We start from the raw sequence: 56045 nt of genomic DNA, 5'->3' as shown, positions 1-56045 counted from the left end.
CCACGAATTCAGCGGCGGCATGCGACAGCGCCTGGCCATCGCCCTTGCCCTTGCCCTGGCGCCGAAACTGGTGGTGGCTGATGAACCCACCACCAGCCTGGATGTGGCGGTGGCGTCCCAGGTGATGGCCGAACTCACCAGCCTCTGCCAGGAGGCCGGCAGCGCCCTGCTGCTGATCAGCCACGACCTGGCGATGGCGGGCCGCTGGTGTGATCGCATCGCGGTGCTCGATCAGGGGCGGCTGGTGGAGGAGGCCCCCTCCCATCAGCTGCTCACGGCACCGGCCTCTCCCCTGACCCGCCGCCTGGTGAGCAAGGCCCGCGCCCGCGAAGGTCTGCGGAGCAGCGCCCCCGTAGACGCCCCGCTGCTGCTGGAGCTGGAGGAACTGCGCAGCTGGCATCCCCTGCCGTCACTGCCCTGGCAGCAGCGCTGGCTCAAGGCGGTGGACGGGGTGAGTCTGCGCCTGCTGGAGGGCGAAACCATCGGCGTGGTGGGGGCCTCGGGCTGCGGCAAGAGCAGCCTCTGCCGGGCATTGATGGGGCTGGCCCCGGTGCGGGGTGGCGCCGTGCGCCTGCAGGGGCGGGATCTGCGCCAGCTGGGCGGCAGGGAGCTACGGCGGGCCCGCCGGCGCATCCAGATGGTGTTCCAGGATCCGCTGGCCTGCCTTAACCCCCAGATGCCGGTTGGGGAGGCGATTGCGGATCCCCTGCTGATCCACCGCCTGGCCAGCCGCAGTGCAGCCCGCCAGCGGGCCCGGGAGTTGATGGAGGCCGTGGGGCTGACGCCCGCCGAAGACTTCGAGCATCGACGCCCCCGCCAGCTCTCGGGCGGTCAGCAGCAGCGGGTGGCGATCGCTCGCGCCCTCATCCTGGAGCCGAAGGTGTTGCTCTGCGATGAGAGCGTCAGCATGCTCGATGCCGAGGTGCAGGCCGACGTGCTGGCCCTGCTGCGCCGCCTGCAGGCGGAGCTGGGCCTGGGCCTGCTGTTCGTGACCCACGATCTCAGCGTGGCCAGCGGCTTCTGCCACCGGGTGATCGTGTTGGACGGAGGACGGATCGTGGAGGAGGGGCCGGGAGCCCAGCTGCTGCGGCATCCCCAGGCGGCGATCACCCGCATCCTGGTGGACGCCTGCCCCCGGTTGCCTGCCCTGGCGGCGTGATGGGCACTCCGGAACACGAAGGGGGCGATCGATCCCTGGCGCTGCTTCAGGCCCGCGGAGATCTGTTGCGGGTGCTGCTGCGCCCCCATCCCGTGTTGGTGTGCATGTACCCGCGGCTGCTGATGCTCTCCATCCAAAGTGGGTTGCGCGCCCAGACCGCCGCCCCGGGGCTGCGCATCACCGCCTCCCTGTCAGAAGCCGACGCCTTGGTGCGAGAGGCCGATCGGCCCCAGCTGATCCTGGTCACGGAGCTGCTGGCCGATGGCCCTGGGCTGGATCTGATCCGGCTGGCAAAGGCCCAGACCCTGGCGCACCGCTGTCTGCTGGTCCTGACCCACAACCGCAGGGCGCTGGTCGAGGCCGCCATCGAGGCCGGCACGGATGTGATCGTGCTGGAAGGCAGCATCGGGCAGGGGGGCGCATTCGTCTACGGCGTCGAGCGCCTCTGCCGTGGCGAAATCTTCGTGGACCCGGCGATCCGCGCCAGTCTTGAGACAGGCGAGGAGTCCCCTGAAGCGCCCGCTCCCGATGCGGGAAGCGGGCGCTGCACCCTGTCACCCCGCGAACTCTCGATCCTGGCGCTGGTGGCGCAAGGCCTGAGCAACAAGGAAATCGGCGCCCGTCTGCATATCGCCCCCAGCACGGCCCGCGATCACGTGCGCAACATCCTGCGGCGCCTGAGCGTCACCAACCGGGCTGCCGCGGCTGTGGAGGCCTTCCGGCTTGGCTATCTGCGGTGATGCCCGGCGGTCTCCTTGCCGGGCCACGTCCTCAGATTTCCGTCATTTGAAGGATTGAGGAGTTGCCAGCGCCAGACCTACATCGGAGCCATCTCCCGTGTCTCCCATGGCCCAGCCTGACACTCCTTTCCTCAGCAGTACGCCCGGTGTGAGCGTCGCCATCTCCGGCGACGTGTGGTGGAACGGTCTCACCGCTCAGCTGACCCTGACCAACACCTCCGCGGTGGCGCTGGAGGCGTGGAGCGTGGTGTTCGACAGCCCCCACCAACTGAGCGGCACGCCCTGGGGAGCCACGGCGGAACGGATCGACCTGGGCAACGGGCTCTGGCGCTACACCCTCACCGGCGCCGGCTGGGCCACCCGCCTGCCGGCAGGAGGAAGCGTCAGCGTGGGATTCAACGCCACCCAGGGACAGCCGATCGGCAACAGCGGCGCCCTCAACAGCTCCCTGCTGCTGGCGGCAGGCAGCGCCAGCCCGCCCGATCCCACGCCCACCCCAGACCCCATACCCTCACCCACGCAACCGGACCCGGCCCCGCGGGATGGACGGGTGTTCCAGGCCGATCCGGCCGGGGCGGATATCGAAGGCTTTGATCCCTCCCGGGACCGGCTCGACTTCGGTGACGTGTCGGTGCACAACCTGATCGTGGGCAAGACCGCCGCTGGAGACGCGACGATCATCAATCCCTGGGCCTGGACACCCGAGGACCAGGTGATCCGGGGCGTGGGCCTCGCCGACCTGAGCCCCGCCAATCTCGGCATCGTCGCCAACGAGCACCTGCGCCAGGACATCGGCGGAGCCCTCTCCTGGGAGAAGGGTGTGGGCGAGCGGGACGCGGACACCGTTTACGTGCGCTCCCATGAAACCGGCGTGCAGGAACGGGTCGAAGGCTTCGACCCCGCCACCATGAAGCTCAGCTTCCTTTATTTCGGCACCCGGGAACGGCTCACGGTGTCCGACACAGCGGAGGGTCTGCTGATCGCGGTGGAACCCACCGGCCAGAGCCTCCTGCTGGTCGGCATCCGCCGCGCCCAGCTGATCCCGGCCAACCTCGAGTTCCATAACGACCAGGTGGTGGAAGACCGGCTGGAGGATGCCTTCGGGGTGAGCGTGGATCAGGTGAGCCTGGTGAGCCGCGCCGGGCTGCTGACCCCGGAGGGGCCGGCCGGCCAGGTCACCGACGGACTGCAGAGCCGCAGGGGCACAGGCCTGACCCCGATCGGCGGTGATGCCTTCAACGGCAGCGCGGGTGGGCACGGTCAGGCGCACGACCACGACAGCCACGATCCCGCCGATCCCATGGACCCGATGGATCCCATGGATCCCAGCCCCCCGCAGACAGGAGGGAGCGGGACAACCACCCAACCATTCACGGTCAGCGTCGGCGGCAGCCGCTGGTGGAATGGCTTCACGGCCGAGCTGACCGTGGCCAACACCTCCGGCCAGGCCCTGCCGAGCTGGAGCTTCAGCTTCGAGACGGTGCATCGGATCTCCGGCGATCCCTGGGGAGCTGAGATTGAAGCCACTGATCTGGGTGGCGGCCTGACCCGTTACACCGTCAGCGGCCGCGACTGGGCCGCGGCGATCCCTGCCGGTGGATCCGTGACGGTGGGATTCAACGGCACCCAGGGCACACCCATTGGCAACTCCGGAACGCTGGATGCCTCGCTCCTGTTCAGCGAGGGCAGCATCCTGCCTGGCACGACGACGGGATCCGGCGAAACCCCCAATCCCACACCAGGGGGTGACGGGACTCCAGGCAGTCCTGCGGAGGACGGCTCAACCAGTGGGGTGGATGGCGGAACGACGGGCGGCGCCGATGCGGCGCAGGACTACGGCACGGCCCTTGGGCTCTCGTTTCTTTTCTATGAAGCCAACCGCTCCGGTGACCTCGATGAGGCCAGCAACCGGGTGCCCTGGCGCGGTGATTCCGGTCTGCGCGATGGTCGCGACGGCGTCTGGTTCGGTGATCGGCGTCCCGAGAACTTCCAGGCGGGTCTCAGCCTCGACCTGAGCGGTGGCTACCACGATGCCGGAGATCACGGCAAATTCGGCCTGCCACTGGACTCCAGTCTCTCCACTCTGGCCTGGAGCGGCATTCAGTTCAAGGAGGGCTACGCCGCTGCCGGCCAGCTTGACGAGCTCATGGATGCGGTGCGCTGGGGTACCGACTATCTGCTCAAGGCCCATGGCCGTGATGCCTCCGGTCAGACCACCTACCTGGTGGTCCAGGTGGGCGATGTAGAGGCGGACCACGCGCTCTGGAGCGCACCGGAACGCCAGACCATTGCCCGGCCAGCCATGGCGATCACCCCCGACAAGCCGGGATCCGATGTGGCCGGGGCTACGGCTGCGGCATTGGCTTCGGCCTCGGTGTTATTTCGTGAGAACGGCGAAACGGCCTATGCCGATGAACTGCAACTGCTCGACCATGCGATGGCGCTTCATGCGTTCGCGAATCGCTTCCAGGGCAAGTATTCCGACTCCATCACGGAGGTGCGCAGCTATTACAATTCCTGGAGCGGATACCACGATGAACTCGCCTACAGTGCCGCCTGGCTGGCCCGGGCTGTGGAAGCGGCCGGCGGAGATGGCAGCGACTATCGCAATCAGGCATTGGCCATTTATAGCTCCTCCATCGGTGGCCTCTCCAATGGATGGACGCACAGTTGGGACGATGCTTCCTATGCCACTGCCGTGATGATGGCGGGTGATACCGGCAATGCCGAGGTACGCCGCGATGTGGAGGACTGGCTGGACAGCTGGGTGGATGGTCGCAACGGCGTGACGATCACCGATGGCGGACTGCGCTTCATCAGCCCTTGGGGTTCCCTGCGCTATGCCGCCAACACTGCTCTGATGGCGGGATTTTACGCCGATGCGGTGATCGATCCGGAGGGGCGCTATGGACAGCTGGCGACGGACACGGTTGATTATATTCTTGGCGATAATCCCCGCCAGTTCAGCTACATGGTGGGCTACGGCGACGCCTATGCACAGCAGCCACACCACCGTGCCGCATCCGGGGTGAGTTGGGATGATTTTCGTAATGACCAGCCCAATGCCCATACTCTGGTCGGGGCTCTCGTGGGCGGGCCCAGCCAGGCGAGTGATTTCGCCTATGCCGACCGCCGTGATGACTACATCAGCAACGAAGTGGCCCTTGATTACAATGCCGGTCTTACCGGTGCCTTGGCCTTTGCCATCGGCCAGAACGTCAGCCTTGAGCTGGCCTGAGCCGTCTCAGCGTCGCCGCCGCAGCACCGCCAGCAGCTTGTCGAACACCTGCGGCAGCGGCGCCTCAAACACCATCCGCTCACGGCTGATCGGGTGATCGAGCCCCAGTTGCACCGCATGCAGGGCCTGCCCGGGCAGGTCCAGCGGCAGCTTGCGGCAACGGGAATAGACCGGGTCGCCAACGATCGGATGACCGATGTGGGCGCAATGCACCCGGATCTGGTGGGTGCGGCCGGTATCAAGCTTGAAGCGCAGCAGGGCGTAATCGCCCAGCCGTTCCACCAGGCTCCAGTGGGTGCAGGCATGGCGGCCGCTGCCGTCGTGCACCACCGCGTACTTCTTGCGGTCAGCCGGGTGGCGACCAATGGCGCCGATCACGGTGCCGTGATCGGCCGGGGGCACACCATGCACAACCGCCACATACTCCCGCGAGGCGATGCGCTGCTGGATCTGCACCTGCAGCTTCACCAATGCCTCCTGACTCTTGGCCACCACGATGCAGCCGGTGGTGTCCTTGTCGAGCCGATGGACGATGCCGGGGCGCATCTCACCGCCGATGCCGGGCAGATCGGGGCAGTGATGGAGCAGGCCATTCACCAGGGTGCCGTCCCGGTTGCCGGGGGCCGGATGGACGGTGAGGCCGGCCGGCTTGTTGAGCACGATCAGGTGGGCATCCTCGAAAAGCACATCCAGCGGGATGTCCTGAGCCACCAGGTAGGGCAGCAGTTCGGGCGGTGGCATCCACAGCTGCACCGTGTCGTTGGGCCGCAGGGGGGTCTTGGCGCGACCGGTGACCCCATTGACCCGTACGTAGCCGGCGTCGATGAACTTCTGAATCCGGGCACGGCTCTGCTCCGGCCGCTGAGCCACCAGCCAGCGATCCAGCCGCATCGGCAGGGGCTTCGGGTAGGTGAGCGTGAGCAACTCCCCCTCGCCTTCACCAAACGCGCTCATGGATGGGGCAAGGGCGGAGACGACGGCGGAACGGCAGGCCGGGCGTTGGTGGCACCGGTGCCGGCCACCGGCAGTTCCAGGGCGATGGCCCCCAGCACACCCTTGCGGAACTCATCCAGGAGGCGCTGGGCCATGCGGGCTGTATCACCGCTGGTGTGACGGGCGGCGGCGGCGGCCAGCCAGGCGGCGGCATCGGGTGCCGTGCCTGGCCCCGCGGTCGCGGTTGGCAGAGCCGGCACGGGCACGCCATAACGTTTCTCCAGCAGACCCACCGGCACGCCTGCCGCCGCCTGGGGCTCCAGGCCAGCCAGCAGGGTCACGAAGGCCAGGGCCACCGCTTCGCCGTCGTAGGCGGCCTGGCCGATGTCGTCACAGAGGGCCAGCCGCAGGGCCGCCAGCTGGTCATCGAGGCGGGGCGGCAGCACCCCCGGCGCATCGAGCAGGTCGAGATCCTGGCCGAGGCGCACCCAGCGCAGGCTGCGGGTGACGCCGGCACGGCGGGCGCTCTGCACCACCTTCTGACGCACCAGCCGGTTGATCAGGGCCGACTTGCCCACATTGGGGAAGCCCAGCATCAGGGCCCGCACGGGCCGGGGCTTCATGCCGCGACCGGCACGGCGGGCATTGAGGGCGTCGCCGGCCCGGATCGCCGCCTGTTGCAATTGCTTCACACCGGTGCCGGCCTTGGCGTCGCACCACCAGACCACAAGGTCGTGGGCGCGGAACCAGGCGGTCCAGGCCTGGCGCGCCTCGGGCGAGATCATGTCCACCCGGTTGAGCACGAGCAGGTGCTGCTTACCCCGGATCCAGCGCTGCAGGCGGGGATGACCCGTGGCCAGGGGGATGCGGGCATCCCGCACCTCGATCACCAGATCCACCTTCTCGAGGCTGGCGGCCAGAGATTTTTCGGCCTTGGCGATATGGCCGGGGTACCACTGAATCGCCGGGGCGGCAGCACTGAGCAGGTCGGTCGCCTGCATCAGGGCACCACCAGCACCGGACAGGGCGCCAGCTGGATCACCCGGGCGGCCGTGCTGGTGTGGTCGGTGTCAAGCGAGATGCCACGGGTGCCCATCACGATCAGATCGGCATTGATTTCATCGGCCACATCGCCGATCACGAAGGCGGGCTTGCCTTCACGCTCGATCACTTCGCAGGCCACGCCGGCCTGCTCAAAGCTGCTGCGCGCCTGGGCCAGCAGGTCATGCACCGCCTCCGAATCGTGCATCACACCCTCCTCGGATTCAACCACCGAGAGCACCACCAGGCGGCTGCCATGGCGCTGGGCCAGCTGCAGGGCCACGGTGGCCGTTTCCATGGTCTGGCGGCTCTGATCGATCGGAAACAGAACGGTGTCGAACATGGCAGTGGGCGCAGGGCTGAACGAACGGGAGGGAGAGAAAGAACAGGCGTCGGACGAGGCCGAAACCTGTCCTAGCCCCAGCCGGGTCGGTCAATCGACCGGAGCACTGGTGAGATCGCCGAACGGCGGCCCGCTAAGGTGCCGCCGCCGAAACCGAAGCGAATCTCGATGACGAAGCGATCCCTCACCAGCCTCAGCGCCGACGAACTCCGCGGTAAGCGTGTCCTGGTGCGGGTCGACTTCAACGTACCGCTTGATGACGCCGGTGCCATCACTGACGACACCCGCATCCGCGCCGCCCTGCCCACGATCAACGACCTGACCGGCAAAGGCGCCCGGGTGATCCTGGCGGCCCACTTCGGCCGTCCCAAGGGCCAGGTGAATGAAGCCATGCGACTCACCCCGGTGGTGGCCCGCCTCAGCGAGCTGCTCGGCAAGCCGGTGGTGAAGACCGACAGCTGCATCGGCCCCGACGCCGAGGCCAAGGTGGCCGCCATGGTCGATGGCGATGTGGTGCTGCTCGAGAACGTGCGCTTCTTCGCCGAGGAGGAGAAGAACGATCCCGAGTTCGCCGCCAAGCTGGCCGCCCTGGCCGAGGTCTACGTGAACGACGCCTTCGGCGCCGCCCACCGCGCCCACGCCTCCACCGAAGGCGTGGCCAAGATCCTCAGCCCCAGCGTGGCTGGCCACCTGATGGAGAAGGAACTGCAGTATCTGCAGGGCGCGATCGACGAGCCGAAGCGGCCGCTGGCCGCGATCGTGGGCGGCTCCAAGGTGAGTTCCAAGATCGGCGTGCTCGAGGCCCTGATCGACAAGTGCGACAAGGTGCTGATCGGCGGCGGCATGATCTTCACCTTCTACAAGGCCCGTGGCCTGGCGGTGGGCAAGAGCCTGGTCGAGGAAGACAAGCTGGGCCTGGCCAAGGAGCTGGAGGCCAAGGCGAAGGCCAAGGGCGTGCAGCTGCTGCTCCCCACCGATGTGGTGCTGGCCGACAACTTCTCCCCTGACGCCAAGACCCTGACCACGTCGGTGAATGTGATTCCCGACGGCTGGATGGGCCTCGACATCGGCCCCGATTCGATCCAGGCCTTCCAGGCCGCCCTGGCGGACTGCAAGACCGTGATCTGGAACGGCCCGATGGGCGTGTTCGAGTTCGACAAGTTCGCCGCCGGCACCAACGGCATCGCCCACACCCTCGCCGACCTCAGCGCCAAGGGCTGCTGCACGATCATCGGCGGCGGTGATTCCGTGGCCGCCGTGGAGAAGGTGGGCGTGGCCGACCAGATGAGCCACATCTCCACCGGCGGTGGTGCCAGCCTGGAGCTGCTGGAAGGCAAGGTGCTGCCCGGTGTGGCTGCCCTCGACGACGCCTGAGCAGCGGTCAGCCTGCGGGCATCAGGACGCTGGCTTGCCCTGATGCCGGCGTGCCGGGCCTGCGGGTCGTTCCGGCACGCTGATCCCCATCTTCTGCAACAGGTCGCGCATCTCCTGGCGCTCCTTCTCCATCAAGCTGGCATAAGCCTGCCGCTGGGATCGTTTACAGGCTCCCAGAGCCTGCAGATTCTGCGCCTGATCAATGCAGGGCCGGGTCTTCTGCAGGATCTCCTGACGGACCTGGATGCCACGGCGCTCCATGGCCTGCCGGGCCGTGAACAGTTCCTTGGCCTGGGCTGGGGAGAGCTTGAGTCGTTCCTCAGGATTTCCCCTCTGGGGGGCTCCCTGCCGTGTCTCGGCCGCCACGAGGGTCTGGGACAGGACCACGGGCGGCGCCAGCAGCGACAGGGCGGCGATCACGGGCAGGGCGCGGCCGAACAGCACCAGCCGGGAGCGTTGGGTCGAGACCGGGTTCAACGGGAGGGTTCGGTCGGTGTTGCAGGTCTCAGGACTTCTGCTGGTCATGAAAAGGTCCGGGGAAGGGGTAGGAAGACAGAGGAAACGACCAGGAGCCGCGGCACTGCCGCCATCCTGACGGCACCCCGGCCAACTGGTCTGATGCCAGGCGCTCAGAGGCCGAACAGCAGTTCCAGCCAGGAGTCGGCACGGGAGGGAGCGGCGCCATAGGCCTGGGAGCCGTAGTCAGGCAGGGCGGCGCCATAGGGATAGCTCCTGCCGGAAGACTGGGGCGAGCCGGGATAGCGCGAGCCTGGCGACCAGCGCCCCCGGCCGCCTTGATCGGGCACCGGCAGGCCATAGCGCTGGCGGAGTTGTGCCAGCTCACTCATCTGCTGGCGGCGCTGATCCATGCGGGCCTGCTGCTCCCGCTGCTGACAGGCCTCAATCGCCTGAAGGCCACGAGCCTGCAGGAAGCAGCGCTCGGTCTGGCTGAGCTGGCTGAGGCGCCGCCCCGACTGACGACGTTCCTGGGCAAGGCGCTCCTGGAAGTAGTTCCGCCGTTGCCCCGTGCTGAGGCGATCGAAGGCCTGGGCCTGCGCCCGCTGCCAGGCCTGCCACTCGCCTTCAGCGGCCTGGGGTCTCTGGGGTTTCTGCGGCCGGAACTGCTGTGACGGCTGGACCTGCTGCGAGCCACTCGAGGGACGCCAGGACTGGGCCTGGGCGGCACCACCGGCGAGCAGCAGGGCTCCGAGCAACAGGGTGGCGCTCCGGCCAGGGTGCGAAGGGTGCGGGAACGGCCGGGGCGAGACGGTTGACGGGTTGGTCATGGGGTTCCGTGCAGTCAGGCCCCATGGTCGGCAGAGGGTCTGACGGAACTGTGTCCGGTCAGGGGGCCAGGTGTGACCGGATCGGAATGGATCGAGCGGCCCCGCAGACCCACGGCAAAACCACCCGCCTGCGGTCCATCGCCGCGGCGGCAATAGAGCACTCCGCCATGCATCGACGCCACCCGGGCCGCGATCGCCAGGCCGAGCCCACAGTGGCCCTGGCCGCCGCGGGCCTCATCCAGCCGCTGGAACGGCATCAACGCCTGCTCCCAGCGTTCCGGTGAGATGCCGGCGCCCCGATCCCAGAGCTCGATGCGGAACTCCTCTGGATCGTTGGCTGCTGTGTCAGGGTCTGTGGCGCGCAGCACAAGCCGCAGCGGTGGTTCACCGTGGCTGAGGGCGTTGTCGATCAGGTTGCCCACGGCACGGGACAGGGCGGTGGGCTGCACCACCCGTTCCATCGGTTCGAGGTCCAGCTCCAGTACAGCCGGATCGAAGGCGGCGGAAAGCTCGGCCAGCAATTGATCGAGCGGCAGACGCACCGGGATTTCGGCATCGGCGCCACCGGCAAAGAGCAGAAACTGGCTGGTGATGCGCTCGAGTGCGTCCAGATCGGCCTCGGAGCGGTCCCGTTCCGGCCCGGAGAGGGGTGCGAAGCTGAGCCGCAGGCGCAGGCGCGTGATCGGACTCTTGAGGTCGTGGGCGATGCCGGCCAGCATGGTGGCCCGCTCCCGCTCGCTGAGCTCCAGCCGCTGCACCATGGCGTTGAAGCGCAGGGTCAGCCGCCGCACGGCACCGGTGCCGTGCGGCGCCAGGGGCGGCAGCTGGGCCTCGCGGCCCACCCGGCCGAGCGCCTGCTCCAGCTGGGCCAGGGGGCGTTGCACCTCCAGCCAGAGAAAGGCCAGACCCGCCAGTCCTCCTCCCGACACCAGGGCGAGGCTGAGCACGAGCGGGTCGGGGGGCCAGCGCGAGGCCGGCGGCAGGGCCGTGAACAGCCACACCGGCTCCAGGGGAGACAGGAGCTCCACCCAGACCCCCCGGGCCTCAAGCCCTGCCGGCACCACGGTGGGGCAGCTGTTGAGGCGTTCGCACAGCTCGAGCCGCAGGCGACCGGCCTGTCGATAGAGGCGCCGATCGCCCGTGGGCAGGGGCTGTGGACCCACCCGCAGGGGCAAGCCGGTGAGCTGGGCCACGGCCGATGGGGGCAGGCGCTCCAGGGCCAGTTCCCCAAGACGCAGATTGAAGGCCACCTCCTGGCCGAGCTGGGCGATCTGGGCCCGCTCCAGACGCCGTGCCAGCAGCAGTTGCAGCAGGACAACGCTGAGTCCGAAGCCGGCGGCTGCCACCAGCAGAAAGCGCAGCAGGATCAGCAGGCTGTGGCGCCGAAATCCCCCGGGTGACTCAGCGACTGCGCGGTTGTCCATCCGGTACGAAGACGTAGCCGTAGCCCCAGACCGTCTGGATGTAGCGAGGCCGGGAGGGGTCCGGTTCCACCAGGCGGCGCACCCGTGAGACCTGCACATCCATGCTGCGGCTGTCGGTCTCGGAATCGGGTCCGCGGGCCAGCTCGATCAGGCGTTCGCGCGACAGAGGCCGGTGGGGATGCTGCACGAAGGCGCTGAGCAGGCTGAACTCCCCGCTGGTGATCACGATCGTCTCCTGTCCCCGCCGCAGGGTGCGGGCGGCCAGATCGAGCTGGTTGTCACCGAAACACACCTCCTGCCCTTCCGCCATCGGCGTGCCGGCCGGCAGAACCACCCGTCGCCGCAGCACGGCCTCGATGCGGGCGCTCAGCTCCCGCGGCAGGAAGGGTTTGGCGAGGTAATCGTCGGCCCCCTGCTCCAGTCCGATGATCCGGTCCACCGCATCACCGCGGGCGGTGAGCATCACCACCGGCAGATCGTCGCCACGGTCGCGCAGCCGCCGCAGCAGGGTGAGGCCATCGTCACCGGGCATCATCACGTCCAGCACCACCAGATCGGGGCGCTGGTTCTCGAGCCGGGCCATCAGCTGGGCGCCACCGGCCAGGCAGCGCACGTCATAGCCCTGATCGGTGAGGTAAGTGCCGAGCAACTGGCGCAGCTCGGGATCGTCATCCACCACCCAGATCCGTTGCGTCTTGCCCATGGCGCCAGGGGGGGAGGAGGGGAACCGGCCGGCACGGCCTGGGCCGACTGTATGGAGCGAAGCGGCCCGCCACCGCTGCGGAAGGATCTGGTCACACCTGGGACTGAGGTTGGTCACAGCCAGGGGCAGCGCACTTCATAACCTTGGCCCATGGGGACTTCCGGCCCGCCGCAACTGTTGCCTCCCGCCCTCCGGCTCCGGCCGGGGCGCCGGCAGCGGCGGCTGGCTGCCCTGATGGTCGGCACGGCCGTGGCTCTGGCCGCGGCCGTTGCTCCATCCCCGCTTCTTCTCCCCGGTCCGGCGCAGGCCAGGGAAGTAGCGCAGCAGCAGCGGGATCTCGAGACCTACCGCCAGCGGCTGCAGGAGCTGTTCCGGCGGCTGGACCGCAACGGCGACCAACGCCTCGAGCGGAGCGAAGTGCGGGGACATGCCTACATCGAAAAGCACTTCGAACGGTTGGATCGCAGTGGCCGAGGCCATCTCACCCCCGCCGACTTCGTGCCCCACCGCGCTGCATGGCAGGGCGAACGGTTGCGGGCGATGTTCCTGCGGGCCGATCACAACCGCAATGGCCGGATCGAGCGCGGCGAAGCCAAGGACCTGCGATGGCTGCAGGAGAACTTCAGCCAGGCCGACCGCAACGGGGATGGCGGCGTCAGCCTGCAGGAACTGGGTGAGCTGCGGCGGCATCGGGCGGGATCCGCGTCCTGGTGATTCAGGTCCGCCTACAGCCCGTAACCTTCAGAGCTGGGTCAAGGTCGGGGCTTCGGGCTTGTTGGTCGGCGAGGAACACCGTCTCGAGCTTTTCCCCCACGCCGACAGCCCAGGCCTCCGCGTGCTCTGTTGATGCTTTTCCAGCCACTGGCCCAGCGGCACCGGCAACCCGAGTGGATGGACCAGCCTGGCCTCGATCCCGCCGCCCACACCCAGGCCCTGGAGGGTCTGCGCAGGATCAACGCCCTCAGTGGTGCCGTGGGTTCCCTGCTTGCTCCGATCCGTTTCCTGGCCCGGGAGCACAACGGACAGGCCCTGCGGGTTCTCGATCTGGCCTGCGGCGGCGGGGACAACACCAGTGCCCTGGCGGAACGGGCCCGTCGCGAAGGGCTCGCCGTGCGTGTCGACGGCTGCGACCTCAGCCCCCAGGCGGTGGCCATGGCCTCACGCAGCTCCAGGGAGCGGGATCTAGACGGAGTCTTCTTCCAGGCCGACGTCCTGAAGGATCCCCTGCCTGACGACTACGACGTCATCCTCTGCACCCTCTTCCTGCACCATCTGGACGAGGAGGCGGCGGTGGGTCTGCTCAGCCGCATGGGTCGCGCCAGCCGCCAGCTGGTGTTGGTCAATGACCTGATCCGCAGTCCCCTGGGCTACGGGCTGGCCTGGGCGGGCTGCCGCCTGCTGAGTCGCTCCCCGATCGTTCATTTCGATGGCCCCGTCTCGGTGCAGGGCGCCTTCCAGTTGGAGGAAGTGCGCTCCCTGGCGGTCCGGGCGGGTCTCGATGGCGCCAAGATCCGGCGCAGCTGGCCCGAGCGCTATCTGCTGTGCTGGCGCCGGCCAGGCGGCCCGCCCCAGCCTTGATGAACGCTCCGGACTGGGATGTGATCGTGGTCGGGGCCGGGCCCGCCGGCGCCCTCGCCGCCCACCAACTGGCCCGTCGCCGGTTGCGGGTGCTGCTGGTGGAGAAGCGGGCCTTTCCCCGCTGGAAGGTCTGCGGCAGCTGCCTGAACGGCGTCGCCCTCAGGGCCCTGGAGGATGCGGGCCTGGGCCACCTGGTTGACGACCAGGGCGCTGTTCCCCTCGCCCGGCTCCGCCTCGGCCTGCAAGGCCATCAGGTGGACCTCGCCCTGCCCGTGGGCCGATCCCTCTCCAGGAGCCGCTTCGACCTGGCCCTGAGTGAGGCCGCCGTGGCTGCCGGAGCCGTGTTGCGCCTGCAGACCGAGGCCAGCGTGGGCGGTGCCTGTCCGGGGGGCAGGCAGGTGCTGCTGCGCTCCGGCGACGAGCATCAGAGCACCAGCGCCCGGGTCGTGCTGCTGGCCACGGGGCTGGGCAGTTCCGGGCTGGATCCGGACATCCCGATCCAGACGCGGATCAACCCCCACGCCAGGGTCGGCGCCGGCTGCCGGCTGGACGCCGAGGTGAGCGGCTATGGCAAGGGCACGATCCACATGGCCATCGGCCAGCACGGCTACGTGGGGCTGGTGCGCAACGAAGACGGAGGCCTCAACCTGGCCGCGGCCTTCGACCGCACCCACCTGATCGCTGCCGGAGGTCCGGCCGCCTGCGCTGCCACGGTGCTGGCCGAGGCCGGCTTCGATCCCGTGCCCCAGGGCAGCGAGACCTCCTGGCGGGCCACCCCGGCCCTCACCCGCCAGAGCACACCCCCGGCGGCCGAGCGGCTGCTGCTGCTGGGGGATGCCGCTGGCTACGTGGAACCCTTCACGGGCGAGGGCATGGGCTGGGCTCTGGTCGGGGCTCTGGCGGCGGTGCCCCTGGTGCTGCAGGGGCAGGAGGGCTGGAGCCGGGGCCTCGAGAGGGAGTGGTCCCGCCGCCATGCCCGTCTGATCGGATCGAGGCAGCGCTTCTGCCATGCCCTGGCCTTCGCCCTGCGGCGCCCCGGCCTGAGCCGCAACCTGCTGGCGGCGGCCGAGCGCTGGCCGGCACTGACCGCCCCACTCCTCCAGCAGCTGGGTGGTGCAACCCTGGAACGTCTGACCCCAGAGCCATGTCCCTGACAATCCACGGCCTGGGGACGGCCCTGCCCCCCCATCGCATCGCCCAGGGCGACGCTGCCGCCATCGCCGCCGAGGTGGCCCTGCCCAACCAGGTTCCCTCTGCGTCCCAACGCCGGCTCCTCGCTACCCTTCATCGCCGCTCAGGGGTGGCCACACGCCACAGCGTTCTGCTGGAGCCCACGGGCACGGAGTCGTGCCATCAGCAGTCCTTCTTCGGAGCCACCAGCCCTGGCACCGCGGAACGGATGCGTCGCTACGCCCAGGAAGCGCCAACGTTGGCTCTGCGGGCCGTTCTCGCTGCCCTGGACCAGGCGCAGTTGCCCCCAGAACGGATCACCCACCTGATCACGGTCTCCTGCACCGGCTTCCAGGCGCCCGGCGTCGATCTCTCCCTGATGACCGCCCTGAAGCTGCCCGCCGATGTCGCCCGCACCCACGTGGGGTTCATGGGGTGCCATGGAGCCCTGAACGGTCTGCGGGTGGCTGCCGGATTCACCGGGGCTGATCCTGAAGCCTGTGTCCTGCTCTGCGCGGTTGAGCTCTGCAGCCTCCACCTGCAGTACGGCTGGGAGGCCGAGCGGATCGTGGCCAATTCCCTGTTCGCCGACGGCGCCGCCGCCCTCGTGGCCTGCGGAAAGGAGCCTGAGGCTGAGTCGCCTTCAGCCCCTCGGCTGCGGCGCTTGATCGCCAGCGGCTCCCTGCTGGTGCCCGACAGCACCGAGGCGATGTCGTGGGCGATTGAGGATCACGGCTTCGCCATGGGCCTGTCCCCACGGGTCCCAGACCTGATCGCGGAGCATCTGCGGCCCTGGCTGACCGGCTGGCTGGCTGTCCATCAGCTGACGCTCGCTGCCATCGGCTCGTGGGCCGTGCATCCCGGCGGCCCCCGCATCCTCTCAGCGGTGACCGAGGCCCTGGGGCTTGATCCCCTCCTGATCGAGCCCTCCCGATCGGTGCTCAGGGACTGCGGCAATATGTCGTCGCCGACCCTGCTGTTCATCCTCGAGCGTCTGCGGCGCAGCGGCGCTCGCGGCCCCTGCCTGGCCATGGCCTTTGGCCCGGGCCTGTGTGTCGAGGTGGCCCTGCTGGCCTGAGGCGCTGCAGGGGAAGGCTGCCCGGGCCGTTATGACAGCCTTCTGGCGATCCGCATCGAGCCGGTCGTGCAGAGCTCTGACTCACCGCTCCCATCGGTGGCCTTCCTTGGGCTGGGTCAGCTCGGAACGCCGATGGCGACAAATCTCCTGGCCGCCGGCTTCCCCCTGACAGTTCACAACCGCACCCGCAAGGCGGAGGAGCCCCTGGCTGCGGCCGGCGCTGCGCGGGCATGCTCACCAGCGGATGCGGCAGCCACAGCAGAGATTCTCTGCCTCTGTCTCACCGATGGTGCTGCGGTGGAAGACGTGCTGTTCGGCCCCCAGGGTGCCGCCGCTGCTCTTCCTGCGGGCGGATTGGTGATCGACTTCTCCACGATCGATCCCTCGCAGGCGCAGGCATGCCATGACCGCCTCAGGCCCCTTGGCCTCGATCTCGTCGATGCCCCAGTCACGGGGGGGACCGAGGGTGCCAAGGCTGGAACGCTCTCGGTGCTGGTCGGAGGCGCAGAGGCTTCGGTCCATCGGGCCATGCCGCTGTTGCAGACCGTCGGGAAGACCGTGACGCACTTCGGGCCGATCGGCGCAGGCCAGCAGGTCAAGGCGGTGAATCAGGTGCTGGTGGCCGGCAGTTATGCGGCGGTGGCGGAAGCCATGGCCCTGGGCCAGCGGCTGGGGTTGCCAATGGAGATGGTGAGGCAGGCCCTCTGCGGCGGTGCCGCGGGCTCCTGGGCCCTGGAGCACCGCGCCGCCACCATGCTGCGGGGCGACTATCCCCTGGGGTTCAAGCTCTCCCTGCACCGCAAGGATCTGACGATCGCCCTGGCCGCCGCCAGGGCAGTGGGGTTGTCCCTGCCGTTGAGCGAGCGGGTGAGCCATCTGGAAGAGGAGCTGATCGCCGCCGGCCATGGCGACGACGACGTGTCCTGCCTGATGCGCTGGTTCCAGGCCTGACGTCTGCACTGAGCCTGCCTAGGTTGCAGGACGCAACGCCCCACGGAGGACCCATGACAGCCCGGCGGCCGGCTCGGATCCCGGAATCCCTGGCCTGATGACCGTTGCGCTGCCCACCAGCCTGATCAAGGCCGACCTGACCGTGCTTGATCTGCTGCGCCAGCTTTACGCGGCAGACAGCACTGGCAGTCATCAGCTGCGCTATGGCCTCACGGCTGTCGGCTTCGATAACGGCAATCTGGCCGGCGGGCTCGGCACTCCGCCGCTTGCGATCGCCATCAATCCGGAGGAGCAGGCCTTCATCGAGCAGACGTTTGCCCGCCTGGCCGGAGTGATCCGCCTGCAGGCCAGCCAGGAGAACAGCTTGGCCAGTCCACTGCAGCTGGTGTCGGTGCAGGAGGTTCGCGATCACGGCGGCTTCGCCGACACGATCACCGGGATCACCTACACGGAATTCCGTTTCGTTGTGGCGCCCTCGGGCCAGCGATCCTTGATCCCAGCCGTATCGGGCGTGACGATCGAGGCCGAACTCAACAATGATCCCGGCCTGAGTGCGGCGGAACAGCGCACGCTTGTGCACGAGATCGGCCATGCCCTCGGCCTTGATCATCCGGGTGGCAACCCCGATGATCCCAGCTTCAGTGACCTGGACACGATCATGTCCTATCGGGTCGGCGGCGATGCCCCGGCCACCTGGTTCTCGAGCACTGATCTGCAGGCCCTGGTGGAGATCTGGGGGGCCGCCTCAGCAGTTCCCTCGGCTCCAACGGTCCCATCGGGAAGCCCCGACCGCTTCGTGATCGACAGCGTGACGGGCCGCTCGATCAGCGGCTTCGAGAGCGGCATCGATCAACTGGTTGTGGCAGCTGGTCTCCTGGATGGTCAGGCGGCCAGATTCCGACTGATCGATGGCAACCGCAAAGCGCTGAAGAAGGGCCTTGCCTCCAAGGCCTCCCTCGTGTACTGGGAACCCAGGGGTCAGCTGTTCCTCAACGACAACGGCAAGGACGCCGGCTTCGGCAATGGCGGTGGCCTCCTGGCCGAGCTGGACCCGTTCACGCCCCTGGCTCCAACGGACATCCTGCTGGCTTGAGCCGTGCTCGGGCTGGGCCCTTCAGGGTTGCAGAGCCTGCCGATCCGTCACCACACGCACCCGTTTGGTGGCGCTCACGATGCCCTCGGGATGCACCAGCAGGATCGCCCAGGTCTGGGAGCCGGGGGTCTTGGGTGCCTGCACGACCTTGAACAGGCCACCGCCGCCCAGGGCACCCAGCTGCAGGTCGGGACTCTCGACCGCCGACAACTGCTCGGCTGTCAGGGGCACGATGCCACCGGCCACCACGGCACCTTTCAGGGGTTCATCGAACAGCACGTCCACGTCGTAGCGCTGGCCGGTGAGCACGGCATCGGGGATCAGCAGGCTCACGGGCAGGTCGACGTCACCACTGCGCAGGATCGACTGCTCGCGGATCACGGTCTGGCCGTTGATCCGGCTGCCGCTGCTCTCGAGGGCAAGCTGCTGGGAGGCCTCCAGCTGGTAGTTGTAGGCCCCGTCCTGACGATGGCCGGTGACCGTGACCGTGACGGTGGCGCGGCCATCCCGCAGCGGAGCCGCCGGTGTGATCTGCCAGCGGGCATCGGGGAACAGCTCGCGCAGGGTTCTATAGCGCGCTTCCAGCTCACTGGGATCGAAGCCTGGACCAGCCTCGAGCAGGGCCGCCAGATCGCTGCTGCCAGAGCTGTTGAGTGCCGCCTCGAGGGCCTGCAGCAGGGCTGGCGTGGGAGCCGCAGCCCAGGCTGCGGGCACCCCGGCCGCCAGGCCACCCAGCACCAGAGCGGCGGCCAGGCCGCGCCGGACCCAGCCGAAGCCGGCGCGCACTGCACGGCGGGATGAGGAGGACGTGAGAGAAGGGGACAGCGACAGGAAGGTCAAGCGGTGGAGCGGCCCGGGCATGGCTTTTAAGTTAGGCGCGGCCGCACGCCCCGCCCATGCCCAGGCTTCTGATCGCCGCCAGTGGTACGGGTGGCCATCTGTTTCCGGCCCTGGCTGTGGCGGAGGCTCTGCCGCCCGCCTGGAGCGTGCAATGGCTGGGGGTGCCTGATCGACTGGAGCGCCAGCTGGTGCCGAGCCGCTATCCGCTCCACACGGTGCGGGCCGGTGGATTGCAGGGGCGAGGCCTGCGCAAGCTCTGGAATCTGCTGAAGCTGCTCAACGCCACCCGGGCTGTGCGCCGCCTGATCCGGCGGGAGCAGATCACGGTGGTGTTCAGCAGCGGCGGCTACATCGCCGCACCGGCGATCCTGGCGGCCCGATGGTGCGGCGTACCGGTGGTGCTGCACGAAAGCAATGCCATCCCCGGCAAGGTGACGCGCCTGCTGGGTCGCCTCTGCAGCCGTGTGGCGGTGGGGCTGCCGCAGGCGGCCGAGCGGCTGCCCCGCTGCCGGCCGCTGGTCACCGGCACACCGGTGCGCCAGGCACTACTGGAACCGGCCCCCCTGCCCGACTGGGTGCCGGCCGGTGATGGCCCGCTGCTGCTGGTGGTGGGCGGCAGCCAGGGGGCCCTGGGCCTGAACCGGATGGTGCGACCGCTGCTGCCGAAGCTGGTGGCGGCCGGCTGCCGGGTGGTGCATCTCACCGGCAGCAACGATCCTGAAGCCGGCCAGACCAGCCTCAGCGGCCTGGTGGAACGGCCCTTCAGCGAGGCTATGGCGGGCCTGCTGCAGCACGCCGACCTGGCGATCAGCCGCGCCGGGGCCGGCAGCCTCAGTGAACTGGCGGTGTGCGGCACCCCGGCGATCCTGGTGCCCTTCCCGCAGGCCGCCGACCACCACCAGGACGCCAACGCGGCAGCGGCAGCGGCGGTGGGGGCGGCGGTGATCGTGGCGCAACAGCCCCCCTCCGATCCCGACCTGGAGCGCACCCTCTGGCGGCTGCTGGGCCCACGATTGGAAGGAGAGCCGGTCCAGCCCGATGCCGATCCCCTGCTGAGCCTGCGGCGGGGCATGGAGCGCCTGGCCGTGCGCGATGCCGACCGGCAGGTGGCGGCGCTGCTGGTGGAGCTCGGCGCGGCAAACGCCGAACAGCAGCCCCAGGCCTGAGAGCCGTCTCCACTGCAAGCCGTCTCAGCGGATCACCGTCTCAGCGGAACGCCCTGTCAGCCCTGCAGGCCGCAGCGCCCCCACTCCAGGGCCAGGGCCTGGAGCAGGCGGCGATGACGCCGCCGATCCTGGAGGCCGATGCGCAGCCAGCCCTCCCCCAGCCCCTCGAAGGAGCGGCAGCCACGCAACAGGATGCGGTGGCGCTGCTCCAGGGCCAGCCGCAACGGCTCCAGCGAGGCTCCACCGGCGTGGCGCACCAGCAGGAAGTTCGCCGCCGAGGGCATCGGCGTCAGTCCCGGCAGGGCCGCCAGCTGGGCGGCCAGCCAGGGCCCTTCCACCGCCACCCAACGCTGCACCCGTACCGTCCAGCGATCGCGCCGCGGCCCATCGGCGAGCCAGCCGGCCGCCATCGCCGCCGCCGGGCCATTCACCGGCCAGGGATCCCGCCAGGTGCTCCAGCGCTGCAGGCGCTCCGGCGCCGCCAGGGCATAGCCCAGCCGCAGGCCCGCGATCGACAGCAGCTTGGTGAGGCTGCGGATCACCACCAGGTTGGGATGGTGCGGCAGCAGGGGCGCCAGGGATTGGGCTTCTCCGGCGGGAACCAGGGGCAGGAAGGCCTCGTCCACGATCACGAGCCGGTGACGCTCCAGCAGCGGCACCAGGGAGTCGCGGCTCCAGAGCTGGCCGCTGGGGTTATGGGGATTGGTGATCCACAGCACCGGCGGCGCCTGCGAATGGCCTGAGAGCTGGTCATCGCCGGAGCCGGCCTGGTCATCCGCAAAGGCCGCCCCCCAGTGCTGGGGGAAGCCGGCCGGCCAGTCGAGCCGCAGGGGGAGTGGCCTGCTGGCGCCGCCCCAGGTGGCCAGGGCCCGCCGGTAATCGGCGAAGCCCGGTGCCGGCAGCGCGCTGACGCCGGTGGCCGCCGCGTCACGCGCCGCCCAGGTGAACAGCTCGGCGGCGCCGTTTCCGGGCAGCACCCAAGCCGGCGGCAGACCGTGCAGGGCGGCGATCGCTTGGCGCAGGGCGCCGTAGCCGCGATCGGGATAGTCGCGCAGCGACGGGCCGGCCATGGCCGCCAGAGTGGCCAGGCGCAATCTCAGGGGCGGCCCGAAGGGCACCAGCGAGGCGCTGAGATCGAGCAGATCGGCGGGGAGGCAACCGAGGCGAGCGGCGATGGCCACCCGGTTGCCCCCGTGGATCTCAGGCGGCACCGGCGAAGACATGGCGCGGCAGCAGCCGGAAAGCGGCTTGGACGCTAACCGCCTGTGTCCCTGCAGGCGCCCGATGGCGACGGCACAATTCAGGGGCCTCCGCCCTGGCTTTGTGTCCGCCCCGCTGCAGCCGGTGATCGAGGCCGTGAACCGGGTGCTGCTGGGCAAGGAGCAGGAGGTGCGCCTGGCTCTCGCCTGCCTGCTGGCCCGCGGCCATCTGCTGATCGAGGATCTGCCCGGCGTGGGCAAGACCACCCTGGCCGAGACCCTGGCCCGCTGCTTCGGGTTGGCCTTCAAGCGGGTGAGCTTCACCAGTGATCTGCTGCCGGCCGATCTCACCGGCATCAATGTGTTTGATCCGGCCACCGCCAGCTTCCGTTTCCAGGCCGGCCCGGTGTTCACCCAGGTGCTGCTGGCCGATGAGATCAACCGCGCCAGCTCCCGCACCCAGAGCGCCCTGCTGGAGGCGATGGCGGCCGGGCGGGTGAGTGTGGATGGCACCAGCCATCCGCTGCCGGAGCCGTTCTTTGTGATCGCCACCCAGAACGGGCTCGACCAGATGGGCACCGCGCCCCTGCCCGAATCCCAGCTTGATCGCTTCCTGATGCGGCTCAGCCTCGGCTTCCCGCCGCGCCAGGCGGAGCGCGCCCTGCTGGCCGGCGAGGGGCGGCGGCCGGAGGCGATCGGCGCCGTGCTCTCGCCAGCCCGGCTGCAGGAGCTGCAGGAGCGCAGCGCCCATCAGACCTGCACCCCGGCCCTGCTGGATTACGTGCTCGATCTGGTGGAACTCAGCCGCCGCGCTGACATCCCCGGAGCCCCCCTTTCCCCCCGTGCGGCTCTTGGGCTGGTGGCGGCCGCCCGGGCCTGGTCGCTGCTGGAGGGGCGCGACCACGTGCTCCCCTCCGATGTGCAGGCCGTGCTGGCACCTGTGTGCGAACACCGGCTGGATGGGGGACAACCCCTGCGTGGGGGCGGCGGCGCGGCGGGTGGTGGCTTCAGCGCCCGCCTCCTGGCGGATGTGGATGCAATCCGATGACGCTGCCTTCCCCGGAGGAGCTGGTGACGCGCCTGGTGCCACCCCAGCAGGGGGATCCGCTGCTGCTGGGGCTGCGCAACCTCTACATCGTGCCGACCCGCTTCGGCTGGCTGTGGCTGAGCGGCGGAGGGCTGCTGCTGATCGTGGCGATCCAGACCCAGCGCAACGGGCCGCTGCTGCTGAGTTATCTGATGCTGGGGCTGATCCTGCTGGCCCTGCACCTCACCCACTTCAACCTGCAGGGGCTGGAGCTGCGCTGCGGTGAACCGGCGGCGGGCTTTGCCGGAACTCCCCTGGCCTATCCCCTGATTGCCCGCAGTCGCCATCGCCGCGAGGGCGTGCAGATCAGCTGGCAACCGATCAGCGGCGAGGGTGTGGCGGCAGACCCCCTGATGCTCACGTTGCGACCGGGGGAGCAGACCCTGGCACTGCCCTGGATCCCGCCCCGGCGCGGCTGGCAGCGGCCCGGTCGCCTGAAGCTGGTCAGCACGGCACCGCTGGGACTGTTCCGCTGCTGGAGCCGCTGGGAACCACCACGGGCCCAGCTGATCTACCCCCGCCGCCTGCCTGGCCCGGTCGCCAGCCTGCCGGTGTTGCGCTCGGCGAGCGGCTCCACCAGCCACAGCCACTGGGAACAGGAAGGCACCGAACAGTGGCGCGACCTGCGGCCCCATCGCCCCGAGGATGGCAGCAGCCGCCTGGCCTGGAAGCCCTTTGCCCAGGGCCGTGGCCAGTTGACCAAGCAGTTCTCCGCCGAGGCCGGCGAGCCCCTCTGCCTCGCGCCGGCGGCCGGCCTGCCCCACGAGCTGGCGCTGGAGCACCTCAGCGAGCGGATCTGGCAGCTGGGCCATCAGGAGGCGATCTATGGCCTGGAGCTGCCCGGCCTTCGCCTGGAGCCCGACAGCGGCCCCAGCCACCGGGATGCCTGCCTGCGGGCCCTGGCCACCAGCCCATGAGCCAGCCCCTGAGCCCTGCAGCGACCTCGGCGATGGTGTTGCCCCCCAAGCGCCTGCAATGGGTGGTGACCGGTCTGCTGGCGATCGGGCTCACGGGCCTGGATCCGGGCCTGCCGCTGAGCTGGCCCACGATCATTCTGGTGGCGATGGCCGCTTTGAAGCTGCGAGAGGCGCGCAGCCGTGCTGAACGACGGCTGGTGGCGCTGCTGCAGCTGGTGGGGGCCGGGCTGCTGGGAGCCCAACAGCCCGATCTGCTCCCCAGCGCCCTGCAGCTGGCGATCGCGTTGCTGGCGCTGGCGGGCCTGCTGGGCCTGGAACTGGAGCTCAGCCTCAGCTGGCGGCAACTGCTGCGGCGCAGCGCCCAGGTGCTGGCGGCGGCCCTGCCGATGGCCCTGGTGCTGTTCCTGCTGGTGCCGCGGATCGGACCGCTCTGGACCCTGCCCCAAGGATGGGGCGCCGCCGCCGTGACCGGCCTGAGCGACAGGCTGGATCCGGGCGGCATCGCCTCCCTGGCCAGCAGTGCGGCGCCGGCGGCACGGGTGGCCTTCAGCGACAACCGGGTCCCGCCGGAGAGCGAGCGTTACTGGCGGGTGCTGGTGCATGACTGGTTCGATGGCCAGAGCTGGCAGCGGCGTGAGCTGCGCATGGCCCCAGCCTTGATGGCCCCGGTGGAGAAGGGCGCCGCTCCGGCTGACGCCAGGGCGCGCCAGCTCTGGCTGGTGGAACCGAGCCGGTTTGAGGCGGTGCCCTGGGACGGGCGGGCCCAGCCCCGCAGCGACGACCTGCGCCTGCGCTTCGATGGTGAACTGCTGCTGAAGCGCCCGCCACGGGAACGGCGCCATTACCAACTGATCAGCGAGGAGCAGGACAGCCCCTGGCAGCAGAGACCCCCTTCCCTGATCGACCTGGCCCTGCCGAAGGGGGCCAATCCGAGGCTCGAGGCCCTGGGGTACCAGTGGGCCCGACTGCCGGAACCCCGCCAGCGCCTGGCCGCCGCCGAGGCCTGGTTCCGCAGCCAGCCCTTCCGCTACACCCGCAGCCCGGGCACCCTGCCGCGGCGCGCTGGTCTCGACACCTTCCTGTTCGAGCGGCAGCAGGGCTTCTGCGGCCATTACGCCAGCGCCGCCACGGCCCTGCTGCGGGCTGCGGGCGTGCCGGCCCGGGTGGTGAGTGGATACAAGGGCGGCACCTGGGTGCAGCCCTTCGGCGGTGAGCCCTACCTCGACATCCGCCAGGCGGAAGCCCATGCCTGGAGTGAGGTGTGGCTCGATGGCGAGGGCTGGCAGCGGCTGGATCCGACCGGCTGGGTGACGCCGGAGCGCAATGCGGCGACAGCGCCAGCGATGGCGCTGGAGGGGCAGGCACCGCTGTGGTGGCGCTGGGGCCAGCGGCAGTGGTGGGGCATCGACCTGGCCTGGAGCCGCTGGTGGCTGGGCTTTGATCGGGAGGGCCAGGAGGCCCTGCTCGACACCTTGCTGGGGCGTCAGCGGCAGTGGCTTGGGGTCCTGCTGCTGGCGGGCCTGGGCCTGGCGCTGACCCTCAGCCTGGCCGCCCTGCGATGGACCCAGCGGTTACGCGACCGTGGCCCGCAAACCGATCGCCATCGACGGGAACTGGAGCGATGCCTGGCGGCCCTGCAGTCAGCAGGTCTGAAACCCCACGGATCGGAGCCCTTGGAGCAGTTCTGCAGACGCGCTGGAAGACGGGAGCCGCGCCTATCCAACGTCCTGCAGGAACTCAGCCATCACTACACACGAGCCCGCTTCCAATGGCTCTCGCCGACTGAAATGCAGCGGACACTGAAGCACCTGAGACAGTGTCGACAGGAGATCCGCAGAATCTGTTCCAGTTTTTCCACCAAGCCCTCGATTCCTGGACATCCTTCGTCTCCAGGTCGTACCAGCTGAGACACAACACAGACTGCAGACATTGAGCGGCGTGGCCACCCATCGGCACTGCCTTGCAGGTAGCAGACTCGCAGGTAGCAGACCCGCAGATAGCAGTCACCAAGCAGCCAGGCAACACTGCTTCCATGGCATTGCCTGCAGTGGCCATCTCTGGTCCAGGCTCTGATGCCCCGATGACGGCCAGGGTGTTGCAGGGACCCTTACCATGCATCGTAATGCGGCGCTTCAGGCCATGAAAACCAAGATCAAAGGGCCGGATGCCAAGGGGAAAACGACATACAAATTCGATAACGAGCCGAATAACGTTGTTGTTGTAAACTCAAATCTCGGCTATAAGATTTATCTCAGGGGAGGTAATGATACGGGAGCTGGATCCGATGGCGACGACCGCATCTTTGGTCAGAAAGGATCGGATCAGCTGTCGGGAGGTCTTGGTAACGATTATCTTTCGGCCGGTAATGGTAAGCAAAATCAGAATAATCTCATCGGCGACTCCGGCTTCATTGGGGTTGGGGCTTTTGGCGGAGACGATCAACTGATCGGCGGCTTCGGCTCGACGGATCGCATGGTGGGCGACAGCACGGAGCTCTACGGCACTGGTGGGAAGGACCTGCTGCAGGCCTACGGCAACTACACCGAAATGATCGGCGATGCTGCAACGATGCAGCCCTACAGCCGCGGCGGCAACGACGTTCTCACCGGTGTGCCCCTGTTTTTGACGCGGACCTTGATGTATGGAGATGCCGCCGCTGTTTACGGGCCGGTGACGGGAGGCAATGACGACCTGATCAGCGGGCAGAGCGACGATTTCATGTATGGCGACTGGGAATTCACCTTCAGCGCAGACCTGGCCAATGACCCCTATGTTTTCGACATCTATGACAGTTTCGGATTCTTTGCTCCGAATCCTTCCCAGCCAAGGCCGTTCAGCTTTGAACCGGTGACCTTTGAGCTTCTGCAGCAAGATTTTGATCAGGCGACAGGAGGTGCGCCGCCCGAAGGCAATGGCACGAAAGTGAGCTTTGAAAGCCTCAAGGTGCTGGCGAATCAATACAACATAGACTACGCACCGGCCGACGCTCTGCTTGCCACATTCGGACCCGATGAATTCATCTATGTCATCCCTGATCGCAGTGCCGACCCGTTAGCGCCGCAGGGAGGTGCCGACCGCTTCATTTTCAACACCTTTGCAGAAGGGAATGACGTGATCTTTGATTTCAATCCGGCGGAAGGCGATCGCATCGTGTTTCGGAACGGCCTCACCCTGGCCGATCAGGGCAACAGATTTTTCGTGTTCGAGAGCGAGCGCGATACGCTGATCACCTATGGCAGTTCATCGATTCTGCTTCCATATTTCACCGAGCTTGCGGCTGAGGATTTCATCTTTGGCGAAGGTTCTGCCGCGTCATCGCCCGGTGGCGGCTTCCAGCCGGTTGTGCTGTGAGCCAGCCGATGCGTTACCGGATGGTTCTGAGTCTGATCGTGGGCCTGGGCATGCCTGCGGCCGCCAGCGCCGGCAGCTTCTGTCTGCCGGAGGAGCGCTATTTCCAGAGTCTCAAACCACCGGTGGAGCGCTACAACAACAACAACGTGCAGCAGTGTTCCAGTGGCCAGGCCTGCCTGAATCAGCTGCGCTCCGCCATGGCCCGGCAACAGCTCTGGCCGGCGTCTTACGAATGGATCCGCAAGGGCAAGATCTGGTGCCTGGAGGAACGTCCCCCCCGCAGTGGGACCACTGCTGCAGGCGAAGCAGGCAGCAGCGCCAGCCCGCCGGCCAATCCGGCCCCATCCCGCTAGGAAATGGACAGGATTCCGCTATGACGGATCGGCACTGCTCCCATCGGCGGCGATGATCCGGACCCAACGACGGAACGGCCGAATCGTTGCTCCGATGATCGGCGCCTTTCTGCTGACGGCTGCGGCCGCACCGAGCTGGGCGGCCGACCAGGAGCAGCTGATGCAACTGCTCGATCGCAAGACCTGCCCCGCATGCCGACTCCAGGATGCCGATCTGGTGCATGCCGATCTGCGCGATGCGGACCTGCAGCAGGCGCGGCTGCAGCGCGCCAACCTCAGCCGGGCTCAGCTCGATGGGGCCGACCTGCGCCAGGCCGACCTGAGCTTCTCCTCCCTGATGGGCGCGTCGCTGCGCGGGGCTGATCTACGCGGCGCCAAGCTGGAAGGCACCGATCTGCGGGACGCCGATCTCAGTGGTGCCCAGCTCGATGCAGACGCCCTGGCCAAAAGCCATTGGCGCGGGGCCACAGGGGTGACCGCCGAGGCCAGCAGCTATGCCGCCATGCATAACGCCGGTGTGGAAGCAGCCCTGCAAGGGCGCTATCCGGAGGCGGAAGACCTGTTCAACAAGGCGTTGCTCAAACAGCCCGACGCCGCACTCACCTGGCTGGCCCGGGGCATCAGCCGCGCCGAGCAGTCCAAACGGGATCTGGCGGCGATGGACTTCAATTATGCCGCCACGCTCTTTGAGCAGCAGGGCCAGAAGGAAACGGCTGAGCAGCTCCGCAAGGGCGCTGCCGATCTGGCCAAGGATCCCAACAAGAGCGGCAACGGCTTCGGCAGCGGCCTGCTGCAGGGAGCGATCGGGGTGTTCCAGCAGCTGGCGCCCCTGGCGATCAAGATGTTCGCCCCTGCTGTGGGCTTCTGAGTCTGGGTCGGGCTTAGTTGTTGACGCCGTACATGAGCCGGCGTGCATCCTGGGTGCCGGGGGTGTAGCCATAGCCATAGGTGCCACCTTTTTCATCGTCGATGATGCGGGGCGTCACCAGGATCACCAGTTCATTGCGGCGCCTTGAGCCGGACGTGCGGCGGAAGAACTGACCCACGATCGGCAAATCCCCAAGGATCGGCCACTTGGAGACCTCCTGTTGATCTTCATCGGAAATCACGCCGGTGAGGATCAGAGTCTGGCCGTCACGGACGCGAAGACTGCCGGTATCGAGGCGTCGCAGGGACAGAATCGCCAGATCCGAAGAGCAGGCCGTGGGACCCGAAATAAAATCCACAATCGCGGAAATAGTAGGGGTGAGCGAGAAAGTCACGAACCCGTTATCATCGATCTTCGAGACTCTGGCTCCGAAAGCAAGCCCCGCCGTGGCGAACTCGGGCTCGCAGATCACATTGGTGGAGTTTTCCTGCGTGGTCACGTTCAAGGCGGTGATCACCTGGGTGCCAACGGTCACGAATGACTCATTGGCTCGGGAGCGACCGATGGTCTGCTGACCCAGCAGGTTGAAACCACCGGTAGAACTTTGAGTTGCACCAGAGGCATTGGCACCCCCACTGATCTCTTCAGGGTTCTCACTGAGAATCAGGGTGGGAGCCGCCAGCACCTTGGTGTTGTTGGAGACAATCTGTGCCTGGAGGAAATCGAAGAACTGGTTATCGGGATAGTTGAGACCCGGATTACGGCGGCGAAGACCTGAATAGTCCTGGAAGTTACTACTCTCGCGGTTGCGATTGCTTCTGCGGTTGGAATTGCGGGATCTGATGTTCCTATTCGAGGATTCGTTTTCATTGGAGCCGGTCTGAGTGCGGGACAGGTTCACCTCCCGGCCGGTGACGCTGTCGATGATGTTCTGCACCTGGGATGTGAGTGCAGAGTTGAGCGACTGAGAGGCCCTGCCATTTGGGACCACTCTGTACTCTGTATCTTCAACGGTGATAAATTGATCTGCATCACCCCCCTCAACAAAGTTGGGATTGCGAATGAAGCGTTCAATAGTAAATTCTCTGATTTCTGTTCCAGTCTGCCGAGACAGCTCAGCATTGATAGTTTCGACCTGAGACTGGTTCAACTGGGTATTGTCCTGGAAGTTCAGCGTGAGGCTGTTGTTGAAAGAGTTGCCAGATCGCGAGGTTGAATCCGATCCTGAGTTCCTGTCGCGGGAACGGGAATTAACCCGGTTCGAGCTGGAATCGCCTCTCGAGCTGTCGCCGAAGACTTCCCATGTATTGAGGTCGTCGAAATCATCACTATTGGCCGGCAGATTGCGTCCGAAGGCCGCCAGCAGGCGGCCGCCATCGTTGACAATGAAATTATTGCCGAAGCGGAAGGCAAAGCTGTTGTCGATCTCAGTGTCGTTGTTGAGGGTCACATCCAGAATCTTCACCGAGAGTGCCACCTGCCGCTGGCGCAGATCCAGCTGCTTGAGGTATTGCTCCGCGATCGCCACCAGCGCCACCTCGCCCACCAGGGTGATCGTGCTCAGGCGTGGGTCGGTGGTGGCCTGCAGGCCCACCAGGGGGCCGGTGGTGGCCCCGAAGGCCTCCACCTGCTGCTGGGTGGAGGTAACGGTCTGGTTGGTGGCACTGGCACCAGCCACCTGTTCGTTCTGATTCAGGCCCTGGGACACGGCCGTGGTGATCGAGGTCACCTTGGTGACGCTGGCCCCGAGGTTGGCGAGGTAATCCGCGGCGGAATTGGCGGATACCTGGTTGAGGCGATAGACCTTCGAGAGCTGGGGGCCGATCGTCTTGCTGAGAACGTTGGGCCCCACCATGATCGTGTTGCCTTCGCGGCGAGCCTGCAGGCCACTGCTCAACAGCACGAAGTTGAAAGCCCGTTCGTAGGCCTCGTTCTGGAACGCCACGGTCACCGGGTTTGTCTGCGCGGCTGAGGCGTTGGTTCCCTGCGGCCCCGTGGCGGGATCGGAGTAGGCATACCCATACCCCCCCATCTGGGCCAGCACCATCAGCACATCGCGGGCGTTGGCTCCGCGGGTGGTGAGCGTCACCGGGGGGCCACTCAGGGTCACATAGCCGCGGTTGCGGATGGTCATCGAGCCCACCGCCATGTCGCCCAGGGGCGGGGCCACGGCCCGTGGCCGCAGCGGCGGCACATAGGCGGGTGTGGGCACTGCGGTGGGACGGCTCAGATTCGGGCTCACGGTCTGGCTCACCGGCAGCTGCGGCGCCGGAAAGCGCACGATCAGGTCCTTGCCGTCGCTGCTGACGATCGGAGCGGCGCCTATCAGCAAACGAACCAGTACGCGCGTACGCCCTCGCGCCCGAAACACCCACGGCCAAGCCAGAGCGCCCTTGCCACTCTGGTCATGAGGACATCGGGCCATGGCCGATGACATCTTTGGAGGCCTGACCCCGAAAGCAAACGTGGCCTGGGATTCGAATTGCGCTCCCTGCCCTGGCGACGGCTCGACTGACCAATGAGTTAGTCGGCCGATCCCGATTAGGAATTTGCTGATTTTAGTGCGCGAATCCTGCCTGATGCCCTCCCGATCACCTAGTGAGTCCTTAAGCCATGGGAGAACCAATTTCAGCAGGCAAGCGCCGAGCTCGTCTGAAAGTCATTAACCCTCGTTCCGCTGGAATTGATGTCGGCAGTAGATTCCACGTTGTTGCTGTTCCTGTCGAGCTTGATCCGAATCCCGTCCGCAAGTTTTCAAGCTTCACAAAGGATCTAATCGCACTCGCCGAATGGCTGCTGGCAGTTGGAATTAGCACCATTGCCATGGAGTCCACTGGAATCTACTGGGTTCCGCTTTACGAGATTCTCTCTGGCAAAGGCATTGACGTCTTTCTTGTTAATGCCAGGCACGCCAAGAATGTTCCGGGCCGCAAGACGGATATCAACGATGCACAATGGCTTCAGCAGCTCCACAGCTACGGCCTGGTGAGAGCAAGCTTTCGTCCAGACCAAAAAATCACAGAACTACGCTCATATCTGCGGCAGCGTGATCAACTTGTTCGATACCGCTCGTCTCATCAGCAACACATCCAGAAGGCGCTGATGCTTATGAATCTTCAGCTTCATCATGTTGTCAGAGATATCAGCGGACTAACCGGTAGGCGAATCATCGATGCCATACTTTCAGGTGAGAGGGACCCCGAAAGACTCGCTTCTCTCCGAGACAGACGCTGCAAGGAGAGCGCGGCAACAATTGCGGCTGCTCTTGAGGGGAACTACCAAGACGATCACTTGTTCTCTTTGAAGATCGCAGTTGAGCTCTTTGACACCTATTCAGAGAAGATCAGGGCCTGCGAGCTTGCGGCACAATCATTGATGACAGAGCTTGCCGGCTCGGACTATCAAGATCCAGGCAGTCAACCTGGGGATTGGAAGATATGCGGACATGGCTTTGCATTTAACCCAACCCACCTAATTCAAGCCTTGTCAGGCCACAATCTTCTAAGGCTTCCGGGATTAGGACCAACAACAGTTCTCACGCTCATTAGTGAGTGTGGGTTGGACATGAAGCGCTGGCCCAGTGCCCAGCATTTTGTGTCATGGCTGGGACTCAGTCCTCAGAACAGGATCTCAGGGGGAAAGGTACTTTCTTCACGAACACGACAGGGCACTACGCGAGCAGGTAGTGCCTTTTGGATGGCTGCCGTACCGCTGGGAAGAACGAATACTGCACTGGGTGCTTTTCAACGTCGTCTGGCAGCACGTGCCGGAAAGAGTAAAGCATTAATTGCTACTGCCCGAAAGCTTGCCATTCTTTACTACAAGACGCTCCGTGATGGTTTGGTATATCAGGATCCCGGTGCTGCCGCATATCAGGAGGAATCAAGGGATCGTCAGATTCGTGGTCTCCAGCGACGCGCCATTGCCCTTGGTTTTCAACTTGTTGCCTCTGCTTGAGGTGTGGTCAGTCAGCCGAGATCCCTGTTGGCCGTTGGTGTTTCTTAGGAAGATGTCCGCTCAGGGTACTGATCTGAGTACCTCAGAAAGCCTACTCCGGATGGAGGATCATGGGCTTCGAGATCGGATGTTGATCGTCATCGCGCGTTGATCAGGAGCGCAGGCTTGAGCGGCCGGCCCCCGGTCGGAGGCTGAGGCCGGCCCGCCTCTTGCGGGCGGTCCAACCACAACCCCCTGGGGCCTGGGTTTCTGATCTTCAAGCAGCGACAGTGTCCTGCGGTCTGGGATGGTTGACCCGCACGACTGTTGGCTGAGCCCAATCGCGAGGTGGCCTGGCCCAGCGGCGTGGATGTTGCGCACGCGCCTGCTCATAGGTCTGCTGACGGACTCTGCAGATCGCGTCAGCTTCTCCGTAGTGACGTTGATTGGGCGTCACATACTTGATGCCGCTGTGACGATGCTCAGCGTTGTACCAGTCAACAAAACCATCGACCCAGGCACGCACTGAGAGAAGATCCCGGAAACGACGCACTGGATAGCTCTGGTGATATTTCATGGTTCGGAACCATGACTCAACGTAGGCGTTGTCATTGCTCACCCGCGGCCGCGAGAATGACAGGGAGATGCCGAGCTCGGCCAGCTTGGCGGCCAAGGTGTAGGAGCGCATGGGTGCTCCGTTATCGGCGTGCAGGATCGTGGTCGACCCCGAGCTGATCCCTTCATCACGGCAGACACGATCAAAGAAGTGCTTGGCCAGTTCGCCGCATTCACGATCGTGCACCTCAACGCCAAGGATGCGCCGGCTCCACACATCCATCACCATATAAAGGTAGTAGAATTGACCCTTCGCAGGCCCCGGCAACAGGGTGATATCCCAGGCCAGCACTTGATGGATGCCCGTTGCCTCCAGCACGGGTGGCTCTCTTGGCTCCCGCGGTGGGCGGCTCCTGCCGCGATGATTTAACAGGCCTTCCTGGCGCATGATGCGGTAAATCGTTGACTCCGATCCCACGTAGACTCCCTCCTCGGCAAGGATCGCCACGATCTGACCAGGCGTGAGATCGGCAAAGCGTGGATCGTTGACAGTGGACAACACCTGTTGGCGCTCCTCCTCGCTGAAACGATGCATGACATGCCTGGACGCTCCCTTGCGTTGATCGCAGCTGAATCCCTGGGTCCGAATCATCAAGCCCCATCGCCTCAGCGTGCGTGTCGCCAGGCCGAAAAGATCAGCAATGGCCTTGGCCGAAAGGCCACGACTGATGCCTTCCTGTAGAAGCGCGACGATCGCACCGCGATCGCCAGACGGAATCAAGGATCCTCGTCCGGTTGAAAGATCTGGTTGAACTTTTTTGAGAGCATCAACAACGTCGCCGCTTCTGTCAGTGCTTTTTCTTTCTTCTGCAATTCACGCTCCAGCTGGCGATTCCGCCGGACCAGTTCCTGATTCTTGCGTTGCAGTTCCCGCTGATCAGCCATGCTCGGCGCGCTGGGGCCATTGGCATCCTCGGCGGCCTGGCGCCAACGGGCAACCTGCTTGGGGTACAGCCCCCGCTCCCTGCAGAACGACCCGAGCTCGCTTCCGTTCAGTCCTGCGGCCTGGATCACGGCTGCCAGCTTGTCGGCAGCGCTCCACTGCTCCGGCGGCCGGTTCGTGGCAGGCACCAGCTGGCCCTGCTTCTGCCACTGGCTCCGCCAGTTGTAGATGGTCTGCGCCGTGATCCCGGTGTCGCGGGCGATCTCAGCCACGCTCTCAAGGTTCGGAGGGCTCATCCGCAGGCGGACGGCTTCCCGCAGAGCGGCGTCATAGGGCGGTTGCATAGTCGTCGGTTGGGCCCCCAGGTGGACGGGTCAAACCGAGCGGACTTCTTTGCTGACACTGGGGGGAGGGCTGATCGTCTGGTCCCGGGAGGGGGTCACCTTCAACTGGAACAGGCGCCCCGTGCCGTCGAATGTGATGCGCTCCATGCCCGCATCCGGCATCGCCAACGACTGCGGCCCGGCCTTGAGGCCGCGGGTGCGATCGGTGCGCAGCTCACCCACCCAGATCGCCCCATCCAGGCGTTGTTCCATCGCGCCGCCCATACCGGCGTCCTGGAGCACCAGCTCGATCGCATCCGGCAGGCGACGGATCTTCAGCTGGATCCCATCGCTGCTCAGCTGGGCCTGGGCCAGGGCCGGCCGGCTGATCAGCACGGGATCGACCAAGAGGCCCAGGCCCAGCAGCCAGGCTCCACCCACCGCACCGAGGCGCCGCAACGACAAAAGACTGACCGGAACTGGCGCGATGGTATCGGCCCCCACCTGTGGCGACCAGCGCCGGGGGGCCTGTTCGGATCTTGGCCGAGGTTGGCCGCTCAGGGACTGGCGGGTCTGGTGGCTTCCCCGGTCTGCGCGGCTGGTTTGGCCTTCCGGGGCCCGTCGCTGGAGCCCCCGCTGTAGAGGGTCACAGCCAGCTTCATCACCGTGGGGGGGGTCTGAAGGGCGGCCAGGAGCAGCTCGGTCGGCGTGTTGCCGGCGGGCTTGTTCTGCGTTCCCGGTGCAAGGTTGAGATCGCTCTGCACCACCAGCAGGCTCAGGCCCTCAAGGCTGCGCAGGAAGGCCAGCAGATCCGGATAGCGGCCCCTGGCGTTGAGCAGCAGTCGGGTGGCTTCCAGGCCGGAGGATTCCAGCGCCGGCTTCGGCGGAGGTGCTTTCTTGCCGTCTTTGGTTTCCTCCAGGCCGCCCGTGCTCTTGGTCGCCTCCGGGGTGGCCGACACGGGCTCCAGCACATCGAGCTGGACCTTGTGACGCGCCGCCTCCTGATCCACCTGGGCCATGAAGGTGGTGATCTCGCCGCTGCCGGCGATCAGGCTGAGCACCTGGCGCTGCTGTCTCTGGGCCTTGGCGTCGTTGAGGTCGAGTTGGCGTAACTGCCCTTGCAGCAGGGGAATGCGCTGTTGCAGGCCCGCCAGGCTCGAGATCCGCTCCTCATCACCGCGCAACCGCAGCCACTGGGGCAGCACCAGGGCCAGGAACAGCATCAGGGCCACGATTCCGCCCACCGCGAGCGGCAGACCCATCAACAGACGCTCGCGCAGATGCGGCGATAACGGTTGGTACCCCTCCTGAAGGTTGGTCATGGCAGCAGGCCCTCCTTCTGCAGCAGTTGATATCGGCGCGCCATGCCCTCGGCACCGAGTCGCTTCAGCAGCACCATTTCCCTGGTGGGCGGCAGCTCCGAGAAAGGGGCGCTCATCTCGAAGCTCACCACCGAGGGCAGCGTTGACCTGGGATCCTTCTCTTCTCGGAAGGCACGGCTCAGGGCCACCCCCTCAGGCTGGAACAGGGGCGACCGCTTCAGCTCCAGCTGCAGCACATTGATGCGGGAAAAAGCCTGGGGATCCCGTGCCTGGCCCTTGAGCCTGAGGGTGTCGCCCTCCACCTGCATCTGGCTGATCTGAACACCATCGGGGGTCCGCAGCTGCAGTTCCCGCAGCACGGTGGAGCCGGAGCGCACACCCACCAGCCCCTTGGCCAGTTCGCGGTTCACGCCTGTCACCTTGTCCACCTCGGCCTGCCGGGCCTTGACCTGCCCTTCCAGCACCTCCACCTCCGCTTGAACCGCCGTGAGACGATCGAGTTCAGAGCGCACCAGTTGCTGGCGCAGGAACAGGAAGCCCGCCGTCGCCACCACCAGCAGCACCAGGCTGCCGCCGATCAGGGCGCCGCGCAACAGGAGCTGATCGGTGGAAGTGATCCGATCCGGCAGCTCGGGGATGCCGAGCTCCTGCCGGCGTTCCCGCAGCAGATCGGGGGGGCGGCTGGTCTGCACGGTCATGTCAACGTCCTCGCTGGCGGGGTCCGCGCCGGCAGCAAGCCGCTCAGAGCCAGGGATCCGAACTCACCACCATGCATCTGCTCGGCCTGCACCCCCAGCGCCTGCTCCAGAGGCTCGATCCCAGGCAGAGGGCCGGTGAGCAGCAGGCGAATCGAGCGCACGGCCGGGTCGTGATGGCGGTAGTAAGCCAGGCATTTCTGCAGGGTTTCAAGCAGGGCCGGCATCCTCGGCTCGAGGTCTCGTTCATAGACCGGTTCGCCATTGCGCAGCAGCAGCAGGGTGCACAGATGGGGCTCGGGTTGCAGCAGCACGATCAGCTCCTCAGGCTCGGCCTCACGCAGCCGGGGGGCGAGGGCCTCCAGCAGGCAGGCCTGCTGGGGTTCGAGGCGATCCAGGGCCACACCGGCAATCGAAAACACCTCGATCCAGCCATCCACCACGGCCTTCGGTGCCGCCACCATCAGGGCATGGTCCGGGCGACCTGGCAGCGGCTGCAGATCGAGATAGGAGTCATCGAGGGGCAGCCGCACGCCCAGGTCGGGGTTCATCCCGCGCAGTGTGCTCACCGGATCGTCCGGCCAGATGCCATCGGGCCACTCCAGTACCCGCCATGTGCAGGCGATACGGGGCAGGACCGCCAGGACATGCGCATCGATCCAGTCATTTTCCAACAGCAGATCGCCGATGAAATCCCCCAGGGCCGACACCTGCAGGGGGCGCCCCTTCCGGCAGGTGGCCGCCGGGATCGGGGCCTCGATCGAAAGGGGCAGCGGCCGACCCCCTTTGATGCCCTGTCCCAGGATCAGGGCATCGGTGATCTCCAGCAGGACCTGCTGGGGGAAGAGACGTGCCTGAAACGGGCGCCAGCGCTCCTGAAGTCCCGCCAGTACCAAAGGTCGAGCCGTGGTGGATGGCGGAACGGTACCGAATCTTCAGCGCCAGGGCAGCCCTGAGCCCACCGCTTCGCCGATAGTCCGCAGACCGTGGCGGTCCAGCTGCTGCAGCAGGCCCTCAAGGATCGCCGGCACCAGCTGGGGCCCTTCGTAGATCCAGCCGGTGTAGAGCTGCACCAGCGACGCTCCGGCGCTGATCCGCTCCCAGGCCGCCTCAGGGGAATCGATGCCCCCCACGCCCACCAGCGGCAGGGCAGGGCCGGCGGCGGCCCGCAACCGGCGCACCACCTCCAGGGCTCGCCGTCGCAGGGGGCGACCGCTGAGACCGCCCATCTCCTGCGCCAGGGTCTGGCCGGTCTGGGGCAGGAGCCGACCGGCCAGACCGAGCCGATCGATGCTGGTGTTCACCGCGATCACACCGGCCAGTCCCTCCTCGTAGGCCAGCCGGGCGATGGCATCGATGGCATCGTCCTCCAGGTCTGGAGCGATCTTCACCAGCAGCGGCGGGCAGGCGGGCAGACGCCGCAGGCGCTCCACCAGGCGGCGGAGGAGCACCTCGTCCTGGAGTTCCCGCAGGCCTGGGGTGTTGGGCGAGCTCACATTGATCACCGCGTAATCGGCCAGGGGGGCCAGCAGCTCCAGGGAGGAGGCGTAGTCGTCCGGCGCCAGTTCCAGGGGTGTGATCTTCGACTTGCCGAGATTGATGCCCAGCACGGCCGGCCGCTGGCCGGGCGGCTGCAGCTGCTGGCGCTCCAGGGTGCGGCGCAGGGCCTGGGCGCCATCGTTGTTGAAGCCCATGCGATTCAGGGCCGCCCGCTCCGCCGCCAGCCGGAACAGACGCGGCCGTGGATTGCCGGGCTGGCCGTGCCAGGTCACGGTGCCCAGCTCGACGAAACCGAAGCCGAAGCAATCCCAGATCGCCGCTGCCACGCCGTTCTTGTCGAAGCCGGCCGCCAGACCCACCGGATTGGCGAAGCGGCAGCCGAACAGGGTCTGCTCCAGCCGCGCATCGCGGCGCTGCAGCTCACCGGCCAGCCCGGCCAGGCTGCCGCTCACCAGTGGCCAGCGGCGCCGCAGAGCGGCCTGCCCCAGAGCCAGCAGGGTGAGGCGGCTGAGCTGTTCCGCATCGGCGCCCGCATCGCTCTGCAGCAGGGGGCCCACGAAGCGGCTGTACAGGGCACCCGTTGCCGGCACGCTGCCGGAGCCCCCATTGGTTTCAGCCATCAGCTCTCCCCCACCGTCACGTCCCGCTGCTGCGATCCTGCCGCGCCACGCTGCAGCCGCCAGCGCCCATCCGCCAGGGGCAGCACCTGCCAGTCGCGCCATTGCCAGGCCTGCTGCCGCCGCTGCAGCGTCGACAGCGGCATCTCCACCAGCTGGGCCAGCTCCACCAGGCTGAGGCCGTAGCCGCCCGCCGCCAGCCGATCGGCCAGCTCCAGGCGGCTCAGCAGCTGCTGCAGGCCCGGTGGGGCGGGATCCACCAGAGGATCCGGAGCCGCGACATCCCCTGCCCCGGCTTGAGCCTTGGCTTGGACCGCAGGAACCGTGGCGCTGATCGTGAGGTTCTGCACCTGCTCGCCCTCGGCCAGCGGCGGCGTCCGGCCCTTGGAGAAGGCCACGGCGATGGCATCGCAGCGGTCGTTGTCGGGATCGCCGCTGTGGCCGCGCACATGGGCCAGCCGCACCCCCGGCAGCCGCGCCCGATCCAGGGCTTCCCACAGGTCACGGTTGAGCACGGGATTGCCGGCGGCGGTGCGCCAGCCCTTGCGCTTCCAGCCGGCCATCCATTTGTCGAGGCCGTCGATCAGATAGCGGCTGTCGGTGCGGATCGCCATGCCCTCCTGATGGGGCAGGTCCGCCAGGGCCTCAAGCAGGGCCAGGGCCGCCGTGAGTTCCATGCGGTTGTTGGTGGTGGCGCGATCGGCTCCGCCCATCTCCCGCACCGAACCATCCGAGAACCGCAGCAGGGCCCCCCAGCCGCCGGGTCCCGGATTGCCGCTGCAGGCCCCATCACAGGCTGCAGCCACCACACGGACCGTCTCAGCCGCCACTGTTCACGGGGGCGATTGTCCGGTAAAACGCACGTTCAAGCCTGGCGCCATGCCAGGGCAGCGGAGTTTGCACCATGAAGCGAACCTACCTGGCCCTGGCGGGGCTGGCCCTGGCGAGCTCGGCGTTGCCGGCAGTCGTCCCCCCTCTGGCGCGAGCCGCTGGCCTGTTCAGCAGTCAACCCCTGGAAGCTTCCCGGTTCGCGGTGCTGGGTCGCCCAGTCGGCAGCAACTCCTGGAATCTGCTCGTGCTTGAGCAGATCAAACCCCAGCCTCTCTGCTGGGAGAAGCAGAGCAATGGGCTGATCGATCCCGCCCTGAACCGCTTCGACTTCACCGGCATCTGCAGCCGCTACCTGGACAGCAACGGCTATTCCCTGCGGGTTGACGACCAGGATCTCGCGAGCCAGTACCGGCTGCGGCTTCAGCAGGAGGGCAGCGAGCTGCAACTGCAGGCCATGTCCGGCGATGACCCCACAGTCCTGGTGGTGGGCAGGGCCAGCGTGCCCCAGCGTGACCGCGATGCCTTTGTGGCGATCGATCTGGAGCCGGGCTGGCAGCTGCAGCGTCGCGCTTTCGGCGAGCAGACCCTCAGCCATATCTATTTCGCCAACAGCACCCCGTTGCCCGAGCTGATCGCCAAGGCCTCCGGATCAGGCAAGGCCCGACCCGATGGCACCTCCCTGGCTCTCGCCACCGGCAGCCTGCGCCCTGGGGCGCTGAGCGATCCCTCCAACTCTGATGACTCTCTGCAGGCTTCACTGCGCCCCGGCCAGACCGTGAGCCTGCCGGTGATTCCTTTCCGGGAGTGAGCTGAGCGCAGACAGTTGCCGCACCGCCCCTCTTCCCCTGGCAACCCCTGAACAGAGTCGTTATGGTTACGGCGTGTGAGGGGTGCGGAACCCACTTTCAGGGTCGAAACGAGGACAGACTCCCGGAAACGTTCCACCTCTTGGCCCTGCCTTTGGCGGGGCTTTTTTTTGGCTTGGTCTTTTTGGCTTGGTCTTTTGGCTTGGCCTTGCTTTCCAGGCAGCCCTCAACAAAAAACCGGCTCCCCGAAGGAAGCCGGCTGCTGAGGTGATGCGGGGTGAGCCGAAGCCCGCCCCATGGCGATCACTTGACGGTGACCTTGCCGCCAACTTCTTCGATCGCCTTCTTGAGAGCCTCGGCTTCGTCTTTGGAAATGCCTTCCTTGACAGCCTTGGGGGCAGCTTCCACAAGGGCTTTGGCTTCGCCGAGGCCGAGGCCGGTGGCCTCGCGGACGGCCTTGAGCACCTTGATCTTGGAGGCGGCGTCGAAGCTCTCGAGCACGACATCGAACTCGGTCTGTTCTTCAACGGCCTCGGCAGCGGCGGCGGGAGCCGCAGCCATCACGACGCCCGCGGAAGCGGCGGCGGACACACCGAAGGCCTCTTCGATCTGCTTGACAAGCTCAGAGGCTTCCAGCAGGGAGAGGGTCTTCAGCTGTTCGAGAATCTGGTCAGTAGCGGTAGACATGGTTGGGAATCAGCAACAGATCTGTGGGAGACAGTCGGATCGGGTGAGCTCCGCAGCGGAACAACGCCTCAGGCGGCGTTGCCTTCGCCATCGGCGTGCTGCTGGAGCGCCCGGGCGAGACCGGAGGGAACTTCGTTGATGCCCACCGCAACCTTGGTGGCCACGGCATTGATCGCACCGGCGATCTGGGCCATGAGCACCTCCTTGGAGGGCAGATCCCCGATGGCCTTGATGTCGTTCTGGGAGAGGAGCTTGCCTTCGAACAGGCCGCCCTTCACCTCCGACTTCTTCGTGTCCTTCTGGAAGGACTGCAAGGCCTTCACCACACCACCGACATCGCCCTTGACCAGGACGAAGGCGTTGGTGCCGGTGAGCAGGGAATCGAGTTCCGACCAGGCGCTGTTGCCATCAATGGCCCGACGCATCAAGGTGTTTTTGGTCACCTTGCACACGCCGTTGCTGGCCTGCAGACGGGTCCGCAGATCAGACATCTCCTTGATGGACAGACCCTGGTAATCCAGGACCAGCGCCATTTCGGCTTCACCGAGGAGCCCCTTGAGCTCTTCGACGATCTGTTGCTTGTTCTCCAGCGTGCGGCCCATAGGAAAGGAACGGATCGGGGGAACAAGCCGGGTACGCAGCCCCAGGGGCCTCACAAAAGGCACCTCGAGGGCTGCGGCCTGTTCAGACGATCCGGACGAATCCGGGTGCGCAGAAACCAGTCGCGTGCACCTCGGCAGGATTTACGGGTCAGGATCACCGGCGAACCGGACACCTGAATCGACCTGCTGTCTTGGGTAGGGCGCGTGCCCTTCTGGCCGAAGCCAGCTCACAACCTTACAGGACAGGGATACGCATCCCATACCACAGAAATCGCTCTGCTGGCGCCGCTGTCCTGCGGCTGCCGATGTCCCGCTCGCCACAGATCTACTGACGCCGCAGAAACGTCTGCAGCCGGTCGCTGCGGGGCTGGGTGAACAGCTGATCAGGACTCCCCTGCTCCTCGATCAGCCCATCGTTGAAGAACATCACTCGATTCGACACCTCCCGGGCGAAGCGCATCTCGTGGGTCACCACCACCATCGTCATGCCATCGGCGGCGAGCCCCTGCATCACGGCCAGCACCTCGCCCACCAGCTCGGGATCGAGGGCGCTGGTGGGCTCGTCGAACAGCATCAGGGCCGGATTCATGCAGAGGGCCCGGGCGATCGCCACCCGCTGCTTCTGGCCGCCGGAGAGCTGGTCAGGCCAGGCACGGGCCCGTTCCGCCAGCCCCACGGTGGTGAGGTGATGCAGGGCCCGATCGCGGCACTCGGCCAGCGGCACCCCCAGGATGCGACGGGGCGCCAGCATCAGGTTGTCCAGCACGTTCAGGTGCGGGAACAGGTTGAACTGCTGGAACACCATGCCAACCCGGCTGCGCAGTCGCGTCTGCTCATCCCAGCTCAGCCGCGGCGCCGAGAGGTCGTGACCCATCAGCTCCAGCCTGCCCGCCTGAAAACTCTCGAGCCGGTTCAGGCAGCGCAGAAAGGTGCTCTTGCCGCAACCTGAAGGCCCGATCACCGACACCACGTCGCCGGCCTCGAACGTGGCGCTCACCCCCCGCAGCACCGTTCGGGTGCCGTAACTCTTGTGCAGCTGGTGACAGGCCAGCAGAGGCGGATCTGCGGAGCTGGCGATCATGGAGTGCACTCCAGCGCGCGGACAGGGCCGTGACCAGTATTGAACCGAAGCGCCGGATGTGGTGTCGGCTGCGGCAACGGCTGTGGCCTCTGCGGAGTCTGCGGCTGCAGCGCCTGCTGGCCCTGGTGGTGCTCAGCCTGGTCCTGGCGCTGGGCGCTGTCGGGCTCCACCCCGCAGCCGCGGGCCCAGAGGGAGGAGCAGACGCGGCGACCGCCAAGCCGACCTGGACCGTGGGCACCGATCCCACCTACGCCCCGTTCCAGATGAAGGCCGGGGCCCACGATGAGCTGCAGGGCTTCGACATTGATCTGATCCAGGCGATCGGGAAGAACAGCGGCCATCCGATCCGCTTCGTCTCCCTGCCGTTCGACGGCCTGATCCCGGCGCTCCAGGGCGGCAGCGTCGACATGGTGATCAGCGCCATGACGATCACGGCCGAACGGGCCCAGGCGGTGGACTTCTCACGGCCCTACTTCGTCGCCGGCCTGGGGATCCTGGTGCGCGAGGGCAACACCACCATCCACAACCTCAAGGATCTCGAGGGCCGCACGATCGCGGTGCAGATCGGCACCACCGGCGCCAAGGCCATGGCCGAGGTCCCCGGAGCCCGGGTCACGACCTTCGACGCCGCACCCCTGGCGCTGCAGGAACTGATCAACGGCAACGTCGAGGCCTACGTCAACGATCTGCCGGCCACCCTGCATGCCATCCAGGCGGCCGGCCTGCGGGGCCTGCGCGTCGCCGGCACACCCCTCACCAACGAGTTCTACGGGATTGCCTTCCCCCGCAACTCCCCCCTGCGCGACACGGTGGATCACGGCATCGAGCGGATGCTGGCCGACGGCAGCTACGCCCGCCTCTACCAGCGCTGGTTTGGCCAGAGCCCACCGGAGCTGCCGGAGCAGGCGCCGGCCCTGGCGGAGGCCCGCAGGGAGGCGGCCCTCAATCCGGCCCAGCTGCTCCGCAACCTGATGCGCGGCGCCGGCGTCACCCTGTCCCTCACCCTGGTGTCGTTCAGCTTCGGGCTGATCGGTGCCGGCCTGGTGGCCTATGGGCTGATGGGCGGGGGACCGTTGCTGCGCGGGCTGTGCCGCGTCTACGTCGACCTCTTCCGCGGCACCCCGATGCTGGTGCAGCTGTTCATGATCTATTTCGGGCTGCCGGCCCTGCTCAATGGGCTGGGGCTGCCCTTCAACCTGGATCGCTTCGTGGCCGCGGTGATCGCCCTCAGCCTCAACGTGGCGGCCTATCTGTCGGAAACCCTGCGCGCCGGCATCGAATCAATCGATCCCGGCCAGTGGGAAGCGGCCGATGCCCTGGCGATGAACCCGATCGCGCGGATGCGCTTCGTGGTGCTCCCCCAGGCCCTGCGGCGCGTGCTGCCGCCCCTGGCCAATGAATTCATCACCCTGATCAAGGACACCAGCCTGGCGGCGGTGATCGGCTTCGACGAACTGTTCCGCGAGGGGCAGCTGGTGGTGGCCACCACCTACCGGGCATTTGAGGTGTATCTGGCGGTGGCTCTGGTGTATCTGGTGATGACCTCGGTGACCTCCTGGCTGTTCAAGCGGGTGGAGCACCGCCTCAATCCCCAGCGCCATGCCATGGCCACCTGAGGGCCTGGCGTCCGGGGGCTGCGTGCTGCGGCATCAAAAAACCCGGCCTTGCGGATGCAAAGCCGGGTGCAGTGGGCAGGGTCCTGAGCTGATCAGGCGTCCGTCTGTTTGATCAGGCGTCCTTTTTGATGTCCTGCAGGGCGCTGAAGTCGACTTCAACCGAGGGACCCATCGTGGAGGTCACGAACAGGGAGCGCCAGTAGCGGCCCTTGGCTCCACTGGGCTTCTGGCGGTCGATGGTTTCCTGCAGGGCCTTGAGGTTGTCGAGCAGCTTGTCGGCATCGAAGCTGGCCTTGCCGAAGCGCACGTGCACGATGCCGGTGCGGTCGGCGCGGAACTCGAGTTTGCCGGCCTTGAACTCACTGATCGCGCCGGCCAGATCGGTGGTCACGGTGCCGGCCTTGGGGTTCGGCATCAGGCCGCGGGGACCGAGCACACGGCCGAGCTTGGCCACCTTGGGCATCATGTCCGGGGTGGCGATCAGCAGGTCGAAGTCCATCGCCCCACCGGCGATCGCATCCACCAGCTCCTCATCGCCGGCCAGATCGGCACCAGCGGCCTTGGCGGCGGCCACGGCCTCACCGCGGGCGATCACGGCGATGCGGATGCTCTGGCCGGTGCCGTGGGGCAGGGCCACGGTGGTGCGCAGCTGCTGGTCGGTGTACTTGGGATCGATGCCGAGGCGCACGTGGGCTTCGATCGTCTCGTCAAACTTGGCGTTGGCGTTGGCCTTCACCAGATCGATCGCCTCGAGGGGCGCATAGGCGCGCTCTTCGACCGTGGCGGCCAGAGCGGAAAAACGCTTGGAAACTTTGGGCATGGCTGGGGTTGGGGTACGGGCGACCGCCAGGGCCCGGACGCAACGGTGCGCCGGACGGATGGCTGGGTCTCCCCCGAATCAGGGAACAGGAACGGAATCAGTGAGTCTTTGCAAGCGCAGGCGTTGCAAGCGCAGGCGATGCAGGCGCAGGCGCTGCGAGCGACTCAGTCGTTGACGGCGACGCCCATGTTGCGGGCGGTGCCTGCGATGATGCGCATGGCCGACTCCACGCTGGTGCAATTGAGGTCGGGCAGCTTGGTCTTGGCGATCTCTTCGAGCTGAGCTCTGGAGATTGCACCCACGGATCCCTTGGCGGAGGTGGCGGCACCTTTGTCGATGCCGGCCGCCTTGGAGATCAGCACCGAGGCGGGCGGGGTCTTGGTGATGAAGGTGAAGCTGCGGTCTTCAAAGACCGAGATCTCCACCGGGATCACGTACCCGGCTTTTTCCTGGGTGCGGGCGTTGTACTCCTTGCAGAACGCCATGATGTTGACCCCGTGCTGGCCGAGGGCGGGGCCCACCGGCGGTGCGGGGTTGGCTTTGCCGGCCTGGAGGGCCAGCTTGATCACGGCTACAACTTTTTTGGCCATCGGCGGGGCTAGGGATCTGACTCCCTAACGGGAGAGTGGACGGGACTCCCAGAGGGAGCTGTGCGGATGGCCGCTCCAGGGAGCGGCTGGCTGATGGCCATCGCCCGAAGCGATGGCCATCCAAGGGCCGTCCTCCGCAGGGAGACGGCCGCAACAAAGCGATCGGCTAGCTCTGCTTGCTGATCTGGGAGAACTCGAGTTCCACCGGCGTTTCCCGGCCGAAGATCGAGAGCAGGGCCTTGAGCTTGCTGCGCTCGCCCGAGACCTCGATGACCTCGCCCTGGAAATCCTTGAACGGACCGGCGGTGACCAGAATCTGATCGCCCTCGGCCAGATCCACCTTCAGAACAGGTTTCTTCTCGGCGGCACGTTTGAAGATCCGATCCACCTCGGTGCGGCTGAGGGGCCGGGGCTTGATGTGGCCGCGGGCCTTACCGGTGGCGCGACGCTCTTCCTGCCCCACGAAATTGATCACGTTGGGGGTGCTGCGCACCGCCATCATCGTGTCCTCGTCGAGCACCATCCGCACCAGCACATAACCGGGGAACACCTTTTCCTCGATCGACTGGCGGGAGCCGTCCTTCTTGATCTTCACCCCGGGGGTCTGGGGGATCTCGATCTCGAGGATGCGGTTGTCGACCCCGAGGGTGACGGCCCGCTGCTCAAGGGTGGCCTTCACCTTCTTCTCGCAGCTGGAGGCCACCTGCACCGCAAACCAGCGGGCCACCGGTGCCTTCACGGTCTCGGCACCGGGAAGCTCCAGCACCCCATCGGGACCCATGACTCCCGCCACAGCCAGGGCCGCAGGGTCAGCGTCCGGGCCTCCCGGTGTGGTGGCCAGGGTCTCGGAAGCGTCGTCAACGACGCGCTGAGTCTCAGAGGCCTCCTCGGCATCGGGCGCGAGGCTGACGGGTTCGGGCACTTCCAGATCGATCTCGGACACGGGGCTCTCGGGGGGACGGAAACTCAGCGGAACACCTGGGTGGCGGCCCAGCCATAGAGGCGGTCGATGGCGGCGATGGCGGCGGCCGAGAGGCTCACCATCAGGATCACCGCCACCGCCTCGCTGAACAGCTGCTGGCGGCTCGGCCAGACCACCTTGCGCAGCTCGGCCATGGTGGCAGCCACAACGTTGCCTTCGCTCTCGGCCACCTCGCTGGTGGCAGCGGGGGCCTCGGCCACGGCCGCATTGGAGCCGCCGCCTTCGGTCGTGGGCCGGGTCTGGGGAAGGGTTGGATCGGAGTTGGAGTCCACTGGCGCTCGCGCACCGGTGCGTCCGCGCGTACCGGCAAACGATCACCCTACCGGACGGGTTCCAGCAGCTGTTTCAGGCCTGGGCCTGCTGCCCGCGATGCTCAGTCCTCCGCACCCTCCACCAGCCGCAGGAAGCGCAACGGCGCGCCGGGGTCGTCGGCCAGGCTCACCCGCACGCCGCTGGCCCCCTGGAAGCGGTCTTCCAGCAGTTCGGTGGCCAGGGGGTTCTCGATGCGGCGGCGCAGCAGACGCCGCATCGGCCGGGCGCCGTATTCCGGTTCGTAGCCCTGGATGGCGAGGGCTTCGATCGCAGGCTCGTCCACCTGAAGCTCCAGCTGCTGTTCGCGCAGCAGACCGGCCAGCTCCGCCAGCTGCAGCCGCACGATCCGCTGCAGATCGGCCGGCTCCAGCGGACGGAAGCGGATCACCTCATCAATGCGGTTGAGGAACTCCGGCCGGAAGTGACTGGCCAGAGCCTGATCCACGGCGCGCTCCAGAGCGGCTTCGGCGGCAACGGTTTCGGCGACAGCGCTTTCGGGCCCAGCGGCGCTACTGGCCAGGGCAGCACTGGCCATGGCAGCCCGCCGGGCCCGGGCGTGCTCGAGGATCGCCCGGCTGGCCAGGTTGCTGGTCATGATCACCACGGTGTGGCGGAAGTCCACGGTGCGGCCCTGGGAATCGGTGAGGCGGCCGTCGTCGAGCACCTGCAGCAGCAGGTTGAACACCTCCGGGTGGGCCTTCTCCACCTCATCGAGCAGCAGCACCGCATAGGGCCGGCGCCGCACGGCCTCGGTGAGCTGACCACCCTCCTCGTAGCCCACGTAGCCGGGCGGAGCTCCCACCAGCCTGGCCACGGCGTTGCGCTCCATGTATTCGCTCATGTCGAGTCGCACCAGCGCCTCCTCCTCGTCGAACAGGGCCGCCGCCAGGGCCTTGGCCAGTTCCGTCTTGCCCACGCCGGTGGGCCCGAGGAACAGGAACGAACCCACCGGCCGCCGCGCCGACTGCATGCCGGCCCGGGCCCGGCGGATCGCCGCCGCCACCGCCGCCACCGCCTCGGGCTGGCCGATCACCCGCTCCCCCAGCCGCTGCTCGAGCTCCAGCAGCTTCTGGCGTTCACCCGCCAGCAGCCGCTGCACGGGGATGCCGGTCCAGCGGGCCACCACATCGGCGATGTCATCGGCCTCCACCTGTTCCCGCAGCAGCGGCGGGTTGTCGAGCAGCTCCCGCTGCAGTTCCTCCTCCAGCTCCTGACGGCGCTGCTGCACGCCCTGCAGCTGATCCACCTGCAGGCGAGCCGCCTCCTCGTAGTCGCCGTCGCGCTCGGCTTCACCGATGGCATGGCGCAGGTCTTCGTCGTCCTGCAGCAGGGCCCGCAGCTCCGCCAGCCGCTCCCGCTCCTGGCGCCAGCGCTGCTGCAGGGCCTGCAGCCGTTCGGCGGCCTGGCGGCGCTGCTCCTGCAACTGCACCCGCTCCGGCAGGGGCGCGGTCTCGGCCGACAGCAGCGCCAGTTCGACCCGCCGCAGCTCGGCCTCGGCCTGCTCCACCGGCTCGGGCTTGGAGGTCACCTCCATCTTCAGCTGGGCGGAGGCCTCGTCGATCAGGTCGATGGCCGAATCGGGCAGGCAGCGATCGGCGATGTAGCGATCCGCCAGTCGCGCCGCCGCCACCAGGGCCGGGTCGGTGATCGCCACGCCATGGTGCAGCTCATAGCGCTCCTTCAGCCCCCGCAGGATCTCCACGCAGGTTTCGGAGTCGGGCTCCTTGATCACCACCTGCTGGAAGCGCCGATCCAGGGCCGGGTCCTTCTCGATCGTGCGGCGGTAATCCTCCGGGGTGGTGGCGCCGATGCAGCGCAGATCACCGCGGGCCAGGGCCGGCTTGAGGATGCTGCCGGCATCGGCGCTGGAGCGGTCGCTGCTCACCACGGTGTGGAGCTCATCGATGAACAGCACCACGCCGGCACCTCCCCCGCTCCCGGCCGCGGCATCGGCCTCGCGCACCTCCTCGAGCACGCTGCGCAGCCGTTCCTCGAACTGGCCGCGGTACTTGGCCCCGGCGATCAGGGCACCGAGATCCAGGGCCACCAGCCGCAGGCCGCGCAGCGCCTCCGGCACCTCACCGGCTTCGATCCGCTGGGCCAGCAGTTCGGCCACCGCCGTCTTGCCGACGCCGGGTTCACCGATCAGCACCGGATTGTTCTTGCTGCGGCGCGACAGCACCTGAATGAGGCGACGGATCTCCAGATCGCGGCCGATCACGGGATCGAGTTCGCCGTTGCGGGCGGCGGCCGTGAGATCGCGGCCATAGCGGTCAAGGGCCGGGGGTTCCAGCTCCAGCCTGAGGCCGTCATCGTCCGTGGCCGGCTCGCCGGCGGCGGCTGACACCGTTGCCGGCCCCGTGGACAGGCCCGCCGATCCAACGGCGGCGCCGGTGCCTGACGCAGGCGCAGGCCGCCGCCGCCGACTGGGCCCCGGGCTGGAGGAGGAGAGGCTGGAAGCAGAGCTGCGGGACGTAGACCGCCGGGCGCCGGGGAGCGGCCGGCTGGAGTCCTCTGCGTCGACCCAGCTGCCAGCACCGGTGCTGGCAGCTGGGGGCTCAACCTGGGCCCCTGTCGGAGCCCGGCCCGCCTCGACCTGCCACGGATCCTCAGCCACGTTGCGTTCCACTGCCGGGGCACCGGGCCGCAGCTGGCGGCGGAGCAGGTCTTCGCTGAGGCCCTGCTCCGCCAGTAGCTCGGCGCCGAGGCGGGGCTCCTCCAGCAGGGCCAGGAGCAGATGGGGGACGTCCAGCAGCTGCGATCCCCAGGCGGCCCGGCACCGATCGGCTGCCTCCAGCAGATCCTCGAGGGCGTCGCCGATGTAGAGCTCGCCGCCGCGGGACGGGGGCTGCTCGGCGCAGAAGGCCTCGATCCGATCGAGGGCCAGATCCAGATCCAGCGGCAGAGGGTCCACGAACCGGGCCCAGCGGGGATCCTGCAGCAGCGCCTGCAGCAGGTGCTCCACATCCATGGCGCCATGGCGCCAGCGACGGGCCGTGTCCTGGGAGGCAAGCAACAGCTCCCAGGCCTCCTCGCTGAAGCGATCGGGATCGCTGGTGAGGCTCCCGGGAGCCGGCGAGGTGGAGACGGAGGAGACCATGACGCAGGAGGCAGGGCGGCGGGCAATCAGGCGGACGCCGCCGCCGGGGCGGAGCGCTGGATCAGCTCCACCTTGTAGCCATCGGGATCCTCCAGGAAAGCGATCACGGTGCTGCCGTGCTTCATCGGCCCCGGCTCCCGCACCACCCGGCCCCCTTTGGCACCGATGGCGGCACAGGTGGCCTGGATGTCGTCCACACCGATGGCGATGTGGCCGTAGCCGCTGCCCACCGTGTACGTGTCCGTGTCCCAGTTATGGGTGAGTTCCAGCACCGTGGTGTCACTCTCGTCGCCATAGCCCACGAAGGCCAGGGTGAAGCGACCGGAGGGGTAGTCCTTGCGGCGCAGTAACCGCATCCCCAGCACCTCCGTATAAAAGGTGAGCGAGCGTTCCAGATCTCCGACCCGGAGCATGGTGTGCAGCAATCGCATCGGCGAGCTCCTGCGGCGCCCTGCGCCGGTTCGGTCTGCCGCCATTCTGGCCGCAGGCTCTGGAAGCGCGGCGAGACGGCGTTGTGAGACTCGATGGTGAGGGGCAAGTCCGGCCGCTTCGCGGTACGCATGGGCACACCAGTGGGGGCGGGGGGCACCCATAGGATTCCCGCAATCCAGAGCGGCCTACGTGATCGATTCCCTCGACCTCGTCATCGATTCCATCGTTGCCCGCGAGGTGCTCGACTCCCGCGGCACCCCCACCGTGGAAGCCGAGGTCTACCTCGAGGGTGGCGCCAACGCCCGGGCGATCGTGCCCAGCGGCGCCAGTACCGGTGCCCATGAGGCCCATGAACTGCGCGACGGCGGCAAGGCCTACTTCGGCAAAGGCGTGACCCAGGCCGTGACCAACATCGAAGAGCGGATCGCGCCGGCCCTCTGCGGCCTCAGCGCCCTCGACCAGGTGGCGGTGGACAACGCCATGGCGGAACTGGACGGCAGTGACAACAAATCCGTGCTGGGCGCCAATGCCATCCTGGCCGTGAGTCTGGCGGTGGCCCAGGCCGCCGCCAAGGGGCTCAATCTGCCCCTCTACCGCTACCTGGGCGGTCCGATGGCGAATCTGCTGCCGGTGCCCCTGATGAACGTGATCAACGGCGGCGCCCACGCCACCAACAACCTTGATTTTCAGGAGTTCATGCTGGTGCCCCACGGCGCCAACAGCTTCCGCGAAGCCCTGCGCATGGGGGCCGAGGTGTTCCACACCCTCAAGGGTCTGCTGCACGACCAGGGCCTCTCCACCGCCGTGGGCGACGAGGGCGGTTTCGCGCCGGATCTGGCCAGCAACGATGCCGCCGGCGAGCTGCTGGTCAAGGCGATCGAGAAGGCCGGCTACCGCGCTGGTGATCAGATCTCCCTGGCCCTCGACGTGGCCAGCACCGAGTTCTTCAAGGACGGTCGCTATGCCTTCGGCGGCAGCCACTACACCAGCGCCGAGATGGTGGATCAGCTGGCGGCCCTGGTGAGCCGTTTCCCGATCGTGTCGATCGAAGATGGCCTGGCGGAAGACGACTGGGATGGCTGGGATCTGCTCACCCAGAAGCTGGGCGGCACGGTGCAGCTGGTGGGCGACGATCTGTTCGTGACCAACACCGAGCGGCTTCAGCAGGGCATCGACCGGGGCGTGGCCAACTCGATCCTGATCAAGGTGAACCAGATCGGTTCCCTCACCGAGACCCTGCAGGCGATCGACCTGGCCGGCCGGGCCGGCTACACCAGCGTGATCAGCCACCGCAGCGGCGAAACCGAAGACGTGACCATCGCCGACCTGGCGGTGGCCACCCGGGCCGGCCAGATCAAGACCGGCTCCCTGAGCCGCTCCGAGCGGGTGGCCAAGTACAACCAGCTGCTGCGCATCGAAGACGAACTGGGGAACCAGGCCGTCTTCGCCGGCGCCGTGGACCGCGGCCCCCGCGGCAAGGGCTGATCAGCCCTTGCCGCCACCCTGCAGCTGATCGATCCGGCCATCCCGCTGCAGCCGCGACTGCAGCTTCAGCCATCCCGTTGCCACCGGCAGACCGAGAACCAGGGGAATCGCCACCAGGGCAGGCCTGGCGCTGGCTGCCAGCAGAGCGGCTGCAACGGCCAGGCCGCCCAGCAGGAAGGACTGACCGGCACTCTGCTGCGCCAGGGCCAGGCGCCGCAGCAGCCGGTCGGTTTCACCGGCACGGATCTGCACCTGCAGATCCCCCTGCTCGATGCGGGCCAGGCTCTCATCGAGGCGACGGGGGATGCCCAGGGCGCGGCTGCCGACTTCGGCCGCCTGGCGACCCAGCTCGTTGATCAGATCGTTGGGGCCGGACCCACTGGCAGTCATCAGGGGCAGCAGGTAAGGGCGGGCAATGGAAACCAGGCTAAAGCCGGGATCGAGGCTGCGGCCCACCCCCTCGAAGGTGGAGAGGGCCCGCATCACGAAGATCAGTTCCGGCGGCAGGCGGAATGGCTGGCCATAGACGAGGTCATAGAGATCTCCGGACAGCTTCTGCAGCACGTTGGAGCTGAACGGAGGTGTGAGCGCCTCGGTGAGCATCACCCGCACCAGACGCCGGACCGGTCCGAGATCAACGCCCTCGGCGATCACACCGGCCTGCTGCAATTCCTCCACCAAGGTGGTGGCATCCCGCGCCGCGGCGGCTCGCACCATGCGGCCGAGGCGGCTGCGCAGCCGCTCCGAAATCTGCCCCATCATGCCGAAGTCGTAATAGATGAGGGCACCATCGGTTGCCACGGCCAGGTTGCCGGGGTGGGGATCGGCATGGAAGAAGCCGAAGCGCACCAGCTGTTGCAGATAACTGGCGGCGCCCTTCTCCGCCACGGCGGCGGGCTCGATCCCCGCGGCCACCAGGGCTGGCCGGTCGGTGATCTTGATGCCCGGCACGTAATCCAGGCAGAGCACGCGGCGGCTGCTCAGTTCCCACACCACTGCCGGGATGCGGATGCCCGGATCCTCCAGGAACTGCTGACGAAAGCGGGCGGCATGCTCGGCCTCCAGGCGGAAATCAAGCTCCCGCAGCAGCACGCGGCGGCATTCCTTGGCAATGCCGATCCAGTCGCGCCCCTGGCCCCAGCGGGGGTGGCGCTGCACGGCCGCCGCCACCTGCTGCAGCACCTCCAGATCGAGGCGGAAAAGGCGCTCCAGGCCGGGGCGCTGCACCTTGAACACCACCTGGCGGCCGCTGCGCAGGCTGGCGCGGTGCACCTGGGCCAGGCTGGCCGAGCCGAGAGGCACCTCCTCGAGATCGAGGATCTCGGCGCAACGCTCGCCCAGTTCCTGCTCCAGCAGACCCTCCACCACGGAAAACGGAAAGGCGGGCACCCGGTCCTGCAGATGGGAGAGTTCCTCCACCACATCGGCGGGCAGCACATCAGGACGGGCTGACAACAGCTGGCCGAGCTTGATGAAGGCCGAGCCCAACGAGAGGAATTGTTGGGTGAGCCAGCGGGCCCGGCGGCGCTGCCGTGCCGCCAGTCGCTCCGGCGTGAAGCCACCGGGATAACTCCAGCGACGGCCATCCCACCAGAGGCTGGCCAACAGTTTCAGAGTGAGGCCCCAGATCCGCAGCGGCCGCCAGATCCGAGTGGCGTCATCGAGCCGTGCACGGCGCCACGAACCGATGCCACGGGTTGGCGCACCAGCCGCGACACCGCTGACCGCCTGAGCTGTGACCGCGTGACCCGAGCCCGCGACGCCGCTGACCGTCATGGTGTTCAGTCCTGCACCGCGGGCCGTTCGTCGAGGCGGCGCGCGATGGCGGCCACCTGGGCCCGTAGCGCATCGATCTGGGCCTGGGTCTCCCGGGGGAAGCGAGAGGCACCCGCATCACGGGCGAAAGCCTCGCCGGGCGTGCCATCCCCCTCAAAGGGAGACGACGAAACAGAAGCGCCGGCCGCACCGGCTGAGGTGCCCGCGCTCCTCTCCAACCGTTCAGCTTCCAGTTCCACTTCCTGCCAGAACAGTTGCCATTCCTGCTGCAGCCGTTCGGGGGCCTCCTGGGCGAGCGCGGCCAGTCCTGCCGCGGCATCGGCCAGGCCACTGCCCAGCCGGGCCGTGAAGCGGTTGACGGCCGCCTGGAAGAGGGACTGGGGCGCGCTCATCTCGGGCCTGGTGCTGCCGTCACTGTGACAGCCGGGGGTTGGCACTGTGAAGGCTCACGGCAGCGGAGCGGGGCTGGGTGGCGGCGGCGGGGCCAAGTCGGAGGTCGTCTGGCTCGGCAGGGGGGCCACTGCCTCCGGAGCAGCTTGACGCGCGGAAGTCGAGGCCGAGGGTCCAGCGGGGGGTGTCGCCTGGGCTCCCCCCCCACCACCCTCCTGCGGTCGCTCAGGCTCCGGCAGCGCCAGAGGGTCGGGGGCCTCAGCCTGACGCCTCTCTTCGGCATCGAGAGCGTCCTGCCGCTTGCGCATCTCCTCCTCCTGTTGGCGGGACTGGGCCTCCAGTTCCAGCAGGTCGAGATCACCGCGGATCTGCTGACCCTCCTGGCCGAAGCGCTGCCTCAGGGCCTCCAGGCTGGTACCGGGGAATGGCTTGAGGGAAAAACCCTGGCCGAGGTGAATCAGGCCTGGCAGGTTGAGGGTCAGCAGGCGCTGGGTGAGGCCATATCCCACCCCGAAACAGACGCCAACCAGCAGGGGCCCGAGCCAGGGATTCGGCCGCGGTCTGGAGGTGGGCGGGGCCGCGGCGGCCATCACAGAACCTTGCAACTGTGCCGCCATCCTGCCTGCCGGATCAGGAGAACGGCCCCCGGCTCTCAGGACTGGCCGGGGCAGCCTGACCGGATCCGCTCCTGCACCAGCCGATCCGATTGACGGGCCAGGTCGGCACCGGCCTGCGTATAGAAGGGAAAGCCCAGTTGATTGCGATACAACACCGCGCGGCTGCGTGCCAACTCCGCCTCGGCCCGATGGCGGCACTCCACATAGCCGCCGAAATCGAAGGGCTCCTGTTGCAGGTCCGCCGCGGCCGCCGATTCCGGGTTGGCATTGGCGGCATCGGCGCGGCGATTCAACGCCGGGCAGAGTCGGTCGCGCACGGTGCTGGCCAGGTGGATCTCCGCGGCCATGGCCTGCTCCGCCAGCGCATTGCGGCGATCGAGCAGGGCCCCGCAGCGCTCAGCGTCAGCCGCAGGGCCCGCTTGGGGCGCCAGGGCGAGCACCAGCCAGAGCAGCCACCGAAGCTGCGGGTAGAACCCAGGCACCCCTGGCGCAGAGGGGGGGGCTGGCGATGGAGGAGTCGATCGCGGCATCGAGGCTCTGCTGGGGCGGCGCCTATCAGCAAAGATGTCCGCTCAGGGTACTGATCTGAGTACCTCAGAAAGCCTACTCCGGATGGAGGATCATGGGCTTCGAGATCGGATGTTGATCGTCATCGCGCGTTGATCAGGAGCGCAGGCTTGAGCGGCCGGCCCCCGGTCGGAGGCTGAGGCCGGCCCGCCTCTTGCGGGCGGTCCAACCACAACCCCCTGGGGCCTGGGTTTCTGATCTTCAAGCAGCGACAGTGTCCTGCGGTCTGGGATGGTTGACCCGCACGACTGTTGGCTGAGCCCAATCGCGAGGTGGCCTGGCCCAGCGGCGTGGATGTTGCGCACGCGCCTGCTCATAGGTCTGCTGACGGACTCTGCAGATCGCGTCAGCTTCTCCGTAGTGACGTTGATTGGGCGTCACATACTTGATGCCGCTGTGACGATGCTCAGCGTTGTACCAGTCAACAAAACCATCGACCCAGGCACGCACTGAGAGAAGATCCCGGAAACGACGCACTGGATAGCTCTGGTGATATTTCATGGTTCGGAACCATGACTCAACGTAGGCGTTGTCATTGCTCACCCGCGGCCGCGAGAATGACAGGGAGATGCCGAGCTCGGCCAGCTTGGCGGCCAAGGTGTAGGAGCGCATGGGTGCTCCGTTATCGGCGTGCAGGATCGTGGTCGACCCCGAGCTGATCCCTTCATCACGGCAGACACGATCAAAGAAGTGCTTGGCCAGTTCGCCGCATTCACGATCGTGCACCTCAACGCCAAGGATGCGCCGGCTCCACACATCCATCACCATATAAAGGTAGTAGAACTGACCCTTCGCAGGCCCCGGCAACAGGGTGATATCCCAGGCCAGCACTTGATGGATGCCCGTTGCCTCCAGCACGGGTGGCTCTCTTGGCTCCCGCGGTGGGCGGCTCCTGCCGCGATGATTTAACAGGCCTTCCTGGCGCATGATGCGGTAAATCGTTGACTCCGATCCCACGTAGACTCCCTCCTCGGCAAGGATCGCCACGATCTGACCAGGCGTGAGATCGGCAAAGCGTGGATCGTTGACAGTGGACAACACCTGTTGGCGCTCCTCCTCGCTGAAACGATGCATGACATGCCTGGACGCTCCCTTGCGTTGATCGCAGCTGAATCCCTGGGTCCGAATCATCAAGCCCCATCGCCTCAGCGTGCGTGTCGCCAGGCCGAAAAGATCAGCAATGGCCTTGGCCGAAAGGCCACGACTGATGCCTTCCTGTAGAAGCGCGACGATCGCACCGCGATCGCCAGACGGAATCAAGGATCCTCGTCCGGTTGAAAGATCTGGTTGAACTTTTTTGAGAGCATCAACAACGTCGCCGCTTCTGTCAGTGCTTTTTCTTTCTTCTGCAATTCACGCTCCAGCTGGCGATTCCGCCGGACCAGTTCCTGATTCTTGCGTTGCAGTTCCCGCTGATCAGCCATGCTCGGCGCGCTGGGGCCATTGGCATCCTCGGCGGCCTGGCGCCAACGGGCAACCTGCTTGGGGTACAGCCCCCGCTCCCTGCAGAACGACCCGAGCTCGCTTCCGTTCAGTCCTGCGGCCTGGATCACGGCTGCCAGCTTGTC

General features: G+C 67.1%; 54 protein-coding genes (2 of these 54 only partly in view). 21 read left to right on the top strand and 33 right to left on the bottom strand.

Annotated features, from left to right (window positions below; genetic code table 11):
• From H8F24_RS03450 to H8F24_RS03440, 3 genes are all read left to right on the top strand, one after another.
• On the top strand, positions 1-1159 hold the 3' portion of the coding sequence (locus H8F24_RS03450; protein ID WP_197158370.1) for an ABC transporter ATP-binding protein. Its footprint begins 515 nt before the window's first position; only the last 1159 of its 1674 coding nucleotides appear in the window; the start codon falls outside the window, past its left edge; the stop codon is at positions 1157-1159.
• Positions 1159-1899: a response regulator transcription factor gene (locus tag H8F24_RS03445; RefSeq protein ID WP_197170983.1), complete on the top strand. Its 741-nt coding sequence runs from the start codon at positions 1159-1161 to the stop codon at positions 1897-1899. Before H8F24_RS03450 ends, H8F24_RS03445 begins: the two co-directional genes overlap by 1 nt.
• Positions 1900-2005: 106 nt before the next feature.
• Entirely contained in the window at positions 2006-5137 is a 3132-nt protein-coding gene (locus H8F24_RS03440; protein ID WP_197158373.1) for a glycoside hydrolase family 9 protein, read from the top strand.
• Between the two features lie 6 nt (positions 5138-5143).
• Here H8F24_RS03440 and H8F24_RS03435 read toward each other — a convergent pair whose 3' ends face one another.
• The 3 genes from H8F24_RS03435 to H8F24_RS03425 are packed head-to-tail and all read right to left on the bottom strand — an operon-like array spanning position 5144 to position 7454.
• Entirely contained in the window at positions 5144-6091 is a 948-nt protein-coding gene (locus H8F24_RS03435; RefSeq protein WP_197158375.1) for an RluA family pseudouridine synthase, read from the bottom strand.
• The gene (gene ylqF, locus H8F24_RS03430; RefSeq protein ID WP_197158377.1) at positions 6088-7071 is read right to left on the bottom strand and encodes a ribosome biogenesis GTPase YlqF; all 984 of its coding nucleotides are present in this window, start codon (positions 7069-7071) and stop codon (positions 6088-6090) included. The genes H8F24_RS03435 and ylqF overlap by 4 nt, the downstream gene beginning before the upstream one ends.
• Positions 7071-7454 (bottom strand): universal stress protein, encoded by a 384-nt coding sequence (locus H8F24_RS03425; protein ID WP_197158379.1) that lies wholly within the window; start codon positions 7452-7454, stop codon positions 7071-7073. Before H8F24_RS03425 ends, ylqF begins: the two co-directional genes overlap by 1 nt.
• Positions 7455-7622: 168 nt before the next feature.
• Here H8F24_RS03425 and pgk point away from each other — a divergent pair, with 168 nt between their 5' ends.
• On the top strand, positions 7623-8828 hold the full coding sequence (gene pgk, locus H8F24_RS03420; protein WP_197158381.1) for a phosphoglycerate kinase: 1206 nt from the start codon (positions 7623-7625) through the stop codon (positions 8826-8828).
• Between the two features lie 21 nt (positions 8829-8849).
• Here the strand turns inward: pgk and H8F24_RS03415 are convergent, their stop codons facing one another.
• The 4 genes from H8F24_RS03415 to H8F24_RS03400 form a co-directional block, all read right to left on the bottom strand.
• Positions 8850-9305 (bottom strand): hypothetical protein, encoded by a 456-nt coding sequence (locus H8F24_RS03415; RefSeq protein WP_197170982.1) that lies wholly within the window; start codon positions 9303-9305, stop codon positions 8850-8852.
• A 152-nt stretch (positions 9306-9457) separates the two neighbouring features.
• Complete coding sequence (locus H8F24_RS03410) at positions 9458-10114, bottom strand: hypothetical protein (protein WP_197158385.1); 657 nt, start codon at positions 10112-10114, stop codon at positions 9458-9460.
• A 14-nt stretch (positions 10115-10128) separates the two neighbouring features.
• Positions 10129-11538: a HAMP domain-containing sensor histidine kinase gene (locus H8F24_RS03405; RefSeq protein WP_197158387.1), complete on the bottom strand. Its 1410-nt coding sequence runs from the start codon at positions 11536-11538 to the stop codon at positions 10129-10131.
• A complete protein-coding gene (locus H8F24_RS03400) occupies positions 11516-12241 on the bottom strand; it encodes a response regulator (protein ID WP_197158389.1) in 726 nt (241 codons plus the stop codon). Before H8F24_RS03400 ends, H8F24_RS03405 begins: the two co-directional genes overlap by 23 nt.
• A gap of 177 nt (positions 12242-12418) precedes the next feature.
• Between H8F24_RS03400 and H8F24_RS03395 the strand changes: the two genes are divergently transcribed.
• The 6 genes from H8F24_RS03395 to H8F24_RS03370 all read left to right on the top strand — a co-directional run bounded on the left by H8F24_RS03395 (position 12419) and on the right by H8F24_RS03370 (position 18111).
• Positions 12419-12955 carry an EF-hand domain-containing protein gene (locus H8F24_RS03395; RefSeq protein ID WP_197170980.1) on the top strand — a complete coding sequence of 179 codons (537 nt, stop codon included), beginning with the start codon at positions 12419-12421 and terminating at the stop codon, positions 12953-12955.
• A gap of 132 nt (positions 12956-13087) precedes the next feature.
• Entirely contained in the window at positions 13088-13819 is a 732-nt protein-coding gene (locus H8F24_RS03390; RefSeq protein ID WP_197170978.1) for a methyltransferase domain-containing protein, read from the top strand.
• Positions 13819-14973 carry an NAD(P)/FAD-dependent oxidoreductase gene (locus H8F24_RS03385; protein ID WP_231598072.1) on the top strand — a complete coding sequence of 385 codons (1155 nt, stop codon included), beginning with the start codon at positions 13819-13821 and terminating at the stop codon, positions 14971-14973. The genes H8F24_RS03390 and H8F24_RS03385 overlap by 1 nt, the downstream gene beginning before the upstream one ends.
• Positions 14964-16067: a type III polyketide synthase gene (locus H8F24_RS03380; RefSeq protein WP_197170974.1), complete on the top strand. Its 1104-nt coding sequence runs from the start codon at positions 14964-14966 to the stop codon at positions 16065-16067. The genes H8F24_RS03385 and H8F24_RS03380 overlap by 10 nt, the downstream gene beginning before the upstream one ends.
• A gap of 132 nt (positions 16068-16199) precedes the next feature.
• Positions 16200-17018: an NAD(P)-dependent oxidoreductase gene (locus H8F24_RS03375; RefSeq protein ID WP_197158398.1), complete on the top strand. Its 819-nt coding sequence runs from the start codon at positions 16200-16202 to the stop codon at positions 17016-17018.
• Between the two features lie 97 nt (positions 17019-17115).
• Positions 17116-18111 (top strand): hypothetical protein, encoded by a 996-nt coding sequence (locus H8F24_RS03370; protein WP_197158400.1) that lies wholly within the window; start codon positions 17116-17118, stop codon positions 18109-18111.
• A gap of 21 nt (positions 18112-18132) precedes the next feature.
• Here the strand turns inward: H8F24_RS03370 and H8F24_RS03365 are convergent, their stop codons facing one another.
• The gene (locus tag H8F24_RS03365; protein WP_370594810.1) at positions 18133-18864 is read right to left on the bottom strand and encodes a hypothetical protein; all 732 of its coding nucleotides are present in this window, start codon (positions 18862-18864) and stop codon (positions 18133-18135) included.
• Between the two features lie 143 nt (positions 18865-19007).
• Between H8F24_RS03365 and murG the strand changes: the two genes are divergently transcribed.
• Positions 19008-20117 carry an undecaprenyldiphospho-muramoylpentapeptide beta-N-acetylglucosaminyltransferase gene (murG, locus tag H8F24_RS03360; protein WP_197170972.1) on the top strand — a complete coding sequence of 370 codons (1110 nt, stop codon included), beginning with the start codon at positions 19008-19010 and terminating at the stop codon, positions 20115-20117.
• A 56-nt stretch (positions 20118-20173) separates the two neighbouring features.
• Here the strand turns inward: murG and H8F24_RS03355 are convergent, their stop codons facing one another.
• The gene (locus H8F24_RS03355) at positions 20174-21340 is read right to left on the bottom strand and encodes a histidinol-phosphate transaminase (protein WP_197170970.1); all 1167 of its coding nucleotides are present in this window, start codon (positions 21338-21340) and stop codon (positions 20174-20176) included.
• Between the two features lie 100 nt (positions 21341-21440).
• Here H8F24_RS03355 and H8F24_RS03350 point away from each other — a divergent pair, with 100 nt between their 5' ends.
• From H8F24_RS03350 to H8F24_RS03325, 6 genes are all read left to right on the top strand, one after another.
• A complete protein-coding gene (locus H8F24_RS03350; RefSeq protein WP_231598070.1) occupies positions 21441-22364 on the top strand; it encodes a MoxR family ATPase in 924 nt (307 codons plus the stop codon).
• A complete protein-coding gene (locus tag H8F24_RS03345) occupies positions 22361-23320 on the top strand; it encodes a hypothetical protein (RefSeq protein WP_231598069.1) in 960 nt (319 codons plus the stop codon). The genes H8F24_RS03350 and H8F24_RS03345 overlap by 4 nt, the downstream gene beginning before the upstream one ends.
• The gene (locus tag H8F24_RS03340; protein WP_197170967.1) at positions 23317-25227 is read left to right on the top strand and encodes a DUF3488 and transglutaminase-like domain-containing protein; all 1911 of its coding nucleotides are present in this window, start codon (positions 23317-23319) and stop codon (positions 25225-25227) included. The genes H8F24_RS03345 and H8F24_RS03340 overlap by 4 nt, the downstream gene beginning before the upstream one ends.
• Positions 25228-25459: 232 nt before the next feature.
• Positions 25460-26671: a hypothetical protein gene (locus tag H8F24_RS03335; RefSeq protein WP_197170965.1), complete on the top strand. Its 1212-nt coding sequence runs from the start codon at positions 25460-25462 to the stop codon at positions 26669-26671.
• 20 nt (positions 26672-26691) lie between these two features.
• Positions 26692-27024 carry a hypothetical protein gene (locus tag H8F24_RS03330; RefSeq protein ID WP_197170963.1) on the top strand — a complete coding sequence of 111 codons (333 nt, stop codon included), beginning with the start codon at positions 26692-26694 and terminating at the stop codon, positions 27022-27024.
• A 52-nt stretch (positions 27025-27076) separates the two neighbouring features.
• On the top strand, positions 27077-27892 hold the full coding sequence (locus tag H8F24_RS03325; RefSeq protein WP_197170961.1) for a pentapeptide repeat-containing protein: 816 nt from the start codon (positions 27077-27079) through the stop codon (positions 27890-27892).
• A 13-nt stretch (positions 27893-27905) separates the two neighbouring features.
• On the opposite strand, the gene H8F24_RS19095 is transcribed toward H8F24_RS03325, so the two are convergent.
• On the bottom strand, positions 27906-30224 hold the full coding sequence (locus tag H8F24_RS19095) for a general secretion pathway protein D (RefSeq protein ID WP_231598068.1): 2319 nt from the start codon (positions 30222-30224) through the stop codon (positions 27906-27908).
• 281 nt (positions 30225-30505) lie between these two features.
• Here H8F24_RS19095 and H8F24_RS03315 point away from each other — a divergent pair, with 281 nt between their 5' ends.
• On the top strand, positions 30506-31849 hold the full coding sequence (locus tag H8F24_RS03315) for an IS110 family transposase (RefSeq protein WP_231597702.1): 1344 nt from the start codon (positions 30506-30508) through the stop codon (positions 31847-31849).
• Between the two features lie 256 nt (positions 31850-32105).
• Here H8F24_RS03315 and H8F24_RS03310 read toward each other — a convergent pair whose 3' ends face one another.
• Genes H8F24_RS03310 through H8F24_RS03275 form a run of 8 tightly spaced genes read right to left on the bottom strand, consistent with a single transcriptional unit; the run spans position 32106 to position 38592 of the window.
• The gene (locus tag H8F24_RS03310) at positions 32106-33164 is read right to left on the bottom strand and encodes an IS3 family transposase (protein WP_197169602.1); all 1059 of its coding nucleotides are present in this window, start codon (positions 33162-33164) and stop codon (positions 32106-32108) included.
• A complete protein-coding gene (locus tag H8F24_RS03305; protein ID WP_197157219.1) occupies positions 33161-33670 on the bottom strand; it encodes a transposase in 510 nt (169 codons plus the stop codon). The genes H8F24_RS03310 and H8F24_RS03305 overlap by 4 nt, the downstream gene beginning before the upstream one ends.
• Before the next feature lie 30 nt (positions 33671-33700).
• The gene (locus H8F24_RS03300; protein WP_197170959.1) at positions 33701-34153 is read right to left on the bottom strand and encodes a hypothetical protein; all 453 of its coding nucleotides are present in this window, start codon (positions 34151-34153) and stop codon (positions 33701-33703) included.
• 53 nt (positions 34154-34206) lie between these two features.
• Entirely contained in the window at positions 34207-34971 is a 765-nt protein-coding gene (locus tag H8F24_RS03295) for a hypothetical protein (RefSeq protein ID WP_197170957.1), read from the bottom strand.
• On the bottom strand, positions 34968-35669 hold the full coding sequence (locus H8F24_RS03290) for a PilN domain-containing protein (RefSeq protein ID WP_197170955.1): 702 nt from the start codon (positions 35667-35669) through the stop codon (positions 34968-34970). Before H8F24_RS03290 ends, H8F24_RS03295 begins: the two co-directional genes overlap by 4 nt.
• Positions 35666-36562 carry a hypothetical protein gene (locus tag H8F24_RS03285; RefSeq protein ID WP_197170953.1) on the bottom strand — a complete coding sequence of 299 codons (897 nt, stop codon included), beginning with the start codon at positions 36560-36562 and terminating at the stop codon, positions 35666-35668. Before H8F24_RS03285 ends, H8F24_RS03290 begins: the two co-directional genes overlap by 4 nt.
• A 39-nt stretch (positions 36563-36601) precedes the next feature.
• Positions 36602-37786 carry a quinone-dependent dihydroorotate dehydrogenase gene (locus tag H8F24_RS03280; protein WP_197170951.1) on the bottom strand — a complete coding sequence of 395 codons (1185 nt, stop codon included), beginning with the start codon at positions 37784-37786 and terminating at the stop codon, positions 36602-36604.
• Entirely contained in the window at positions 37786-38592 is an 807-nt protein-coding gene (locus tag H8F24_RS03275) for a ribonuclease H (protein WP_231598220.1), read from the bottom strand. Before H8F24_RS03275 ends, H8F24_RS03280 begins: the two co-directional genes overlap by 1 nt.
• A gap of 95 nt (positions 38593-38687) precedes the next feature.
• On the opposite strand from H8F24_RS03275, the gene H8F24_RS03270 reads away from it, so the two are divergent.
• Positions 38688-39422: a DUF3747 domain-containing protein gene (locus tag H8F24_RS03270; RefSeq protein ID WP_197158425.1), complete on the top strand. Its 735-nt coding sequence runs from the start codon at positions 38688-38690 to the stop codon at positions 39420-39422.
• Positions 39423-39723: 301 nt separating this feature from the next.
• Here H8F24_RS03270 and rplL read toward each other — a convergent pair whose 3' ends face one another.
• From rplL to H8F24_RS03255, 3 genes are all read right to left on the bottom strand, one after another.
• On the bottom strand, positions 39724-40107 hold the full coding sequence (gene rplL, locus H8F24_RS03265) for a 50S ribosomal protein L7/L12 (RefSeq protein WP_197158427.1): 384 nt from the start codon (positions 40105-40107) through the stop codon (positions 39724-39726).
• Between the two features lie 68 nt (positions 40108-40175).
• Positions 40176-40709 (bottom strand): 50S ribosomal protein L10, encoded by a 534-nt coding sequence (gene rplJ / locus H8F24_RS03260; protein WP_197170948.1) that lies wholly within the window; start codon positions 40707-40709, stop codon positions 40176-40178.
• 325 nt (positions 40710-41034) lie between these two features.
• Entirely contained in the window at positions 41035-41790 is a 756-nt protein-coding gene (locus H8F24_RS03255) for an amino acid ABC transporter ATP-binding protein (RefSeq protein WP_197170946.1), read from the bottom strand.
• Positions 41791-41819: 29 nt separating this feature from the next.
• Between H8F24_RS03255 and H8F24_RS19090 the strand changes: the two genes are divergently transcribed.
• The gene (locus tag H8F24_RS19090) at positions 41820-43406 is read left to right on the top strand and encodes an ABC transporter permease subunit (RefSeq protein ID WP_231598067.1); all 1587 of its coding nucleotides are present in this window, start codon (positions 41820-41822) and stop codon (positions 43404-43406) included.
• 112 nt (positions 43407-43518) lie between these two features.
• Here H8F24_RS19090 and rplA read toward each other — a convergent pair whose 3' ends face one another.
• The 6 genes from rplA to gloA all read right to left on the bottom strand — a co-directional run bounded on the left by rplA (position 43519) and on the right by gloA (position 49641).
• On the bottom strand, positions 43519-44226 hold the full coding sequence (gene rplA / locus H8F24_RS03240) for a 50S ribosomal protein L1 (RefSeq protein ID WP_197158433.1): 708 nt from the start codon (positions 44224-44226) through the stop codon (positions 43519-43521).
• Positions 44227-44390: 164 nt separating this feature from the next.
• Complete coding sequence (gene rplK, locus H8F24_RS03235; protein WP_197158435.1) at positions 44391-44816, bottom strand: 50S ribosomal protein L11; 426 nt, start codon at positions 44814-44816, stop codon at positions 44391-44393.
• A 166-nt stretch (positions 44817-44982) separates the two neighbouring features.
• On the bottom strand, positions 44983-45597 hold the full coding sequence (nusG, locus tag H8F24_RS03230) for a transcription termination/antitermination protein NusG (RefSeq protein WP_231598219.1): 615 nt from the start codon (positions 45595-45597) through the stop codon (positions 44983-44985).
• 185 nt (positions 45598-45782) lie between these two features.
• Complete coding sequence (gene secE / locus H8F24_RS03225; RefSeq protein WP_197158437.1) at positions 45783-46070, bottom strand: preprotein translocase subunit SecE; 288 nt, start codon at positions 46068-46070, stop codon at positions 45783-45785.
• 101 nt (positions 46071-46171) lie between these two features.
• Positions 46172-49210 carry an ATP-dependent Clp protease ATP-binding subunit gene (locus tag H8F24_RS03220; RefSeq protein WP_197170944.1) on the bottom strand — a complete coding sequence of 1013 codons (3039 nt, stop codon included), beginning with the start codon at positions 49208-49210 and terminating at the stop codon, positions 46172-46174.
• 26 nt (positions 49211-49236) lie between these two features.
• A complete protein-coding gene (gene gloA / locus H8F24_RS03215) occupies positions 49237-49641 on the bottom strand; it encodes a lactoylglutathione lyase (RefSeq protein WP_197158441.1) in 405 nt (134 codons plus the stop codon).
• 190 nt (positions 49642-49831) lie between these two features.
• Between gloA and eno the strand changes: the two genes are divergently transcribed.
• Complete coding sequence (gene eno, locus H8F24_RS03210; RefSeq protein ID WP_197170942.1) at positions 49832-51127, top strand: phosphopyruvate hydratase; 1296 nt, start codon at positions 49832-49834, stop codon at positions 51125-51127.
• On the opposite strand, the gene H8F24_RS03205 is transcribed toward eno, so the two are convergent.
• From H8F24_RS03205 to H8F24_RS03180, 6 genes are all read right to left on the bottom strand, one after another.
• On the bottom strand, positions 51128-52903 hold the full coding sequence (locus H8F24_RS03205; RefSeq protein WP_197170940.1) for an AarF/ABC1/UbiB kinase family protein: 1776 nt from the start codon (positions 52901-52903) through the stop codon (positions 51128-51130). It lies immediately after the preceding gene.
• A 5-nt stretch (positions 52904-52908) separates the two neighbouring features.
• Positions 52909-53295, bottom strand: coding sequence for a hypothetical protein (locus H8F24_RS03200; RefSeq protein WP_197170938.1), 387 nt, complete (start codon positions 53293-53295; stop codon positions 52909-52911).
• A 54-nt stretch (positions 53296-53349) separates the two neighbouring features.
• Entirely contained in the window at positions 53350-53883 is a 534-nt protein-coding gene (locus tag H8F24_RS03195; protein WP_197170936.1) for a hypothetical protein, read from the bottom strand.
• A gap of 62 nt (positions 53884-53945) precedes the next feature.
• Positions 53946-54392 carry a hypothetical protein gene (locus H8F24_RS03190; RefSeq protein ID WP_197170934.1) on the bottom strand — a complete coding sequence of 149 codons (447 nt, stop codon included), beginning with the start codon at positions 54390-54392 and terminating at the stop codon, positions 53946-53948.
• A gap of 286 nt (positions 54393-54678) precedes the next feature.
• Positions 54679-55737 carry an IS3 family transposase gene (locus tag H8F24_RS03185; RefSeq protein ID WP_197169602.1) on the bottom strand — a complete coding sequence of 353 codons (1059 nt, stop codon included), beginning with the start codon at positions 55735-55737 and terminating at the stop codon, positions 54679-54681.
• Positions 55734-56045: the 3' portion of a transposase gene (locus H8F24_RS03180; protein ID WP_197169601.1), read on the bottom strand. Its footprint extends 198 nt past the window's final position; the window shows 312 of its 510 coding nt (coding positions 199-510); the start codon falls outside the window, past its right edge — the gene reads right to left on this strand; its stop codon occupies positions 55734-55736. The genes H8F24_RS03185 and H8F24_RS03180 overlap by 4 nt, the downstream gene beginning before the upstream one ends.

This window comes from Synechococcus sp. CBW1002, assembly GCF_015840915.1.
Classification (GTDB): domain Bacteria; phylum Cyanobacteriota; class Cyanobacteriia; order PCC-6307; family Cyanobiaceae; genus CBW1002.
This window is presented reverse-complemented; position numbering and strand designations above follow the sequence as displayed.

Coding starts and splice junctions, on each gene's coding strand:
- H8F24_RS03445 (WP_197170983.1), top strand. CDS start 1,159: ATGGGCACTCCGGAACACGAAGGGGGCGATCGATCCCTGGCGCTGCTT.
- H8F24_RS03440 (WP_197158373.1), top strand. CDS start 2,006: ATGGCCCAGCCTGACACTCCTTTCCTCAGCAGTACGCCCGGTGTGAGC.
- H8F24_RS03435 (WP_197158375.1), bottom strand. CDS start 6,091: ATGAGCGCGTTTGGTGAAGGCGAGGGGGAGTTGCTCACGCTCACCTAC.
- ylqF (WP_197158377.1), bottom strand. CDS start 7,071: ATGCAGGCGACCGACCTGCTCAGTGCTGCCGCCCCGGCGATTCAGTGG.
- H8F24_RS03425 (WP_197158379.1), bottom strand. CDS start 7,454: ATGTTCGACACCGTTCTGTTTCCGATCGATCAGAGCCGCCAGACCATG.
- pgk (WP_197158381.1), top strand. CDS start 7,623: ATGACGAAGCGATCCCTCACCAGCCTCAGCGCCGACGAACTCCGCGGT.
- H8F24_RS03410 (WP_197158385.1), bottom strand. CDS start 10,114: ATGACCAACCCGTCAACCGTCTCGCCCCGGCCGTTCCCGCACCCTTCG.
- H8F24_RS03405 (WP_197158387.1), bottom strand. CDS start 11,538: ATGGACAACCGCGCAGTCGCTGAGTCACCCGGGGGATTTCGGCGCCAC.
- H8F24_RS03400 (WP_197158389.1), bottom strand. CDS start 12,241: ATGGGCAAGACGCAACGGATCTGGGTGGTGGATGACGATCCCGAGCTG.
- H8F24_RS03390 (WP_197170978.1), top strand. CDS start 13,088: ATGCTTTTCCAGCCACTGGCCCAGCGGCACCGGCAACCCGAGTGGATG.
- H8F24_RS03385 (WP_231598072.1), top strand. CDS start 13,819: ATGAACGCTCCGGACTGGGATGTGATCGTGGTCGGGGCCGGGCCCGCC.
- H8F24_RS03380 (WP_197170974.1), top strand. CDS start 14,964: ATGTCCCTGACAATCCACGGCCTGGGGACGGCCCTGCCCCCCCATCGC.
- H8F24_RS03375 (WP_197158398.1), top strand. CDS start 16,200: ATGGCGACAAATCTCCTGGCCGCCGGCTTCCCCCTGACAGTTCACAAC.
- H8F24_RS03370 (WP_197158400.1), top strand. CDS start 17,116: ATGACCGTTGCGCTGCCCACCAGCCTGATCAAGGCCGACCTGACCGTG.
- murG (WP_197170972.1), top strand. CDS start 19,008: ATGCCCAGGCTTCTGATCGCCGCCAGTGGTACGGGTGGCCATCTGTTT.
- H8F24_RS03355 (WP_197170970.1), bottom strand. CDS start 21,340: ATGTCTTCGCCGGTGCCGCCTGAGATCCACGGGGGCAACCGGGTGGCC.
- H8F24_RS03345 (WP_231598069.1), top strand. CDS start 22,361: ATGACGCTGCCTTCCCCGGAGGAGCTGGTGACGCGCCTGGTGCCACCC.
- H8F24_RS03340 (WP_197170967.1), top strand. CDS start 23,317: ATGAGCCAGCCCCTGAGCCCTGCAGCGACCTCGGCGATGGTGTTGCCC.
- H8F24_RS03335 (WP_197170965.1), top strand. CDS start 25,460: ATGAAAACCAAGATCAAAGGGCCGGATGCCAAGGGGAAAACGACATAC.
- H8F24_RS03330 (WP_197170963.1), top strand. CDS start 26,692: ATGGTTCTGAGTCTGATCGTGGGCCTGGGCATGCCTGCGGCCGCCAGC.
- H8F24_RS03325 (WP_197170961.1), top strand. CDS start 27,077: ATGATCCGGACCCAACGACGGAACGGCCGAATCGTTGCTCCGATGATC.
- H8F24_RS03315 (WP_231597702.1), top strand. CDS start 30,506: ATGGGAGAACCAATTTCAGCAGGCAAGCGCCGAGCTCGTCTGAAAGTC.
- H8F24_RS03305 (WP_197157219.1), bottom strand. CDS start 33,670: ATGCAACCGCCCTATGACGCCGCTCTGCGGGAAGCCGTCCGCCTGCGG.
- H8F24_RS03295 (WP_197170957.1), bottom strand. CDS start 34,971: ATGACCAACCTTCAGGAGGGGTACCAACCGTTATCGCCGCATCTGCGC.
- H8F24_RS03290 (WP_197170955.1), bottom strand. CDS start 35,669: ATGACCGTGCAGACCAGCCGCCCCCCCGATCTGCTGCGGGAACGCCGG.
- H8F24_RS03280 (WP_197170951.1), bottom strand. CDS start 37,786: ATGGCTGAAACCAATGGGGGCTCCGGCAGCGTGCCGGCAACGGGTGCC.
- H8F24_RS03270 (WP_197158425.1), top strand. CDS start 38,688: ATGAAGCGAACCTACCTGGCCCTGGCGGGGCTGGCCCTGGCGAGCTCG.
- rplL (WP_197158427.1), bottom strand. CDS start 40,107: ATGTCTACCGCTACTGACCAGATTCTCGAACAGCTGAAGACCCTCTCC.
- rplJ (WP_197170948.1), bottom strand. CDS start 40,709: ATGGGCCGCACGCTGGAGAACAAGCAACAGATCGTCGAAGAGCTCAAG.
- H8F24_RS03255 (WP_197170946.1), bottom strand. CDS start 41,790: ATGATCGCCAGCTCCGCAGATCCGCCTCTGCTGGCCTGTCACCAGCTG.
- rplA (WP_197158433.1), bottom strand. CDS start 44,226: ATGCCCAAAGTTTCCAAGCGTTTTTCCGCTCTGGCCGCCACGGTCGAA.
- rplK (WP_197158435.1), bottom strand. CDS start 44,816: ATGGCCAAAAAAGTTGTAGCCGTGATCAAGCTGGCCCTCCAGGCCGGC.
- nusG (WP_231598219.1), bottom strand. CDS start 45,597: ATGGGTCCCGATGGGGTGCTGGAGCTTCCCGGTGCCGAGACCGTGAAG.
- H8F24_RS03220 (WP_197170944.1), bottom strand. CDS start 49,210: ATGGTCTCCTCCGTCTCCACCTCGCCGGCTCCCGGGAGCCTCACCAGC.
- gloA (WP_197158441.1), bottom strand. CDS start 49,641: ATGCGATTGCTGCACACCATGCTCCGGGTCGGAGATCTGGAACGCTCG.
- H8F24_RS03205 (WP_197170940.1), bottom strand. CDS start 52,903: ATGACGGTCAGCGGCGTCGCGGGCTCGGGTCACGCGGTCACAGCTCAG.
- H8F24_RS03200 (WP_197170938.1), bottom strand. CDS start 53,295: ATGAGCGCGCCCCAGTCCCTCTTCCAGGCGGCCGTCAACCGCTTCACG.
- H8F24_RS03195 (WP_197170936.1), bottom strand. CDS start 53,883: ATGGCCGCCGCGGCCCCGCCCACCTCCAGACCGCGGCCGAATCCCTGG.